This window comes from Streptomyces sp. NPDC059452, assembly GCF_042750035.1.
Classification (GTDB): domain Bacteria; phylum Actinomycetota; class Actinomycetes; order Streptomycetales; family Streptomycetaceae; genus Streptomyces.
Genome location: NZ_JBHYVE010000023.1, coordinates 1 through 56,571 on the forward strand (window position 1 = coordinate 1; position 56,571 = coordinate 56,571).

44 protein-coding genes and 1 pseudogene are annotated in these 56,571 nt (G+C 70.8%); 25 read left to right on the forward strand and 20 right to left on the reverse strand.

The genetic code is table 11. The features are described 5' to 3' along the window. Window positions 1–880: class I SAM-dependent methyltransferase (locus ACFW9Z_RS26770; protein ID WP_384645224.1), on the reverse strand; the 880-nt coding region annotated here is incomplete at its 3' end. Window positions 881–1,125: 245 nt separating this feature from the next. After that, window positions 1,126–3,483, reverse strand: coding sequence for an MMPL family transporter (locus tag ACFW9Z_RS26775; protein ID WP_384645114.1), 2,358 nt, complete (start codon window positions 3,481–3,483; stop codon window positions 1,126–1,128). Window positions 3,484–3,640: 157 nt separating this feature from the next. On the opposite strand from ACFW9Z_RS26775, the gene ACFW9Z_RS26780 reads away from it, so the two are divergent. The 3 genes from ACFW9Z_RS26780 (at window position 3,641) to ACFW9Z_RS26790 (ending at window position 7,515) form a co-directional block, all read left to right on the forward strand. Next, window positions 3,641–4,399 (forward strand): TetR family transcriptional regulator, encoded by a 759-nt coding sequence (locus tag ACFW9Z_RS26780; RefSeq protein ID WP_384645115.1) that lies wholly within the window; start codon window positions 3,641–3,643, stop codon window positions 4,397–4,399. A 312-nt stretch (window positions 4,400–4,711) separates the two neighbouring features. Continuing rightward, complete coding sequence (locus ACFW9Z_RS26785) at window positions 4,712–5,032, forward strand: heavy-metal-associated domain-containing protein (protein ID WP_384645116.1); 321 nt, start codon at window positions 4,712–4,714, stop codon at window positions 5,030–5,032. Between the two features lie 101 nt (window positions 5,033–5,133). Further along, window positions 5,134–7,515: a heavy metal translocating P-type ATPase gene (locus ACFW9Z_RS26790; protein ID WP_384645117.1), complete on the forward strand. Its 2,382-nt coding sequence runs from the start codon at window positions 5,134–5,136 to the stop codon at window positions 7,513–7,515. Between the two features lie 581 nt (window positions 7,516–8,096). Here ACFW9Z_RS26790 and ACFW9Z_RS26795 read toward each other — a convergent pair. The 3 genes from ACFW9Z_RS26795 to ACFW9Z_RS26805 all read right to left on the reverse strand — a co-directional run bounded on the left by ACFW9Z_RS26795 (window position 8,097) and on the right by ACFW9Z_RS26805 (window position 12,431). After that, on the reverse strand, window positions 8,097–9,395 hold the full coding sequence (locus ACFW9Z_RS26795; RefSeq protein WP_084746346.1) for a citrate synthase: 1,299 nt from the start codon (window positions 9,393–9,395) through the stop codon (window positions 8,097–8,099). Between the two features lie 214 nt (window positions 9,396–9,609). After that, complete coding sequence (locus ACFW9Z_RS26800) at window positions 9,610–11,835, reverse strand: ATP-dependent RecD-like DNA helicase (RefSeq protein ID WP_384645118.1); 2,226 nt, start codon at window positions 11,833–11,835, stop codon at window positions 9,610–9,612. Between the two features lie 59 nt (window positions 11,836–11,894). Further along, the gene (locus tag ACFW9Z_RS26805; RefSeq protein ID WP_384645119.1) at window positions 11,895–12,431 is read right to left on the reverse strand and encodes a MarR family winged helix-turn-helix transcriptional regulator; all 537 of its coding nucleotides are present in this window, start codon (window positions 12,429–12,431) and stop codon (window positions 11,895–11,897) included. Between the two features lie 142 nt (window positions 12,432–12,573). Here ACFW9Z_RS26805 and ACFW9Z_RS26810 point away from each other — a divergent pair, with 142 nt between their 5' ends. Together ACFW9Z_RS26810 and ACFW9Z_RS26815 are read left to right on the forward strand one after the other, a co-directional pair. Beyond that, on the forward strand, window positions 12,574–14,316 hold the full coding sequence (locus ACFW9Z_RS26810; protein WP_384645120.1) for an MFS transporter: 1,743 nt from the start codon (window positions 12,574–12,576) through the stop codon (window positions 14,314–14,316). A 122-nt stretch (window positions 14,317–14,438) separates the two neighbouring features. After that, on the forward strand, window positions 14,439–14,954 hold the full coding sequence (locus ACFW9Z_RS26815; protein ID WP_384645121.1) for a DUF6584 family protein: 516 nt from the start codon (window positions 14,439–14,441) through the stop codon (window positions 14,952–14,954). Here the strand turns inward: ACFW9Z_RS26815 and ACFW9Z_RS26820 are convergent. After that, window positions 14,927–15,280 (reverse strand): hypothetical protein, encoded by a 354-nt coding sequence (locus ACFW9Z_RS26820; RefSeq protein ID WP_384645122.1) that lies wholly within the window; start codon window positions 15,278–15,280, stop codon window positions 14,927–14,929. The genes ACFW9Z_RS26815 and ACFW9Z_RS26820 overlap by 28 nt on opposite strands. A 475-nt stretch (window positions 15,281–15,755) precedes the next feature. Between ACFW9Z_RS26820 and ACFW9Z_RS26825 the strand changes: the two genes are divergently transcribed. The 6 genes from ACFW9Z_RS26825 (at window position 15,756) to ACFW9Z_RS26850 (ending at window position 22,278) form a co-directional block, all read left to right on the forward strand. Beyond that, window positions 15,756–16,595: a Scr1 family TA system antitoxin-like transcriptional regulator gene (locus tag ACFW9Z_RS26825; RefSeq protein ID WP_384645123.1), complete on the forward strand. Its 840-nt coding sequence runs from the start codon at window positions 15,756–15,758 to the stop codon at window positions 16,593–16,595. Then, window positions 16,567–16,791, forward strand: a complete 225-nt coding sequence (locus tag ACFW9Z_RS26830) for a DUF397 domain-containing protein (RefSeq protein WP_384645124.1) — start codon at window positions 16,567–16,569, stop codon at window positions 16,789–16,791. The genes ACFW9Z_RS26825 and ACFW9Z_RS26830 overlap by 29 nt, the downstream gene beginning before the upstream one ends. A 103-nt stretch (window positions 16,792–16,894) precedes the next feature. Continuing rightward, entirely contained in the window at window positions 16,895–17,617 is a 723-nt protein-coding gene (locus ACFW9Z_RS26835; protein WP_384645125.1) for a VOC family protein, read from the forward strand. An 864-nt stretch (window positions 17,618–18,481) separates the two neighbouring features. After that, a complete protein-coding gene (locus ACFW9Z_RS26840; RefSeq protein ID WP_384645126.1) occupies window positions 18,482–19,588 on the forward strand; it encodes a MarR family transcriptional regulator in 1,107 nt (368 codons plus the stop codon). Between the two features lie 780 nt (window positions 19,589–20,368). Further along, window positions 20,369–20,710 (forward strand): hypothetical protein, encoded by a 342-nt coding sequence (locus ACFW9Z_RS26845; protein ID WP_384645127.1) that lies wholly within the window; start codon window positions 20,369–20,371, stop codon window positions 20,708–20,710. 32 nt (window positions 20,711–20,742) lie between these two features. Then, window positions 20,743–22,278 (forward strand): ABC transporter ATP-binding protein, encoded by a 1,536-nt coding sequence (locus ACFW9Z_RS26850; protein ID WP_384645128.1) that lies wholly within the window; start codon window positions 20,743–20,745, stop codon window positions 22,276–22,278. Between the two features lie 116 nt (window positions 22,279–22,394). Here ACFW9Z_RS26850 and ACFW9Z_RS26855 read toward each other — a convergent pair whose 3' ends face one another. Then, a complete protein-coding gene (locus ACFW9Z_RS26855) occupies window positions 22,395–22,817 on the reverse strand; it encodes a MarR family winged helix-turn-helix transcriptional regulator (protein WP_384645129.1) in 423 nt (140 codons plus the stop codon). Between the two features lie 163 nt (window positions 22,818–22,980). Here ACFW9Z_RS26855 and eno point away from each other — a divergent pair, with 163 nt between their 5' ends. Further along, on the forward strand, window positions 22,981–24,288 hold the full coding sequence (eno, locus tag ACFW9Z_RS26860; RefSeq protein WP_384645130.1) for a phosphopyruvate hydratase: 1,308 nt from the start codon (window positions 22,981–22,983) through the stop codon (window positions 24,286–24,288). A 1,586-nt stretch (window positions 24,289–25,874) separates the two neighbouring features. Next, window positions 25,875–26,450: a DUF4352 domain-containing protein gene (locus ACFW9Z_RS26865; protein WP_384645131.1), complete on the forward strand. Its 576-nt coding sequence runs from the start codon at window positions 25,875–25,877 to the stop codon at window positions 26,448–26,450. Window positions 26,451–27,000: 550 nt separating this feature from the next. Here ACFW9Z_RS26865 and ACFW9Z_RS26870 read toward each other — a convergent pair. Both ACFW9Z_RS26870 and ACFW9Z_RS26875 read right to left on the reverse strand, forming a co-directional pair. Beyond that, on the reverse strand, window positions 27,001–27,603 hold the full coding sequence (locus tag ACFW9Z_RS26870; RefSeq protein WP_384645132.1) for a hypothetical protein: 603 nt from the start codon (window positions 27,601–27,603) through the stop codon (window positions 27,001–27,003). Between the two features lie 158 nt (window positions 27,604–27,761). Further along, a pseudogene (locus ACFW9Z_RS26875) lies at window positions 27,762–27,857 on the reverse strand (SAM-dependent methyltransferase); the annotation flags it as partial. A gap of 307 nt (window positions 27,858–28,164) precedes the next feature. Between ACFW9Z_RS26875 and ACFW9Z_RS26880 the strand changes: the two are divergent. Together ACFW9Z_RS26880 and ACFW9Z_RS26885 are read left to right on the forward strand one after the other, a co-directional pair. Further along, window positions 28,165–28,806, forward strand: a complete 642-nt coding sequence (locus tag ACFW9Z_RS26880; RefSeq protein WP_384645133.1) for an RNA polymerase sigma factor — start codon at window positions 28,165–28,167, stop codon at window positions 28,804–28,806. After that, window positions 28,803–29,804 (forward strand): CU044_5270 family protein, encoded by a 1,002-nt coding sequence (locus ACFW9Z_RS26885; protein WP_384645134.1) that lies wholly within the window; start codon window positions 28,803–28,805, stop codon window positions 29,802–29,804. The genes ACFW9Z_RS26880 and ACFW9Z_RS26885 overlap by 4 nt, the downstream gene beginning before the upstream one ends. Window positions 29,805–30,165: 361 nt before the next feature. Here ACFW9Z_RS26885 and ACFW9Z_RS26890 read toward each other — a convergent pair whose 3' ends face one another. After that, a complete protein-coding gene (locus ACFW9Z_RS26890; RefSeq protein WP_384645135.1) occupies window positions 30,166–31,113 on the reverse strand; it encodes a hypothetical protein in 948 nt (315 codons plus the stop codon). 658 nt (window positions 31,114–31,771) lie between these two features. Here ACFW9Z_RS26890 and ACFW9Z_RS26895 point away from each other — a divergent pair. Beyond that, window positions 31,772–32,116: an RNHCP domain-containing protein gene (locus tag ACFW9Z_RS26895; RefSeq protein ID WP_384645225.1), complete on the forward strand. Its 345-nt coding sequence runs from the start codon at window positions 31,772–31,774 to the stop codon at window positions 32,114–32,116. Next, the gene (locus ACFW9Z_RS26900; RefSeq protein WP_384645136.1) at window positions 32,113–32,532 is read left to right on the forward strand and encodes an RNHCP domain-containing protein; all 420 of its coding nucleotides are present in this window, start codon (window positions 32,113–32,115) and stop codon (window positions 32,530–32,532) included. Before ACFW9Z_RS26895 ends, ACFW9Z_RS26900 begins: the two co-directional genes overlap by 4 nt. A gap of 254 nt (window positions 32,533–32,786) precedes the next feature. Here the strand turns inward: ACFW9Z_RS26900 and ACFW9Z_RS26905 are convergent, their stop codons facing one another. From ACFW9Z_RS26905 to ACFW9Z_RS26915, 3 genes are read right to left on the reverse strand one after another with little or no spacing between them, the layout of a single operon-like run. Continuing rightward, window positions 32,787–33,632, reverse strand: coding sequence for a sugar phosphate isomerase/epimerase family protein (locus tag ACFW9Z_RS26905; protein WP_384645137.1), 846 nt, complete (start codon window positions 33,630–33,632; stop codon window positions 32,787–32,789). Then, window positions 33,629–34,783 (reverse strand): dihydrodipicolinate synthase family protein, encoded by a 1,155-nt coding sequence (locus ACFW9Z_RS26910; RefSeq protein ID WP_384645138.1) that lies wholly within the window; start codon window positions 34,781–34,783, stop codon window positions 33,629–33,631. Before ACFW9Z_RS26910 ends, ACFW9Z_RS26905 begins: the two co-directional genes overlap by 4 nt. After that, window positions 34,780–35,931, reverse strand: coding sequence for a Gfo/Idh/MocA family protein (locus tag ACFW9Z_RS26915; protein WP_384645139.1), 1,152 nt, complete (start codon window positions 35,929–35,931; stop codon window positions 34,780–34,782). Before ACFW9Z_RS26915 ends, ACFW9Z_RS26910 begins: the two co-directional genes overlap by 4 nt. Window positions 35,932–36,050: 119 nt before the next feature. Here ACFW9Z_RS26915 and ACFW9Z_RS26920 point away from each other — a divergent pair, with 119 nt between their 5' ends. Then, complete coding sequence (locus ACFW9Z_RS26920) at window positions 36,051–37,127, forward strand: LacI family DNA-binding transcriptional regulator (RefSeq protein ID WP_384645140.1); 1,077 nt, start codon at window positions 36,051–36,053, stop codon at window positions 37,125–37,127. A 136-nt stretch (window positions 37,128–37,263) separates the two neighbouring features. On the opposite strand, the gene ACFW9Z_RS26925 is transcribed toward ACFW9Z_RS26920, so the two are convergent. Both ACFW9Z_RS26925 and ACFW9Z_RS26930 read right to left on the reverse strand, forming a co-directional pair. Beyond that, entirely contained in the window at window positions 37,264–37,608 is a 345-nt protein-coding gene (locus tag ACFW9Z_RS26925; RefSeq protein ID WP_384645141.1) for a hypothetical protein, read from the reverse strand. After that, complete coding sequence (locus tag ACFW9Z_RS26930) at window positions 37,605–38,111, reverse strand: DUF6232 family protein (RefSeq protein ID WP_384645142.1); 507 nt, start codon at window positions 38,109–38,111, stop codon at window positions 37,605–37,607. Before ACFW9Z_RS26930 ends, ACFW9Z_RS26925 begins: the two co-directional genes overlap by 4 nt. 497 nt (window positions 38,112–38,608) lie before the next feature. Between ACFW9Z_RS26930 and ACFW9Z_RS26935 the strand changes: the two genes are divergently transcribed. The 4 genes from ACFW9Z_RS26935 (at window position 38,609) to ACFW9Z_RS26950 (ending at window position 47,212) form a co-directional block, all read left to right on the forward strand. Beyond that, window positions 38,609–41,809: a type 2 lanthipeptide synthetase LanM family protein gene (locus ACFW9Z_RS26935; protein WP_384645143.1), complete on the forward strand. Its 3,201-nt coding sequence runs from the start codon at window positions 38,609–38,611 to the stop codon at window positions 41,807–41,809. Window positions 41,810–41,924: 115 nt separating this feature from the next. Next, a complete protein-coding gene (locus tag ACFW9Z_RS26940) occupies window positions 41,925–42,119 on the forward strand; it encodes a hypothetical protein (RefSeq protein ID WP_384645144.1) in 195 nt (64 codons plus the stop codon). 71 nt (window positions 42,120–42,190) lie between these two features. Then, a complete protein-coding gene (locus tag ACFW9Z_RS26945) occupies window positions 42,191–45,106 on the forward strand; it encodes an AAA family ATPase (protein ID WP_384645145.1) in 2,916 nt (971 codons plus the stop codon). A gap of 183 nt (window positions 45,107–45,289) precedes the next feature. Continuing rightward, on the forward strand, window positions 45,290–47,212 hold the full coding sequence (locus ACFW9Z_RS26950) for a BTAD domain-containing putative transcriptional regulator (protein ID WP_384645146.1): 1,923 nt from the start codon (window positions 45,290–45,292) through the stop codon (window positions 47,210–47,212). Between the two features lie 24 nt (window positions 47,213–47,236). Here ACFW9Z_RS26950 and ACFW9Z_RS26955 read toward each other — a convergent pair whose 3' ends face one another. Beyond that, window positions 47,237–48,493: a nucleotide sugar dehydrogenase gene (locus ACFW9Z_RS26955; protein WP_384645147.1), complete on the reverse strand. Its 1,257-nt coding sequence runs from the start codon at window positions 48,491–48,493 to the stop codon at window positions 47,237–47,239. Window positions 48,494–48,558: 65 nt separating this feature from the next. Here ACFW9Z_RS26955 and ACFW9Z_RS26960 point away from each other — a divergent pair, with 65 nt between their 5' ends. Further along, window positions 48,559–49,332, forward strand: a complete 774-nt coding sequence (locus ACFW9Z_RS26960) for a glycosyltransferase family 2 protein (RefSeq protein ID WP_384645148.1) — start codon at window positions 48,559–48,561, stop codon at window positions 49,330–49,332. On the opposite strand, the gene ACFW9Z_RS26965 is transcribed toward ACFW9Z_RS26960, so the two are convergent. Together ACFW9Z_RS26965 and ACFW9Z_RS26970 are read right to left on the reverse strand one after the other, a co-directional pair. Beyond that, complete coding sequence (locus ACFW9Z_RS26965) at window positions 49,329–50,309, reverse strand: TauD/TfdA family dioxygenase (protein WP_384645149.1); 981 nt, start codon at window positions 50,307–50,309, stop codon at window positions 49,329–49,331. The genes ACFW9Z_RS26960 and ACFW9Z_RS26965 overlap by 4 nt on opposite strands. Before the next feature lie 22 nt (window positions 50,310–50,331). Then, a complete protein-coding gene (locus tag ACFW9Z_RS26970; protein WP_384645150.1) occupies window positions 50,332–50,697 on the reverse strand; it encodes a hypothetical protein in 366 nt (121 codons plus the stop codon). Window positions 50,698–51,014: 317 nt separating this feature from the next. Here ACFW9Z_RS26970 and ACFW9Z_RS26975 point away from each other — a divergent pair, with 317 nt between their 5' ends. Further along, window positions 51,015–51,884, forward strand: coding sequence for a helix-turn-helix domain-containing protein (locus tag ACFW9Z_RS26975; protein WP_384645151.1), 870 nt, complete (start codon window positions 51,015–51,017; stop codon window positions 51,882–51,884). Next, window positions 51,881–52,102, forward strand: coding sequence for a DUF397 domain-containing protein (locus ACFW9Z_RS26980; protein ID WP_384645152.1), 222 nt, complete (start codon window positions 51,881–51,883; stop codon window positions 52,100–52,102). Before ACFW9Z_RS26975 ends, ACFW9Z_RS26980 begins: the two co-directional genes overlap by 4 nt. Window positions 52,103–52,263: 161 nt before the next feature. Here ACFW9Z_RS26980 and lanKC read toward each other — a convergent pair whose 3' ends face one another. After that, a complete protein-coding gene (gene lanKC / locus ACFW9Z_RS26985) occupies window positions 52,264–54,987 on the reverse strand; it encodes a class III lanthionine synthetase LanKC (protein ID WP_384645153.1) in 2,724 nt (907 codons plus the stop codon). 122 nt (window positions 54,988–55,109) lie between these two features. Further along, window positions 55,110–56,393 carry an MFS transporter gene (locus tag ACFW9Z_RS26990; RefSeq protein WP_384645154.1) on the reverse strand — a complete coding sequence of 428 codons (1,284 nt, stop codon included), beginning with the start codon at window positions 56,391–56,393 and terminating at the stop codon, window positions 55,110–55,112. Window positions 56,394–56,571: the final 178 nt, after the last annotated feature.

Here is a 56,571-nt window from a genome sequence, read left to right on the forward strand (position 1 = left end):
CCTTGCCAACGGCGCCCCGATGACAGCCATACCCAGAACCCCTGGGCCCTCCGATCTTACGAATGACCAGAGCGACCACCCTTGAAAGGTAGGACTCACCGAAGACCGGGGAGTCGGGCGCCTCGTCGCGCATACGGCGCAGCTCGACCTCCGTCAGGTCGAAGGAGTCAGAGGGGTCGGAGGGGTCGGAGGGGGCGGAGAAGATGCGGCGCAACTCCTCGGCGGTGTAGGCGAGTCCACCCTCAAGGCTCCCCCGGCGGTAGAGCTCCGCGTCCGGCAGCTCGGAGCCCATGCCGCCCTCCCCCGCCGCGAAGCAGGTGAGCGCGAAATGGCCGCCGGGGGCGAGGCAGCGATCGAGGAGAGCGAGGTAGCTGATACGGCGGTGGGGCGGCAGGTGGTGGAAGCACCCGGAGTCATAGATCAGGTCGTACGGGCCCGCCAGCTCCGCCCCCTCCGCCGTCAGGACGAAGGCGTCACCGCAGTGGAACCGGGCCCCGGCTCCCGGTACTTCGGCTACTTCAGCCACTTCGGCCACTTCGGCTACTTCGGCCACTTCGGCGCGCTCCTCGGCCCAGGCGATCGCCGCCGGGGAGAGGTCGATCGCGGTGACGTCGAAGCCGTACGAGGCCAGCACGTGCGCGTTGCGCCCGGGACCGCAGCCGAGTTCAAGCGCGCGTCCCGGCGTGACCAGCCCCCGGTCGACGTACGAGACAAGGTTCTCGTCCGGCTTGTCCACGAAGAACGGCACCGGCTTCGAGCGGTCCACATAGAAGTCGTCCCACCAGGAAGCGGCTTTGCCCGTCCAGCGGTGCGCTTCGGGCCCGAACAGGCCGTCCAGGAGCGTCAGTACGTCGTCCGTCGTGCGGATGTTCCGGTCCATCCGGCCCTCTTTCCCCATACGCCAATTTTAGGAATCGACTGAAAGAAAGACCAGGTCACAGCCCTTTCGGCGATCGCGCTGGGGGCGCCTGAAGGCACTGCGGCCGGCCCGGTGACCACCACCCCCTCCGCTCCTGCCGCCAAGCCCTCCGCATGCCCGCCGCGGCCCGTCGGAAGGCCTTGCGGGGCCGCCCCGGGAGCCGTTTCTGAACGGATTCCCGGGGCGGCCCCGCAAGGGGGCTCCTCCTACGCCCCCGCGGTGACCTTCTCCCCGTCCCGGGTCCCCGTTTCGGGTATCTCCCCGTCGGCCGTGGGCTCACCCGGGCCGCTGCCGGGCCCACCCCGCGTACCGGAAGGCGCCGGGGCCGACTCCCCTTCGCTGAGGCCGAACTTCTGGTGGAAGGCGCGCAGTGGCTTCGGGGCCCACCAGGTGGCGCGGCCCGTCAGCTTCATCACCGCGGGGACCAGCAGGCTGCGGACCACCATGGCGTCCATCAGGACGGCGAGGGCGATCCCGAGCCCCAGCATCTTGGTGTTGGTGACCCGTGAGGTGCCGATGGCGACCATCACGACCGCGAGGATCACGGCGGCCGCGGTGATCAGACCGCCGGTGCGGGACAGCCCGAAGGTGATCGAGCGTTCGTGGTCGCCGGTCCGGTCGTACTCCTCCTTGATCCGGGAGAGCAGGAAGACCCCGTAGTCCATGGAGAGTCCGAAGGCGACGCAGAACATCAGGACGGGCAGTGTCGTCTCGATGTCTCCGGTACTGGTGAAGGCGAGGATTCCGGAGAGGTTCCCGTCCTGGAAGACCCAGACCACCGCCCCGAACATCGCCGTCAGGCTGAGGGCGTTGAGCGCGACCGCCTGGATCGGGATGAGCACGCTGCCGGTGAGCAGGAAGACCAGGAGCAGCGTCACCACCACGATGATGGCGATCGCCCAGGGCAGCCGGTCGGCTATGGCGTCCTTGGAGTCGACCAGGACGGCCGCCGTGCCCGTCACCGAGGTGTCGAAGGAGTCGGCGGGCATCGCGCGCAGATCCCGTACGAGCTGCTGGGTGTCCTGCCCCACCGCTTCGCCCTCCGGCAGCACGCTGAAGTACGCGACCGACCCCGCCGTGACCGGGCCGTCGACCCGCAGCACGCCCGGGACCTGCTCGATCCGGCCCTTGAGGGCCTCGTACGCGGCGGGCGTCCCCTCCCCCTCGACCAGCATCTCCAGACCGCCGCCGGGGCTGCCGGGGAAGCCCTCACGGATGTGCTCCTGGACGACCCGGGACTCGGCGCCGACGGGGAGCTGGCGGTCGTCCGCCGTACCGAACTTGACCCCCAGGAAGGGCAGTCCGAGGAGGACGAGTCCGACTGCCGTGACGATGGCGAACACGGGTGCCCTGCGCATCACCAGCCCGCCGAAGCGCGCCCATCCCCTGCCGGGCTCCTTGAGGGTGGCTTCCGCGGCTGCCGCCCCCTTCTTCCTGCGGCGCAGCAGGCGGCGCAGGTCGAGCGCGTTGACCCGGGGGCCCAGCAGCAGGAGTGCGGCGGGGAGCAGGATCAGTGCGGCGGCCGCGGCGAGCAGGACCACGGCGATCCCGGCGTAGGCGAAGGACCGGAGGAAGTACTGCGGGAAGACGAGCATCGCGGACAGGGACACGGCCACCGTCAGCGCGGAGAAGAGCACCGTGCGTCCGGCCGTGCGCAGCGTCGTGCCGACCGCCGTCCGGGGGTCGGCCCCGGCGTCCAGCTCCTCGCGGAAGCGGCGGACGATGAACAGGGCGTAGTCGATGGCCAGGCCGAGGCCGAGGGCCGTGGTGAGGTTCATGGCGAAGACCGAGACATCGGTGAACTCGGTCAGGCCGCGCAGCACGGCGTTGGTGCCGAGGATGGCGACGATGCCGACCAGGAGCGGCAGCATGGCGGCGATCGCGCTGCCGAAGACCATGACCAGCAGGATGAGCGTCACCGGCAGGGCGATGAGCTCGGCCCGCAGCAGGTCCTCCTGGATGATCTCCTGCATCTCGTGCTGGACGGCGACCGGACCACCCACGGAGACCGTCACCGGCCCGCTCTCCCCGGCGAAGGCGGGAGCGATCCGTTCAAGGGTCTCCCCGGCCTCGGTCTCATCGCCCCCTATCCGGGCCGCGATGATCGCCTCCCGGCCATCTTCGGCGCGCAGGCCGGGCGCCTTGGTCTGCCAGTACGACGTGACGCCGGATATGCCCGGTTCACCGGTGAGCCGCTCGGTGATCCGCGCCGCCTCGGCGGCCACCGCCGGATCGTCGACGGAGGCCGTACCGCCGTCCACCAGCAGGAGCAGGTTGGGCTGAGAGGCCGGGAACTCCCGCTCCAGCGCCTCGGTGGCGTACGACGACTCGGCGTCGGGGGCCTGCCAGCCGCCGCTGCCCATCCGGTCGGCCACCCCGCTCCCGGCGAACACGGCGAGGGCGGTGATCACCAGGGCGGCCAGCAGGGCGAGCCGGGGCCGGGCGGTGACGAACCGGGTCCAGCCCCCGACGGGCGGCGGGCCGGACGGACCGGACGGACCGGACGACCCTGCCGTACCGGATGGCCCCCCAGCCGTACCGGACGGACCGTTGACTTCGGACATGGTGCGGTGTCCCCTTCACCGAGACCCGGCAGCTCAGGGCAGCATGGGTCAGTCATTGCCACTTACACTGGCAAACACGAGTGATCGCTCGCGTTTCACAAGAATGCGAGCGAGTACTCGCGTTTGTCAAACGCATCACGAAAGCTGGGGATTTGCCGTGCCGGAGGCCAGAGCCAAGAAGGGCGCCGCAGGGGACGGCGCAGCCAGGAAACCCGCAGGCGACGGGGGCAACGGAGGCAACGGAGGCGACGGAGGCACTGCGGGGACCGCCCGCCCACGCCGCCGTCAGGCCCGTGGCGAAGCCCGTATCGCCCAACTGCTCCAGGCCGCCGCCAACGTCTTCTGCACCAGCGGTTACACCGCGTCCAGCACCAACGCCATCGCCCGCGAGGCCGGCGTGTCACCGGGCACGCTGTACCAGTTCTTCCCGAACAAGGAGGCCATCGCCGTCGAGCTCGGCGACCAGCTGCTCGACCGCTGGCGCGACACCTACGGAGCGGCCTTCACCCCGAGCCACATCGAGCTGCCGCTCAACCGGATGCTGGACGCCGTTCTCGACCCGCTGATCGCGTTCAACTGCGAGAACCCGGCGTTCTCCGTCCTGATGCACGGCTCGGAGATCCCCGGCCAGATCACCGAGGAACACGACACCCTCCACGCCACCATGCTGAGCCGGGTCGAGGAGATCCTCGTCAACTACGTCGTGAACGTCCCCGCCACCCAGGTCCACCGGGTCGCCGAGATGACGTTCATGGCATTCAAGGCCGGGCTCGACCTGATCATGGCCCACGAGGACGAGGAGCGCGACGCCTACATCCGCGAGCTGAAGACGCTCATGTTCCGCTACCTGGACCCCCTGATCGGCGACGATTCGCCACACCTGGCCCCGCACGCCCGGGGAGGCGGCACCGCTTAGCACCCAGGGGCCGCTTCAGCACCGAGGCAGTCGGTCGACACACCCGGCACGCCCTGCACACCCGGCACGCCCTGCACACCTGGCATGCCTGGCACACCCGGCACGCCTGGCGCGCCTGGCGCGCCCTCATCGGCCCCGGCGTGCCCACACCCGATCAATACCCCCTAGGGGTATAGTATGGAGTGAGTGAGGCGCCCCGGGCACCCCTGTGGCCCCGAACGCCACACGCGTATGCCACCAGAACGCGTCGACCGAAGACGTGTTGACCGAAGCCGCGCCGACGAACTTGTGTCTGCCGAAGAGGAGAACGCCATGACCGCCGAGACCGAGCCCACCACCCAGTCCACCGGCTCCTGCTGCTCGCCCACCGGTTCCTGCCACGGCGGCGCCGCCGACGTGCAGATCGAGCCGACGGACTCGGTCACCACGGTGTACGAGGTGAAGGGCATGACCTGCGGCCACTGCGAAGGCGCCGTGTCGGAGGAGATCTCCGCGCTCGGGGGCGTGACGTCCGTCGAGGCCGTCGCCGCCACCGGCCGGGTCACCGTCTCCTCCAAGGCCCCGCTGGCCGAGGACGCCGTACGCGCCGCCGTCGACGAGGCCGGTTACGAGCTCGTCGGCCGGGCCGCCTGAACGCCGGCACCCCACCGCGCCATCCCTTTTACCGTCGGGCCGGGCCCACCAGCAGATACTGGTGGGGTACGGCCCGATCTGCGTTACCCAGGAGTTCGGACATGGCCAGCACAGCAGCAGCCGGGGCCCCGGCCGCGAACGCCTCCGAGGCCGAGCTCATGATCGGCGGGATGACGTGCGCCTCGTGCGCCGCCCGCGTCGAGAAGAAGCTCAACCGGATGGACGGCGTCACCGCCACGGTGAACTACGCGACCGAGAAGGCCCGCGTCACCTTCGCCGAGGGGCTGGAACTGACGGACCTCGTCGCGACGGTCGAGAAGACCGGCTACACGGCCCGCCCCACCGCACCTCCAAAGCGAGAGAAGCAGGAGAAGCGGGAGGAGCGGGAGGAGCGGGAGGAGCCGGAAGCGGAACCGAAGGAGGAGAAGCAGGCCCAGGCGTACGCCAAGGCCCAGGAGCCCGAACCAGCCCCCGCACAAGGAGAATCCGCCGAAGCGGAACAGGCCGCCTCCCTCGCCGCCCTCCGGCAGCGGGTCGTCGTCTCCGCCGTCCTCAGCGTCCCCGTCGTCCTGCTCGCGATGGTCCCGGCCCTCCAGTTCGACAACTGGCAGTGGCTCTCCCTGACCCTCGCCGCCCCCGTCGTCATCTGGGGCGGGCTGCCCTTCCACCGCGCCACCTGGACCAACCTCCGGCACGGCACGGCCACCATGGACACCCTGGTCTCGATGGGCACCCTCGCCGCCTTCGGCTGGTCGCTGTGGGCCCTGTTCCTCGGCGACGCCGGGATGCCGGGCATGCGGCACGGGTTCGACCTGACCGTCTCGCGCGCCGACGCGAGCTCCACGATCTACCTGGAGGTCGCGGCCGGGGTCATCACGTTCATCCTGCTGGGCCGCTACCTGGAGGCGCGGGCGAAGCGGAAGGCAGGTTCCGCGCTGCGGGCGCTGATGCACCTGGGCGCCAAGGACGTCGCCGTACTCAGGGACGGTACGGAGGTACGCGTCCCCGCCGACCGGCTCGCCGTCGGTGACCGCTTCGTCGTACGCCCCGGGGAGAAGATCGCGACCGACGGCAGGGTCGTCGAGGGCAGCTCCGCCGTGGACGCCTCGATGCTGACCGGCGAGTCCGTACCCGTGGAGGTCGGTACGGGCGACTCCGTCACCGGCGCCACGATCAACGCCGGAGGCCGCCTCGTCGTCGAAGCCACCCGCATCGGCTCCGACACCCAGCTCGCCCGCATGGCCCGCCTCGTCGAGGACGCCCAGAACGGCAAAGCCGCCGCCCAACGCCTCGCCGACCGCATCTCCGCCGTCTTCGTCCCGATCGTGATCGCCCTGTCCCTGGGGACGCTGGGCTTCTGGCTCGGCAGCGGCGCCGGACTCACGGCAGCCTTCACCGCCGCCGTCGCCGTCCTGATCATCGCCTGCCCCTGCGCGCTGGGACTGGCCACCCCGACCGCCCTCATGGTCGGCACCGGACGCGGCGCCCAACTCGGCATCCTCATCAAGGGCCCCGAAGTCCTCGAAACCACCCGCCGCGCCGACACCATCGTCCTCGACAAGACCGGCACGGTGACGACGGGGAAGATGACCCTCCTCGCCGTCCACACCGCCGAAGGCACGGACGAGAACGACGTCCTACGCCTGGCCGGAGCCCTGGAACACGCCTCCGAACACCCCATCGCCCAGGCCGTCGCCACAGGCGCCACCGAACGCCTCACCGGCCCCTACCCCCTCCCCACCCCCGACGACTTCACCAACATCCCCGGACTCGGCGTCCAGGGTGTCGTCGAGGGCCATGCCGTCCTCGTCGGCCGCCCCCGCCTCCTGACCGACGCGGGCATCACCCTCCCTCCGGAGCTGGCCGCCGCCCTCGCGGAGGCCGAGGCTCAGGGACGTACAGCGGTGGTCGTCGCCTGGGACGGGGAGGCGCGGGGCGTGCTCGGGGTGGCCGACGCCGTCAAGGAGGGCAGTGCGGCCGCCGTGGCGGAGCTCCGCGCCCTGGGGCTGCGGCCCGTCCTCCTGACCGGCGACAACCGGGCGGTGGCCGACGCCGTGGCCCGCGAGGTGGGCATCGACGAGGTGTACGCGGAGGTCATGCCCGAGGACAAGGTGGACATCGTCAAGCGCCTCCAGGCGGACGGCCGGAGCGTCGCGATGGTCGGCGACGGGGTCAACGACGCGGCGGCCCTGGCGACGGCAGACCTGGGGCTGGCGATGGGTACGGGGACGGATGCGGCGATCGAGGCGAGCGATCTCACCCTGGTTCGTGGAGATCTCAAGGTGACCGCTGACGCAATCCGCCTTTCCAGGCGTACTCTGGCCACTATCAGGGGCAACCTCTTCTGGGCCTTCGGGTACAACGTCGCGGCACTGCCCCTGGCTGCAAGTGGCCTGCTCAACCCTATGATCGCGGGAGCCGCCATGGCGTTTTCGTCCGTGTTCGTCGTCACGAACAGCCTCCGGTTGCGTGCCTTCACGTAACTTCCACAAAGAGATTTAGATCACACCGTTCTTGGGGTAACCATCCGGTGGGTTCGCGAGTCTTAGAGTGCGATGCCAAGGATGTCTTGGGGGACGTCCGATGGAGTGTCTTGGGGGACGCTCCTGTGGCAAGCGTTTGAGCCGGGGCACGTGCACCGGGGAGCTTTGAGCGGCCCTCCCGTGCGTACGTTCCCCGGCAGACCGCAGCACAACAACGGGAGCTTCGGCTCCCTGCAAAGACGCCCGGCCGGATCCCGTGGGGGGAATCCGCTCCGGGATATGGGAAGCGCCCTGACCGTCGACCCGTGGGGGGATCGGCGGCGGGGCGTTTCTCGCAATGTACGGGCCCCGTTCAGAGCGCTCGGGCCCCGTTCAGGCACTACGGCCTCGCTCAAGGCGCCCTACAGCCCCCTGAACGCCGAATCGCCCCGGACACCGCGCTCTGTCGATGCAAAGCGCGGTACGCGGGGCGAAGGCAGTCGGCCGAAGAGGCCGGGCACTACAGGGCAATACGAGGCCGGGTCAGCGACCCTCGACCGGCGGTGGTCCGGGTCAGCGACCCCCGGCCGGCGGTGGTCGGGTCAGCGACCCTCGACCGGGACGAAGTCGCGCAGGACCTCGCCGGTGTAGATCTGGCGCGGGCGGCCGATGCGCGAACCCGGCTCCTTGATCATCTCGTGCCACTGGGCGATCCAGCCCGGAAGGCGGCCGAGCGCGAAGAGCACGGTGAACATCTCGGTCGGGAAGCCCATGGCCCGGTAGATCAGACCGGTGTAGAAGTCCACGTTGGGGTAGAGGTTGCGCGAGACGAAGTACTCGTCGGAGAGCGCGTGCTCCTCCAGCTTGAGCGCGATGTCGAGCAGCTCGTCGGACTTGCCGAGCGCGGACAGCACGTCGTGCGCGGCAGCCTTGATGATCTTGGCGCGCGGGTCGAAGGACTTGTACACCCGGTGGCCGAAGCCCATCAGGCGGACGCCGTCCTCCTTGTTCTTCACCTTGCGGATGAAGGAGTCGACATCGCCGCCGTTGGCCTGGATGCCTTCCAGCATCTCCAGCACCGACTGGTTGGCGCCACCGTGCAGGGGGCCCCACAGCGCCGAGATCCCGGCGGAGATCGAGGCGAACATGTTCGCCTGCGAGGAGCCGACCAGACGCACGGTGGAGGTCGAACAGTTCTGCTCGTGGTCCGCGTGCAGGATGAGCAGCTTGTCCAGCGCCGAGACGACGACCGGGTCCAGCTCGTACTCCTGGGCGGGGACCGAGAAGGTCATGCGCAGGAAGTTCTCGACGTACCCGAGGTCGTTGCGCGGGTAGACGAAGGGGTGCCCGATCGACTTCTTGTACGCGTACGCGGCGATCGTCGGCAGCTTGGCCAGCAGGCGGATCGTCGAGAGGTGGCGCTGCTCCTCGTCGAACGGGTTGTGGCTGTCCTGGTAGAACGTGGACAGCGCGCTGACGACCGAGGACAGCATGGCCATCGGGTGGGCGTCACGCGGGAAGCCGTCGAAGAACCGCTTGACGTCCTCGTGGAGCAGCGTGTGCTGGGTGATCTCGTTCTTGAAGTCCGCCAGCTCGTCGACCTTGGGGAGGTCGCCGTTGATCAGCGTGTACGCGACCTCAAGGAACGACGAGCGCTCGGCGAGCTGCTCGATCGGGTATCCGCGGTAGCGCAGAATGCCCTGCTCACCGTCGAGGTACGTGATGGCGGATTTATAGGCGGCGGTGTTGCCGTATCCGCTGTCCAGCGTCACCAGGCCGGTATTGGCCCGGAGCTTCCCGATGTCGAAGCCCTTGTCGCCGACGGTGCTGTCGATCACCGGGTAGGTGTACTCGTCATCGCCGTACCGCAGTACTACAGCGTTGTTGGTGTGCTCGCTCACGTCATCCCTCACCGACGTAGTGCCTCTTCTTCGAGGTGCCCTGACTGTCTCCACCCTCCCCCATTCGGCTCAGGAGAGTGCACTCGGGGTCGTCCATTGGACCTACTGGCGGCACTGAGTGCCGCCAACTTACTCATCCTGCCCCCTTGACTGCGGTTCCGGAAGACCTCCGTGATGTTTCCCACCGATTTGATCGATCATTTTTGTGCAGGGGTCACGAGAAGTCTTCTCCTGAGCCGCCTCGGAGCCGGAAATCCAGTGCCGTACAGCGCCTGCCTGCGGAAACCGTGCGGACGGCCTGGCCGATCGCCTTACGCGACCCGACCAGCACGACGAGCTTCTTGGCCCTGGTCACGGCGGTGTAGAGCAGGTTGCGCTGGAGCATCATCCAGGCGCTGGTGGTGACGGGGATGACGACGGCCGGATACTCGCTGCCCTGGGAGCGGTGGATGGTCATGGCGTACGCGTGGGCCAGCTCGTCCAGCTCGTCGAAGTCGTAGCCGATCTCCTCGTCCTCGTCGGTGCGGACGGTGAGCTTCTGTTCGTCGATGTCGAGGCCCGTGACGACGCCGACCGTGCCGTTGAAGACGCCGTTCTCGCCCTTGTCGTAGTTGTTGCGGATCTGGGTGACCTTGTCGCCGACCCGGAAGACCCGGCCGCCGAACCGCTTCTCGGGGAGGTCGGGGCGGCCCGGGGTGATGGCCTGCTGGAGCAGCCCGTTCAGCTCCCCCGCGCCCGCCGGGCCCCGGTGCATCGGCGCGAGGACCTGCACGTCACGGCGGGGGTTGAGCCCGAACTTGGCCGGAATGCGGCGGGCCGCCACATCCACGGCGAGCTTGCCCGCGTCCGCCGTCTCGTCCTCCACGAAGAGGAAGAAGTCGCTCAGCCCCTCGGTGAGCGGCGGCTGCCCGGCGTTGATCCGGTGGGCGTTGGTGACCACCCCCGACTGCTGGGCCTGCCGGAAGATCTGTGTCAGCCGGACGGCGGGCACCGGACCCCCCTCCGCGAGCAGATCGCGCAGCACCTCCCCCGCGCCGACCGAGGGAAGCTGGTCGACATCGCCCACAAGGAGGAGATGGGCACCGGGTGCCACCGCCTTCACGAGCTTGTTGGCGAGCAGCAGATCGAGCATCGACGCCTCGTCGACGACGACCAGATCGGCATCCAGCGGCCGGTCCCGGTCGTACGCCGCGTCCCCGCCCGGCTTCAGTTCGAGCAGCCGGTGCACGGTGGACGCCTCGGCCCCCGTCAGCTCGGCCAGCCGCTTGGCGGCCCGCCCCGTGGGCGCGGCGAGCACCACCTTGGCCTTCTTCGCCCGGGCCAGCTCGACGATCGACCGTACGGTGAACGACTTCCCGCAGCCGGGCCCGCCCGTCAGGACCGCCACCTTCCGGCTGAGCGCCAGCCGTACGGCCTCCTCCTGCTCGGGGGCCAGAACAGCCCCCGTACGCGTGGCGAGCCAGGCCAGCGCCTTGCCCCAGTCCACGTCCTGGAAGGCCGGCATCCGGTCCTCCCCGGTCCGCAGCAGTCGCCGCACCTGCCCGGCGAGGGAGAGCTCGGCCCGGTGGAACGGCACCAGATAGACGGCGGTGATCGGCTCACCGCCCTCGGGGGACGGCACCTTCTCCCGTACGACACCCTCCGGATCGGCGGCGAGCTCAGCCAGGCACTCGATCACGAGCCCGGTGTCGACCTGGAGGAGCTTGACCCCGTCCGCGATGAGCCGTTCCTCGGGGAGGTAGCAGTGCCCCTGGTCGGACGACTGGGAGAGCGCGTACTGAAGGCCCGCCTTGACCCGCTCGGGGCTGTCGTGCGGAATGCCGACCGCCTGCGCGATCTTGTCGGCGGTGAGGAACCCGATGCCCCAGACGTCGGCGGCCAGCCGGTAGGGCTGGTTCCGCACGACGGAGATCGAGGCGTCCTCGTACTTCTTGTAGATGCGGACGGCGATGGAGGTGGAGACGCCGACCCCCTGGAGGAAGACCATGACCTCCTTGATCGCCTTCTGTTCCTCCCAGGCCGCCGCGATCATCTTCGTGCGCTTGGGGCCGAGGCCGGGCACCTCGACGAGCCGCTTGGGTTCGTTCTCGATGATGTCGAGGGTGTCGACGCCGAAGTGGGTGGTGATCCGGTCGGCCATCACCGGCCCGATGCCCTTGATCAGCCCGGAGCCGAGATAGCGGCGGATGCCCTGGATGGTGGCGGGCAGGACGGTGGTGTAGTTCTCGACGACGAACTGCTTGCCGTACTGGGAGTGGGAGCCCCAACGGCCCTCCATCCGCAGCGACTCACCGACCTGCGCGCCGAGCAGCGCACCGACCACCGTGAGGAGGTCGCCGGCTCCGCGCCCGGTGTCGACGCGGGCGACCGTGTACCCGTTCTCCTCGTTGGCGTACGTGATCCGCTCCAGGACCCCTTCGAGGACGGCCATGTTGGACATGATCCGACGCTACCGGGTGCCACTGACAACGCGGTTCGGAGCCCCGGTACGGAGCCCTGTCAGGAGCCGTCGGGAGCGGAAGCCGGTCCGCCGTCCCGGTACTCGTCGACGAGCAGGGCGTCCATGGTCGAGCTCAGATGGCCGATGAAGTCCTCGAACCGCCGGATCTCCTGCGGTGAGTACGCGGCCATCGCCTCGGCCATCCGTACCGCGTACGGCCCGAAGAACTCCTCGGCGCGCGGCCGGATGCCGGGGCTGCTGCGCAGGGTCACGACCCGGCGGTCGGTGCTTTCGCGGGTACGGACGATGTGCCCGGCCTGTTCGAGCCGCTTGAGGAGGATGGCGGTGGCTCCGGAGGAGAGCGAGACGCGCTCGCTGAGGCGGGCGGGCGAGAGGGGCGCGCCCTTGTCCTCGGCGTACAGGATCTCCACCAGGGCGACGGCGTCGGTGGAGTGCAGCCCGAGCCAGGTCGCGAAGCGGCGGGTGAACTCGGTGTAGTTGGCGCCGAAGGCCCGGAGGCCGTCCATGAGGTGGTCGACGCGGGTCCCGTCGTCACCCCCACCACTCGTGCCGGGTCCCGCCTCAGCGTCGGCCATCACTCTGTCCCACCTTCCATCCCCCGTTCCATCCCCCGCTGCTCCCGCTGCTCCCGCGCTTTGACAACCTACCGCGCCCACTTTACCTTTGCCACAAAGCTAACTACCTTTACGACAAAGCAATCAAGGGAGTCGAAGCGCCATGCCCGAACCCTCCGAACCTTCCGGACCAGCCACCTCCGGACCGGCCACCTCCGGACCGGCCACCCCGGAACCGGCCACCCCAGAACCGGCCGCGCCCGAGAAGACCCAAGCCCCTCCCTCCGTACGTCAATGGCTCGGCCTGCTCGCCATCGCCCTGGGCGTCGCGCTGATCGTCGTGGACATCACGATCGTCAACGTGATCCTCGCGCCGATCATCGAGGACCTCTCCATCGGCTCGTCCGAGGCGCAGTGGATCCAGGAGTCGTACGCGATCACCTTCGCGGCCCTCCTCCTGGTCACCGGCCGCCTCAGCGACCTCTACGGCGCACGCAGGATCTTCCTGCTGGGCCTCGTCGTGTTCGGCGCGACGAGCCTGCTGGCCGCCCTCGCGCCCAGCGGCGGGCTGCTGATCCTCGCCCGGTTCGTCCAGGGCGTCGGCGGGGCGATGATCCTGCCCACCTCCCTGGCCCTGCTGAACGCCACGTTCTCCGGCCGGGCACGCGGCCAGGCGTTCGCCGTCTGGGGCTCAACCATCGGAGCGGCGGCGGCCGTGGGCCCGCTGCTCGGCGGCTGGCTCGCGGACTTCTCCTGGCGCTGGGCCTTCGGCATCAACATCCCGCTCGTCGCGCTGATCGTGGCGGGGGGCCTGCTGTACCTGGACGTGTCGCCGCGCACCCGGGGCCGTATCGACGGCGTCGGAGCCGTACTCTCGGCGGCCGGCCTCGGCCTGCTCGCGTACGCCCTGATCGAGGGCCGCACGCACGGCTGGCTGATGACGACGAAGCCGCTGGAGGCGGGCGGCTTCTCCTGGAGCGGCGGCCCTTCCCCCGTCCTGGTCGCCTTCCTCGCGTCGGCCCTGGCCCTGGGGGCGTTCTGGCGGCGGCAGGCGGTGCTCGACCGGTCGGGCGGCGAGCCGCTGATGGACGTCGGCCTCTTCTCCATCCGCTCGTTCCGCAACGGCAACTTCGTGACGCTGATGGTCGGGCTGGGCGAGTTCGGCATCATCGCGGTGCTGCCGCTCTGGCTCCAGTTCGCCCTGGGCTACAGCGCGTTCCAGGCGGGCCTGGCCCTGGTCGCCCTCGCCGCGGGCAGCTTCGCGGCCTCCGGAGCGAGCTTCCCGATGTCGGCGACGGTGTCCGCCCTCACGCAAGTGCGCATCGGCCTGGTGCTGGAAGCGGCCGGACTAACGATGCTGGCCCTGATCGCCTCGACGGACAGCGCCTGGTGGCTCATCGCGATCGCGCTGTTCGTGTACGGGATCGGCGTCGGCTTCGCCACGGCGCAGGTCACCAACATCGTGCTGGTGGACGTACCGCCCCGAAGCGCAGGTCAGGGCTCGGGCATTCAGAGCGCGGCGCGCGAACTCGGCTCGGCGCTGGGCATCGCGCTCCTCACGACCCTCTTCTTCAGCACGCTGGCATCCGGGATGACCGACCGCCTCACGCGGGGCGGGGCGGCCCCGGGGGAGGCCGAGCGACTGGGCGAGGCCGTCACGGAGAGCGCCGGTTCGGTGATCGGGGCGCTCGCCGAGAACCCGCGTACGGCCACGGCGGCGGAGGCGGCCCGCGAGGCGATGGCGGTGGGCGTGCAGGTCTCCGGGTACGTCTGCGCGGGGCTGCTGCTCCTGGCACTGGCGGCGACGCTGTTCATGTCGCCGAAGGCGCGTACGGGCGCGCGGGCGGAGGAGGAACGAAACAGGGAACGGGGCGGACGGCAGGAGCCACACACCTCGGCCCGCTGATCAACTGACTCACGCCCCGGCACGGCACGGCACACAGCCCAGCACGGCACGGCCTTCACCGACCCGACCCGGCCCGGTGAAACTGACTCGTCCGGCCCCTCCCCTGCCCCCATCATGAGCACATGGCCCTGAACGACACCCTGGCCCGCGTGGAAGCGGACCTCGCCTCCGGACGCATCCCGGTGGCGAGGCAGCGCCTGCGCGGGCTGACCTCCTCCTATCCCCACAAGCCCGCACCCCGCCGCCGCCTGGCCGAGGTCTACCGCCTGTACGGGGACGCGGCGGAGGCCGGCCGCTGGATGTACCTGGAGGAGGACCGCTCCCCGGAGGAGACGGCGGCCTTCGAGGAGCGGTACGCCACCCCCGTACGCCGGATGCGGGCGATCGCGTGGCGCGGCACGGAGTCGGACGCGCCCACCCCGTTCGCCGCGGAACGCCTGACCGAACTCCGCACGGCCGCCTCCGACTCCCTCGGCCGACCGGTCACGTGGGACGGCCTCGCGGAGGTACGGGATCTGCCGGACGGCGAGCGGGAAGGCGGCCGGCTGGCCAGTGCCTTGGCGGGCATCGGGTGCCTGCTCCTGGCCGTCGTCTTCTTCGGGATCTGGATCTACGGGCTGATCTCGCTGTCCGACTGAGGGGGCACGGCCTCGTCCGGCTGAGGCAGTACGGCTTCCAGTCGGCGCCCCCTGCTCTCCGCGATCCGGTGCACCTGCCCCAGGCACTCGCTCAACCGGCTGGCGAGGAAGTGGAGTTCCGGCGCGGTGACGCCGGGCTCGGTCAGCAGACCGTCGGTGTGCCCGAGCAGTTCGTAGGCCATGTCGAGCTGGACTTCCTCCGCCTGATCGGCCATCCGCGACACATAGCCGGTACCGCCCCCGACGAGATAGCAGGGCTTGCCCCCCGTACCGGTCCACGGCAGCAACCGTGCGGCGGAGGCGCCGCGCCCACTGATCGCCCTCATGCGACGACCTCGCTTCCCGACCGGACGCAGGGCGTGAGCTCGACGCCACGCACAGCGACCCACAACCTCCCGCTGCGGATACGCTGCCGCCGCCGCGCATCCGCCAACGCCTCGGCGACCTGACGTTCGTACGCGACGAAGTACGGGCGCACCAGGGGGCTGTCCTCCCCACGCGGGGACCGCTCACCGGTCCGATGGGCGGTGACCCCACCAACGTACGCGTTCGGATTCGGGTTCAGGTCCGGGTTCGTTTCCAGCGGGGGCTGTTGCTGCGGCGCGGGGTGCACCAACCGCAGTACCGGCTTCAGGAGCCGATCAAGGACGTACTTCATATGAGCCTGCTTTCTCGTTCTTCTGACGCGCGGGAGCCGCTTCTTTCCGTAGCGAACCCATCACAGAGTGGGGTCACGAGTGGCTACGCTTCTAGGGGGTCGGGCATGACAGCACGCTGGTCAGATCGAGGAGTTGGGCGCGCATGAAGGCAGACGGACGGCCACGTACGGCACGGGAGAAGTACGGCGAGGAGCTGAAGCTGCGACGCATGGCCGCCGGGTTGACGCAGGAGGCGCTGGCCGAGCAGGTGGTCTGCTCCCCGACGCTCATCAGCCACTACGAGGCGGGACGACGACTGCCGAGCCCGGACGATGCACGGCGGATCGACCGGGCACTGGGGACGGACGGGTTCTTCGAACGGTGGCTGGAGGACCTGGACCCGGCGTTCGCTCACTACTTCGGCGTGGTGGCGGAGCTGGAGCAGGAGGCCACGGAAATCCGTCAGTACGGAGGTTCACTCATCCCCGGGCTGCTCCAGACGAAGGAGTACTCACGGGCCGTGTTCCAGGCCTACCGCCCGAACTTCTGCGCGGAGGAGGTTGACGAGCTCGTTGTCAGCCGCGCCAAACGAGGCCTGTTGCTCGAAAAGCCGTCAGCACCGGAGGCTTGGACACTGCTGGACGAGGGTGCACTCAGGCGCCCCATCGGCGGACCGCAGGTAATGGCGGAGCAACTGCACAAGGTGGCAGACATGGCCGATTCGGGCCGCCTCCGCCTGCATGTGCTCCCTCTCGCCTCCGGAGCGCACTCACTCCTGGAGGGCATGGTCTACCTGCTGTCCTTCGCAGACGCGGCCCCGCTGGCGTACATCGAGGGGCTTTACAACGGGCGCCTGCTGGACGATCCGGCGCTGGTTGACGCTTGCCGCACCTCCTACACTCTCGCCCTGAGTGACGCGGCCTCGCGGCAAAAGTCGGTGGCGCTCGTCAGAAGCATCGCGGAGGAGCACGAACATGCACAGCACCGAGGCCACCACCACTGACGTCGCGACCCTGACCGGATGGCGCAAGTCCAGCTACAGCGGCGGCGCCAACGGCGAATGCCTTGAGGTCGCAGACGGCCACACCACCGTCCCCGTACGCGACAGCAAGGCCCCCGCCGGCCCTGTGCTGACCTTCTCACCCCAGGGCTGGTCCGGGTTCGTCACCGCCGTCAAGCACGGCGAGCTCCCCGCCTGACACACGTCAACCTCCCAGCGGCCCCGTCACGGTCATCGACCTGACGGGGCCGTTGTCATGGAAGCGTTGCCCAGCTATTCAAACTTGACTAGGGTCTGGAGGTATGACTGAGAAGACCATCCCGCTGCTGCCTTGCCGGACCGAACTACTCCAGTCGGTAGTCGACTTCTACACAGCCCTGGGTTTCGAAGCGACGCACATCCAGAAGAGCCCGTACGCGTACGCGGTGGTCGAGCGGGGTGCCGTCGAACTCCAGCTGTACGGCATCAAGGACTACGACCCCAGTACGTCACACGCGAGCTGCTACGTACTCACCGAGGACGTCGACGGCCTGTACACGGCGTTCCGCTCGGGCATCAAGGCGACGTACGGCCGCATTCCGACGCGTGGGCTGCCGCGCGTCGGCCCACTCAAGGACATGTCGTACGGGGTACGGCAGTTCCTGATCTCCGACCCGACCGGCAACACGATCCGGGTGGGGCAGACGATGAACGACGCCGACGACGAGGACCCCGCCTCCTCCGCCACCGCGCCGAAGGACACCTTCGCCCGCGCCTTGCACACGGCGGACCTGTTCGCGGACTCCAAGCAGGACTTCCCGGCCGCCGCCAAGATCATCGACCGGGCACTGAACCTGGAGGACGAGCAGCCGACTCCGGTACAGAGGTTGCGGCTCCTCGTCCTGCGTGGGGATCTCGCACAGAGGATGGGTGATACGGAGGGGGCTCGGGCCTGGCTGGAGGAGGCGGGGTCAGTGCAACTCGACGCCGAGGAGCGGGAAGAGGCGCGCGATGTCCTTGCCCGGCTGGGGGACTTGCGGGGGTGAGTGGGGGGACGGGGCCGGTCGACTTGGACCTCCTGGGCTTGCCCCCCAGGGGGGCGGCGCGACCTTCGGCACTCAGGGGGTACGAATGCGGCGGCTTGCGCGGCCCGTCGCATTGACGGGCACCGACAGCGCCTCCTCTGTCACCATGTAGCCGTGAGCGCCGCACACGATGGTCAAGGACTGGCAAAGCCCCTATAAACCCGCAGGTCAGAAAGAGTGGTCCCCGCGCAGGCGGGGGTGTTCCGGCGTATGCGGCGCCCGTCGGCACGACCTTCCCGTGGTCCCCGCGCAGGCGGGGGTTCCGTACGACGACCAGCCTGCCGCTTCGATCGTGAAGCGGTCCCGCACAGGCGGGGTGTTCCGGTCACCAAGGTCGGGGGAAAGGCCGTCCAGCGGCGGTCCCCGCGCGAGCGGGGATGTTCCGGCGGGCATCCTCGGGCAGACGGCCGGTACGACGCGCTCCCCGCACAGTCGGGGTTCGACCCTCCAAGTGAGCTGCCGTAAAGCGCGATCGGGGTCGAGTCTCGAAGCTCGGGTTCCGGGATTCGGGGCTCGGGGTAACCGGTTCACCCTTTCGGGGAGCGTAGATGTACGCCCGGCCCGAAGCTCGGGTCCCGGGACTCGGGCGTCGGGATGCGGGATCCGGGATTCGAGCCTCTTCTTTAACCGGTAGGTAGAAGAAGGGGGTTGGGAAAACCTCCCTACCTCCCTACCCCGTCACGGCCAGGAAGTATGACTAATCGTGACAGCTTGCGGCGGAGCGTCACGACTGCTTACGGTTCGAGAACCAAGCGACCCCGACACGGTGTAGCAAGCACCAGGCCGGGGTCTGACCGCAAGATCGCAAAGCAGAAGGACGATCCCGTGGCTAACCAGCACATTAGCTCTGCCCTGCTCGCTCCCGCACCCTCCGCCGCGTACCCGATGGCCAAGCCCGGGTACGGCAAACGCTCCGTACCCGGCCAACGCCCCCGTACGCGCGACGACTTCGACCTCCTGCCTACGCGCGAGCGGTACGTCGCCGGGTTCGTCGACCACCTCCCCGAAGGCGCGGCCATGAGCGTCAAGCAGCTGGCCAAGCAGCTCCCGCTCTACGGACAGCAGGCCATCTCCACCGCCCTCAACGCCCTCTCCGTCGCCGGACACCTCCGACGCGTACGATGCGCCGTCGGCACGGGCGAAGAGACACGCTGGGTCTTCCGCACCTTCTGGTCCCGCACCGCACACGACAACGAGTGGTGGAACACCTACCTCGCCACCGAGAACACCCCCGAGCCCGTGGGCCCCGCACCCCACGTCCCCCACGTCCCGGCCCCCGATACCACTCCCCCGCCGCCGCCCTGGGCCCCGACCGAGGAACCGCCACCCGCACCGCCGGAGAGCCCCGGTACAGAACAAGCGCCTGCCACCGCTCCGCAGAGCCCGGCCCCCAGCGCCGTACCGCATCAACGCGCCCCGCTCCCGGCCCCGTTCACCGCACCCCCAAAACTCGCCACCTCGCTCTCCCCCGCCTACCTCGCTCTGGCCCACCTCGGCCGCAAGGACGACCGCCTCGCCCTCTCCGAAGACGACTGCACCGCCCTGGAAGCCCAGGCCGCCGAATGGCTCACCCGGGGCGTGAGCGTCGACTACCTGACCAGCGCGCTGACCGCAGGACTCCCCGCCAAGGTCGACTGCCCCGTGGGCTTCGTCCGCCGCCGCCTCACCGACAAAATGCCGCCCCGGCTCCCCACCCAGAACACCTCACCCGCCACCCCCGCCCCAGCCTCAGCCCGCCGCATCCTCATCGAATGCACCGACTGCGGCCGACCCGGCCAACCAGAAGCCCTCCCCGACGGCCTCTGCCGCCCCTGCCACACCACCCACCGAGCCGAAGCCGACAACGACCCGATCCAGCCCGCCGAAGCCGCCAAAGCCGCCGACATCAAGGCACGCATGGCCAACCTCCGCGACCTCCTCAAACCCGTGTGAGACCCACAGCCGATGGGCCAGCCGACGGTGCCCGGCTGGGGGAACTGGTGCGCGTACACGGACCAGCAACCTCCACCACACTCCGGGCCAGACGGCGACGCCCTTGCCATCTCGGAGAAGTGAGACGTCCTTCACGGCCGGCAAGGGCAGAATCACTTCCGACATGCACAGCACCGAGCGCAGCCCGTTCGCGCCACTGGAGCGATATGCCCGTTTCTCAAGAAGTGAGTAAAAACAGCCCTCCGCTCACATAAACCCACAGGTCACGAACAGTGGTCCCCGCGCACGCGGGGGTGGTCCCTCGCGACGCTGGCTCCGACTGACCTTGGCCGGGTGGTCCCCGCGCACGCGGGGGCGGTCACGCCGCCACCGGCCTCGCCGGAGTCGCGTGGTCCTCGCACCCGCGTGGATGGTCCCGTCGGCTGGGGGTGGGTCAACTACTACAAGGGATGGTCCCGGCTTCCTGGCCGATCTCTGGATCGAGATGGAACGGTCCCCGCACACGCGGGGGTGATCCTCGGTGGGGCGGCAACGGCAACCCGAGCTGGGAGTGGTCCCCGCGCGCGGGGGTGTCCCGGACCCGGAATTCGTCGCGGTCGACTATTGCGGGTGCCCCGCGCACGCGGGGGTGTAAAGCCTCCGGCCCAACCAAGACCCACCTCACCGTGCAGTGAATCCAATATCGCGAAGTTGACGAGTATCGGGTGTGAACAGGGCTGACCCGCCCCGGACAACGCAATGCAGTTGAACGGGTATGGGTCACGCCCCGCCAATAGGGGCGTGACCCCCACCACCACAGCAGCCCCCGCCACCACCCCGGCGCCCGCGCCCAACCAGGCGCCCGGTGCCCCGCCCGTAATGCGCCTCCAGGAGGACGGCCGCGCCGCCGTCGGCTCCCGTATCAGCACCCGCTCCATCGCCCGGCAGCTCCCCGCGACCCTGCGCCGGGCCTGGACGCTGAGCTGGAAAGCGGACCGGAAAGCCACCCTCGCCCTGGCTCTCTCCGCCGTGGCCTGCGCGCTGCTCACCGCGCTCGCCCTGCGTGCCACGTCGAGCCTGCTGGCCGTCCTGCTCGCCGAGGGCACTCCGCCCAGCGGCTGGACCAGGCGCTGCCCTTCCTGATCCTCGTCTCCGCCACCGCGGCGGGCAGCTACGTGGCCGACGCCGCTGCCCGGTTCCTTGCCGCCCGGCTGGCGCCGAAGGTCAACCGCGAAGCCGACCTTGCCGCCATCGCCGCGTCCACCGGAGCCGAGCTCAGCGCCTACGAGGACCCCGCGTTCGAGGACCGTCGCTTCGCCGCCACCCAGGGCGCCGAGAAGATGCCCGACCTGATCAGCGGAGCGCAGACCCTCGTCTCCGCCGCCGCGCAGCTCCTCGCCGCGCTGATCGTCGTGGCCACCCTCAACGCCCTGCTGCTCCCGCTCGCGCTCCTCGCGGTCTTCCCCCGGGCGTGGGGAGCCGTTCGCGCCGCCCGGCTCGACCACGAGGCGGCCCACCGCAATCTCGCCGACACCCGCCTGCGCCGCGTCTTGGCCCAGTACACGACCGACCGCGGCACGGCCGCCGAGCTCCGTTCGGCCACCATGGGCGGATTCCTGCTGGAGCAGTACCGGATCATCTCCGGCCGTCTGGAGACCGAGCAGATCACCGCCTCCCGCCGCGCCGCGCTCACCCAGGGGGCAGGGGACCTCCTCGCCGCGCTCGCCGTGGTCGCCGTATGGGCGGGCGTTCTGTACCTCGCGCTCACCGATCGGGTGGACATCGCGACCGCGGCCACCACCGTCCTCGTAGTCCGGACCGCGAACGCGGCGTTAACCGGCAGCGTCCTGTCCTCCGCCCGTCTGTTCGCCACCAGCTTCTACATCACCGACTGGTCCCGCTTCCTCGCCCAGGCCGGAACGTGGGCCATGCGGCGCGGCACCGCTCCGGCCCCGGCCGCCGGACCGCGCGTCATCCAGGCCCGCGACTTGTCCTTCACCTACCCCGGCAGGACGGGCCCCGCCGTACGCAACGTCGACCTCGACCTGGAGCGCGGGCAGGTCATCGCCCTCGTCGGCGAGAACGGCTCCGGCAAGACGACCCTGGCGAAACTGCTGACCGGCCTGTACCTCCCCACGGCCGGGACGCTCACCTGGGACGGCGAGCACCTGGCCGACCTCGCCCCCGACACCCTCTGGGCGTCCACCGGGATGGTGCCGCAGGACTACACCCGCTGGCCGCTCGCCGCCCGGGAGAACAGCACCCTCGGGCAACCCCGGGCAGACGGCGACGCGGCCGTGCACAGGGCCGCCGAACTCGCCGGCGCGGACTCCGTACTGAGGGCCCTGCCCGACGGACTCGACACATCCCTCGCCCGGTCCTGGTGGGGCGGATACGACCTGTCCGGCGGGCAGTGGCAGCGCATCGCCGTCGCCCGCGCCTTCCACCGCGACGCCCCGGTCCTCGTACTGGACGAGCCGACGGCCGCGCTCGATGCCCGCGCCGAGCACCAGGTCCTCAGCCGGTTGCGCGCCCTCTCGGAAGGCCGGGCAGCCCTCTTCATCACGCACCGCCTCGCCAACGCCCGCGTCGCGGACAAGGTCGTCGTCATGAGCGGCGGAACGGTCGTGGAGTCCGGTACGTACGCACAACTCCTGCACCAGGGTGGGCCGTTCGCCGAGCTGCATCAGCTCCAGGAGGGAGGGGAATGAGCCCGTCTCCGCCATCACGTACGAGGCTGGAAGGGAAGCCGTGGCGGTGTCGACAGACGACGTTCGCGCGTGCCGGGCGTCGCGGCGAAGCGAACGTTGCCCGTCCTGTTGGGGCGCTAACGCGTGGCGAGGCGTTCCAGCAGGGCGGCACTCCGGGCCAGCAGTGCCCGCTCCTCGTCCGTGAGTTCGGCCTCGATGGCCTGGGCGAGCCAGCCGACCCTGCGGCCGCGCTCCGCTTCGAGCGCGGCGCGGCCCGCGTCCGACAGTTCGACCAGGGACTTGCGGCCGTCCGTGGGGTGAGCGCGGCGCGTGATGAGGTTCTGTTCCATGAGGAGCCCCACCGCCCGGGCCATCGACTGGGGGCGTACGCGCTGATCGGCGGCGAGGTCGCTGGTGGTCATGGCGCCGTCGCGGTCGAGTACGCCGAGCACGGCGACCTGGCCCAGCGGGATGCGGTCCTCGTGGGTGACGCGTCGGGTGAGCTTGCCCATCGCGGTGCGCAGTTCGGCGGCGATGGCGGCGGCTTCCGGGGTGGGCATAGGGCACTTTACCGCGCTGGTCAGCCTTGTTTGCGCCCCTGATCTACACAGCAAAGCTGCGCAGCAAAACTAAGCAGTCTTGCTGTATGGTTTTGGTTGCCGGGGCCAGCGCCAGCGCTGTCGCAGCCGGGGCCACGGCACATGACAACGGGAAGGAACTCCCATGTCCACCAAGGCAGTCGGAACCATCGACGCCACCATCGAGACCGTCACCGCCCGCCGGATCATCGACAGCCGGGGCAATCCCACGGTCGAGGTCGACGTCGTCCTGACGGACGGCCCCCTGGGGCGCGCGGCCGTTCCCTCCGGCGCCTCGACCGGCGCCCGGGAGGCCGTGGAACTGCGCGACGGAGACTCCGCGCACTGGCACGGCAAGGGCGTCGACCGCGCGGTTGCGCACGTCAACGGGGAGATCGCAGCGTCCGTACGCGGCCGGGACGCGGCGGATCAGGCGGGGCTCGATGCCGCACTGGTCGCCCTCGACGGCACCGCCACGAAGTCCCGGCTCGGCGCCAACGCGATCCTCGGCGTCTCCCTCGCCGCCGCCAAGGCCGCGGCGGCGGCCCACCGCCAGCCCCTCTACCGCTACCTCGGCGGCGCCGACGCCCGCCTCCTGCCGCTGCCGATGATGAACATCGTCAACGGTGGCGCCCACGCCGACAATCCGCTGGACTTCCAGGAGTTCATGATCGCACCCGTGGGTGCGGACACCTTCGCCGAAGCCGTACGTATGGGCAGCGAGGTCTTCCACACCCTGCGCCGCGATCTGCTGGCCGCCGGGCACTCCACGGGCGTCGGCGACGAGGGCGGCTTCGCGCCCGCACTGCGTACCGCCGAGGAGGCGCTCGACTTCGTGATGGCCGCCATCGAGCGGACCGGCTATCGCCCCGGCACGGACATCGGCCTGATCATGGACCCGGCGTCGTCGGAGTTCTTCCGCGACGGGGTGTACGACTACGCGGGCGAGGGAGTACGCCGTACCCCCTCCGAGAACGCCGACTACCTGGCCAAGCTCATCGACGCGTACCCGGTCCTCTCCATCGAGGACCCGATGGCGGAAGACGACCTGGACGGCTGGCGCGAGCTGACCGCCCGCGTCGGCGACCGCTGCCAGCTCACCGGCGACGACGTGTTCTGCACCAACGAGACGCTGCTGCGCGAGGGCATCCGTACGGGCGTGGGCAACTCGGTCCTGGTCAAGGTCAACCAGATCGGGACCCTGACCGAGGCGCTGGCCACGGTGGCCACGGCCCACCAGGCGGGCTGGACGGCCGTCATGTCGCACCGATCGGGCGAGACGGAGGACACCACCATCGCGGACCTGGCAGTGGCGACCGGCTGCGGCCAGATCAAGACCGGCTCGCTCTCCCGGTCCGACCGCACGGCAAAGTACAACCAAATGATCCGGATCGAGGAGGAGTTGGGCGACACCGCACGCTACGCGGGCCGCTCTGCGTTGCGTCAGGCGTGAACGGCAGGCAGAGGTAGGGGCATCGCGGGTCCCCGGATCAGCCGGGGGCCCGCTCGCGTGCCGGTCAGCCACCTCTCGCGGGCTGCTCACCCCCGTACGACCTGCGCTTGTACGTTGCCTGCCCGGCCGGAACGGCTGCTCGGACCTCGATCCGGACTAGGCGACCAGGAGGCCCGCACCGAGCGTTTCCCAGCGGGACTCGGCCTTGATCGAGGTGCGGATCCGACGGTAGCCGAACAAGCACCTTCGTTCAGCGGCCAGTTGACCGGCCCCCGGCCACCGACCGCCGGTTCTACACCAGCATCCGGTCACGAGCCGGTCCTGCAAGGCTCCTCTCGGGGCGCGGCGGCGAGATCGGGCGCTTCGGCGGGGGCGGGGTCTTCGGCGGACGGTCCGGGATGTGATCCGACACAGAGGCTCCCAGGGTCGGTACGGAGACCCATCGTATGACCGGCCGATGTGGCGCGCGGCCGCGATCGGCTGATCCTTCACCCGTACAGATTCCCCAAATTGACGCTGCACAGCGCCACGCTTCAGGGTCGGGCGAGCGGACGGGGCGGGGGGCCGCTGACTGAAAAATGCGGCCCCCTCGGCGGCGCACACCTTCCCCGTGGCGCCTTGCGGAAGCCGATGGACGCGGCCCACTCGGCATCGCGAGCCCGCGGCAGCCCTGACTGTTTCCGCTCTCTGCCACCATGTAGGGGTGAACGACGCCCCCATGAGTCAAGAACTGGCAAAGCCCCTATAAAGCCACAGGTCAGGAAGAGTGGTCCCCGCGCGAGCGGGGGTGTTCCGTACCTCGAACAGCCGATGGCCGAGGAGGCCGAGTGGTCCCCGCGCGAGCGGGGGTGTTCCGCCCGGCTCCACCGGCGTTCCCTTGGCCCGGGTGTGGTCCCCGCGCGAGCGGGGGTGTTCCGCTCGTAGTCCGAAATCCGTGCTCTGCCCTGGGGTGGTCCCCGCGCGAGCGGGGGTGTTCCGGTGCTCGTGAAACTGATCAACGAGCACGGCAGGTGGTCCCCGCGCAGGCGGGGGTGTTCCGACCTGGGTGTAGCTGGCGATGCGGGCCGCGTCGTGGTCCCCGCGCAGGCGGGGGTGTTCCGTCCCACTCGCCGCCGAGCACGTCGATCTGGGTGCGGTCCCCGCGCAGGCGGGGGTGTTCCGGACCAGAAGAACACCCAGCAGAACTACTCGTTGTGGTCCCCGCGCGAGCGGGGGTGTTCCGTACGTGGGATGGGCGCCGCCTTATTTCCCGAGTGGTCCCCGCGCAGGTGGGGATGTTCCGCAGCCGCCGTTCGCGGGCCCGGTCCTCGCGGCGTGGTCCTCGCGCGAGCAGGGGTGTTCCGCGTGGCCCCAGGAACACCCACAGACGCCCACCGATCGTGAGCCGGCTCCCCGCTCCCGCGGAAGCCGAGCTTCGCACCACGTGCCCTGCCGTACGCCGACTGCCTCGACTCCCCAGCGAGCGCGCACCTACCGATCTCACCACCGATCAGCAACAGCAGAAACACAATCCCCACAAACCCCACACGTAGCACACACCTATACGACATGATGATCCCTTAAGAACCGCACCAAGGGGGGCCACCATGCGCCGTACGATCATCGCCGCCATTGCCGCAGCCGGGCTGCTGCTCACCGCCACGGGATGCACCGACGACGAGATCACCACCGAACCCACCAAAACCGGCGCCGCTGAGAAGCCCAAGAACGCCGAACCCACCGAGGAAGAGGCACAGGAGTCGTCCAAGGCCGCGAAGGTCGGCGACACCATCGCCCTGAAGGGCAACGAGGGCGAGAAGGTCGACGCCGTTCTGAAGAAGTGGGTCGACAACGCCAAGTCCGCCGATGAGTTCTTCAGCCCGGCAGACGGGAAGCGCTGGGTGGCCGCCCAGTTCGAGCTGACCAACACCGGGAAGAAGCCGTACGTCGACAGCCCCTCGAACGGGGCGCAGGTTGCCGACGCGGACGGCCAGCGGTTCCCGGCGACGTTCGCGGACGTCGCCGACGGCCCCTCGATGACGTCGGACGCCAACGTCCCGCCGGGCGAGAAGGTCCTCGGGTGGATCGTCTTCGAGGTGCCGAAGGCATCAAAGGTCGTCTCGGTGCAATTCGCGCTGAGCAGCGGATTCGCCAATCAGACCGGGCAGTGGAACGTCTCCTGACGATCCCCACCGCGGGTCCCGGCCACCGCTACGGCCGGGGCCCGCACCACGGCCGAACCGGAGCCCGCCCGCCGCGTCGCACCGCTGCCACCACCGTACGTATGTGCTCGCCCAAGCCCCTGACCGATGTCGGCAGGGGCTTCCGTGCGTCCGGAGGAGGCGACGAAGGCCACATGGACACCGACCATCTCACCGCCGAGCACCCGCTCCCGATCCCGCTCCAGCCCCTCAGGGAGCAGGCGTTGGTGAGTGGGAGAGCGGGAGGGGCCCGTCGGCCGAGAGGCTGGGGACGGCGGGGTCAGAGGACTCCGTGATGCCCCAGCGGCGGTGGCGGGCGGCCAGCGGCCCGGGGCCCACCAGTTGGCTCGGTCGGTCAGACGCATCACGCCCGGCTCCTCGCCCCGGACCCCTCGCCGATGGAGCTGCCCACCCTGCGGGAGAGCACCCCGGGGCGGCCGTTGCCGGATATCACCCCGGGGCACTGACTCCGATTCTCCTGACGTCAAACTCCTTCAGGATGTGGCGTGCTCGTCGTTCCGCCCCGGTGAGGTCAGCCCGCCACCGGCCACTCCAGCGGTTCGCTGTGGAAGCCCTGCTCCAGCTCGACCGCCGCTGGCTTCTCGCCCCGGGTGATCAGGAAGGTCGTACAGATCGTCTCCGACCCGCCCTTGCGCACCCGCTTCTCCGAGTCCGGCTCCGGGCAGTCCGGCCATGTCACGTCGCCCCACATGACAAGCAGCGCCTTGGTGCGGTCGTCGCGGTCCGTCCTGATGACCAGGTCGCCGTCCATGTCACCGACCCGCATCGGCTTGCCGCTCTTGTGGGTCAGCGTGGACCAGACGTGGACGGGGACCCTGGGGCCCGGAAGTTTGCTCTTGTCGAGGCCCGAGTTGTCGACATCGGCCGACGTGCCGGTCACGACCTTGGTGGGCGTGACCGTGTACGTGGCGCCGTCCGAGTCCGTCTTCATGCTGTCCTGCGGAGGGCTGGGATCGCCCAGGCGGAAGGTCTTCCGGTCGTCGTCGGGCGAGCCGGAGGCTGCGGTCCCGTCGCCCTTTCCCGCGATGGAGAAGGCGTCGCTGCAGGCTGTCAGTGTCATCGTCAGTGCTATGGCGGCCAGTACCGCCGGGACCGCGCGCGTCGGCGTACGCATGTCTTGTTGTTCTCCCCGTTGGACGTGCTTGCTTCCCGCGCGATCCTGATTTCCAGGTGACGATCTCGTGTTGGTCCCCGCGCAGGCGGGGGTGTTCCAGCTCGATACCGCTACTGACTCGCGGGTCAACGTAGTCCCCGCGCAGGCGGGGGTGTTCCGTCGTCCAGCCTAGCCGCCAGGTGTCCGGGCCCGCACCCGACGTCGGCTGTTCTCAGGTCCCCCGTCCCACGCACTAGCTCGGCGAAGGTGCTGACCTTGTTCCGCGCGCAGACGCTCCGTGAGCAGCTAAGCCACGGTACCGCCAACTGCGTTGAACGGTCGGCGAGCGGCCATCACCCAATGCGCCGACGTATCCGACAACAACCTCGTGCGTTCAGAGCAACGGGTGCACAGGCCGGGGCCTCTACGACGCGTAGCGTGGGTCAGCTCCTTCAGCAGCGGGCCCCAGTTCCGGGTCAGGCCGCGACGGTTCATCGCCTTGATCATCGCCCTGGGTGGTGGTCGATCGCGATTCGACGGCCAAGAAGTGGAACCGATGCACCTGTGCGGACACTTGTCGTTGTGGACTTCTCCTTGCATGAACGAGTCCGATCCGGCGATCGGGCGGCGTTCGCCGAGATCTTTGACGAGCATGCGCGCGTCGTCTATGCCCATGCGATCCGGACGACGGGTGACTGGGCCCTGTCCGAAGACATCATGTCGCTCACCTTTCTGGAGGCTTGGCGGCTTCGGGGCAAGCTGCGCGATGAGGTCAGGAGCGTACGTGCGTGGCTGTTGGGAATCGCGACCAACGTGATGCGCAACACCGCCCGGGCCGCACGTCGGCATCGGGAGGCGATGTCCCGTCTGCCGCCGCCTGAAGCGATGCCTGACTTTTCGGACGAGGTGGTCGGGCAGATGGCCGACGCTCAGCGGCTGGCCGCTGCGGCGAGAGCGATCCAACGCCTGAGGCGGAGTGAGCGCGAGGTCTTCTCCCTGGTCGTCTGGTCCGACCTGGGATATGCGGCGGCCGCTGAGGCGTTGAGGCTTCCCGTGGGCACCGTACGCTCCCGGCTCTCACGAGCGAGACAGAAGCTGCGCACGCTCGTCCAGGAGGAGCTTGGAGCAGATCCCCATACTGCGGAACCGCGGACCGGCAGCGGACACATATCGCAGAGCGGGATGGGCACGGCCCGCACACTCCTCAGGAGAAATACACGATGAATCCGGAACAGCGGGAACAATCCGAACGTGAGCAGGCGAGCAGGACTCTGCCTCCCCCTCCCTGCCCGGAGCCAGCACCTGGACAAGTGGAAGCTCGCCGTGCTCACTTCCTGAGCGAGGTCGATCGGCAGACGCGGTCCCGTTCTTTCCACCCAGCCCTTCGGGCGAGAAGGCGTTGGGGTTTGGCGCTGGGCACCGCAGTGGCTGCTGGAGCGTCCCTTGTCGTTTTCAGCCTCGGCTCCGGATCACCGGATACTCCCCGCACCGTGCAACCGGCCTCCGCAGCGTCGGTCCAGTTGCTGGAGAAAGCGGCCCTGGCCGCAGCCGCGACGCCGCAGACGAAGATCCGTTCCGGCCAGTACACGTACGTCAAGGTGGTCGGCCATACGTCGGTGCTGTCCGAGACCGAGGCAGACGAGATGGAACTCCTGCGCGAGGACGAGGACATGGAGCAGTGGACCTCGGTCGACGGCAGTGAACGGACGCTGCAACGCAAGAACGGCCGCAATGTCCTGCTGCCGGGAACTCCGGGCCGAGGCAGCCTGAACTCTCCGACCTACACGTTCCTGGACGCGCTGCCGACCGACCCCGAGGCTCTGCTGAAGGGGATCAGCGACGACGCCGAGGACCATCACGGTGCCGGTTCCGACTCCACGACGGGACCGCACCAGGAAGCCTTCGTCACGATCGGAGACCTTCTGCGCAGCGGGGCGGCTCCCCCCGACACCACTGCGGCTCTCTACCGGGCCGCCGCTCTCATTCCCGGTGTCGATGTCGTCCCTGACGCCGTGGACGCGGCAGGCCGGCACGGGATCGCTGTCGCCCGGACACACGACGGCGAACGCACCGAGTGGATCTTCGACAAGAGCACGGTCCGACTTCTGGGCGAGCGCACGGTCCTCGTGGAGGACAACGCCTGGGGTAAGGCCGGCACCGTCGTCACCTCCGTCGCCCTCATCGACTCCGGCATCGTCGACGAGGCCGGACAGACCAACTAGAGGGCGAGCCCTTTCGCGAAACAGCGTCTGAGGAAGCGGATCAGGCACTCGCTGCAATGGCCCCGGCAATCACGAGAAGCCCCAAGAGCGGCATGACATCGGCCAAGGCCGGTGGCGGGGGATGCGACCGGCCGGGAGTGGCATCGCCACGCACTGACGAGCCTCCTCCAAGATCGCTGGAACAGGGATGTGTTCTGACTGCGCACAGTCTCCGTGCAGGCGAGGGTCTTGCGTGCAGCACCGGCGGTACGCGAGCCACTTCATCGTGGACCCTGCGTGTTGGCGGCCAGTTGAAATCCTCCGTGGACGGCCAGTCGACAGGGGATCCGCTGGCCGCGGACGGTTACTCCGTGTTGACTGATCATCCGGCGTTGGGACGGGTCCGAAGCCAGTACGAGCGGGCCGCGATGGTCAGGGCGATGCCATAGACGGCGAAGGCCACAATCCCGATCCAGGCGACCAGCAGCGCATCGCCCGAGGAGTGGAAGTCGCCGCGCCGCATCGTCACCGGGCCGACCGTGGCCAGGGCCAAGTATCCGACCCCGACAACGCCGTACAGGGCGAGTGTGGCGGCGCCGAGCAGAGCCGGGGCGAGCGGGAGCCAGCGCGGCACACGTCGGCCGCGAAGGAACAGGGTCCAGCGCGGGAAGACCTGCCCCCACGGGCGAACCAGGCCCCAGAGCAGGAAGACACCGAGTGTGGCCAGCAGTACGGTGGGGTCCAGGCCCCAGGACTCCAGGGCAAGGAAAATCCCCGAGGCGCCGTTCCGCTCCGAGACCGCGAGCATCTCCTCGCCGGCCATACCCGCGAACGTGCCGCCGGACGCCCAGATCAGCTTCATTGCCGCGTACGGGACAAAGGCCAGCGTCCCTGCCCAGGCAGCGAGTTGGACGAGCTTCGGTGCGGAGGACGGTGTTCGTAGGGCGGTACCAGCGGGCAGACGGTCGGACCGGGCCGTGGCCGCGAGCAGGACCGCCCCGACCGCCGCCAGGACCTTGTTCGCAGCGGAAGCCCGGCCGTCCACTCCCTGGCCGAACATCAGCGTGACCACGTCCATCAGCAGACTGAACGCGGTGATCCCGGCCAGCCCGCAGGTCACCCAGAGCAGCACCCGTAGCTCTGGCCGCAGCCCGTACCGCACCACCGCCCCGCTGACCAGCGTCGCCATCACACCCACCGCCACGACCGCCCACTCCAACCCGGAAGCCCCTGAGTCACCGCCGTCGTGGAGCAATGGGGTCCCGCTCAGCGCGCACACCAAGCCGAAGGCGGCGTACGCCACCGCCCACAGCATCGTTGCCCAGCCCACCCATCGCGGCCATCGCGGCCACCAAGCGCTCCAGAACACCAGGAGCCGATGACCGACGTCACCCAGTGGTCCCCGCCCAGGTGGGGGTGTTCCGGAGGTCGGTCCGCTCACCAGCCATCCCGAGCTGCGGTCCCCGCGCAGGCGGGGTGGGGTCGCGTCCGCGAAACCCGGTCTGGCGGATGAGGACCGTTTCCTTTAGGAGTGCGTACGGTTCCTCAACGCATCGGACAAGGAAGGGCCGGCCCGGCTGTTCGATGCCCACCCTCAGGGCGACGAAGACGCCCGGGGCGGGGACGGCTCGAACGTGCTGGCCGGGCCGAGGGTAATTCGGTGGTCCGGCTTCCCCGCCTGTTGTTACGGTGCTCGCACCTCCGCCGCGGTGCCGACCGCAGGTGACCTCTGGGCCGTGTGCCCTGGAAAGCAGTTGATGTATGCCCCGGCCAGTGATTCCGAGCCTCCCTCGTCGCGCCCACGGCGCCGGGGCGAGCGGGCCTGACCGCAGGTGCAGCCGTACGCGCAGCCGTACGTTCGCCGTCTGCTGACTCGCCACCCACGCCCCCGACGCGAGGGGTGCTCGGTACTTCCCTGCTGCTTTCGTTCCTCACCTTCGGCAAGGAGTATCCGGGTGTCATACGACAACCCCAAGCACCGCTCAGCCATGCCCTCTTCCCTCTCCATCTTCACCTGCGTCCGCTGCGGGCTGACCGTCGCGGCGTACGCGCCCGACGGCAGTCGGCGCAACCACTGCCCGAGCTGCCTGCACTCCCAGCACCTCGTCGACCACGTCGAGGGCGGGCCCTCCGACTGCGAGGGCCGGATGGCGCCGATCTCCATCGCGGTGCTGCGTACCGGGGCGTGGATGGTCGTCCATCGCTGCACCCGTTGCGACGAGCTGACCTCGAACCCCGTCTGCGGCGACGACAACCAGCTGATCCTGATGCGCATGGCCGTGCGCCCCCTGGCTCAGCCGCCCTTCCCGCTCGAAGCCTTCGGTGACCTGTGACGCGGCGTGGGCCCCGGCGGACCGGGCAGCGGCGCCCCCAGCGGGCCAAAGACGTCCTTCACGGGCCGGGCGGGTCGCACGGGGGCGCGTTCCGGTGCGTCGGCTGCCGGCTCGACGTGTCGGTGGTGGCGCCGGGGACCGCCCACCGCAACCACTGCCCGTCCTGCCTGGTCAGCCTGCACGTGGACCGGCGGGTACCGGGTGACCGGGCGGCGGGGTGCGGTGGGCGCATGGCGGCGCTGAGTCTGTCGGTGCGGCGGGACGGGGAGTGGGTGCTCATCCATCACTGCCTGATGTGCGGCGAACTCAGCGCCAACCGCATCGCGGGCGACGACAACCCGCTGCCGCTGATCCGGCTGGCGCTGCGGCCGCTCGCGGACGCCGGTGTCCCGGCGCGGGTCATGCTCGCGCTGTGATGTGATCCGAGGGGGGTGGCCGGGGCTGGGCGGCATGCCTCGGTCGGCCCCGGCCGGCCCGTTCCCCCTCAGCTCCCCGGAAAGCGGAATGGGGCCCGGCCTCGCGGCCGGACCCCCCTCGCTGTCCCCCCGTCGGGTCTTCCCGTTCCCCCCGGACCCCTCCCCGGAAGTCCCGACGCCATGTGTGACCCGGGAGGGTACGCAAAGGTTGCAGCCCTTTGCGATCTCTTTACCATCAGGCTCGATCAGGGGCCTCAGCAGGCGTGTTGCACATAGCGCTCCACCACCTCGGCCAGCACCTCCGCCCCGTCCCGGGCCCACAGCGCCTCGTTGAAGATCTCCACCTCGATCGGGCCCGTGAAGCCCGCCGCCTCCACCTCCGTACGGAACGCGCGGAAATCCACGCTTCCGTCGCCCAGTTGGCCCCGGCCCAGCAGCACGCCCGCCGGGAGCGGGGTGATCCAGTCCGCCAACTGGAAGGCGTGGATGCGGCCGCCCGCCCCCGCGCGGGCGATCTCGGCGGGGGCCCGGTCGTCCCACCAGACGTGGTATGTGTCGACGACCACCCCCACCTGCTCGGCCGGGAAGCGTTCCGCGAGGTCCAGGGCCTGGGCGAGGGTCGAGACCACGCAGCGGTCCGCGGCGAACATCGGGTGCAGCGGTTCGATGGCCAGGCGTACGCCGTGTTCGCCTGCGTACGGGGCGAGTTCGGCCAGTGCGTCCGCCACCCGTTCCCGAGCCCCGGACAAGTCGCGGCTGCCGGGCGGGAGTCCGCCGGAGACCAGCACCAGGGTGTCCGTGGCGAGGGCCGCCGCCTCGTCGATCGCCCGGCGGTTGTCGTCCAGGGCGCGGGCCCGTTCGGCGGGGTCCAGGGCCGTGAAGAAGCCGCCCCGGCAGAGGCTGGTGACGGTGAGGCCCGCGTCCGAGAGGAGCCTTGCCGTGCGCTCCACGCCGTACGCCTGCACCGGCGCCCGCCACAGGCCGACCATATTGATGCCCGCCTTGGCGCAGCCCTCCGCCAACTCCGGGAGCGACCACTGCTTGATGGTCTCCTGGTTGAGCGAGAGGCGGGCAAGCGATCGCTTGAGGGATTCGTTCATCGTGTTCCTCCGTGGACCGCCAGGAGCGCTCGCATACGGTGTGCCGCCCGGTCCGGGTCCGGGAACAGGCCCAATCCGTCCGCCAGTTCGTACGCCTTCGACAGGTGCGGCAGCGAGCGCGCCGACTGGAGGCCGCCCGCCATCGTGAAGTGATCCTGATGGCCCGCCAGCCAGGCCAGGAACACCACGCCCGTCTTGTAGAAACGGGTGGGAGGCTGGAAGAGATGGCGGGAGAGTTCGACCGTGGGGTCGAGGAGGGCCCGGAAGCCGTCCACATCACCCGTGTCGAGTACGCGTACCGCGTGTGCCGCCAGGGGGCCGAGTGGGTCGAAAATGCCCAACAGCGCGTGGCTGAAGCTCCGTTCGTCGCCCGCGATCAGCTCCGGGTAGTGGAAGTCGTCGCCCGTGTAGCAGCGCACCCCGGCCGGGAGGCGGCGGCGTACGTCGATCTCGCGGTCCGCGTCCAGGAGGGAGATCTTGACGCCGTCCACCTTGTCCGGGTGTTCGGCGATGACCTTCAGGAACGTGTCCGTCGCCTCGTCGAGGTCGGGGCTGCCCCAGTTGCCCTCCAGCGCCGGGTCGAACATCGGGCCCAGCCAGTGCAGGATCACCGGCCCGGAAGCCTGACGCAGGAGGTGGGCGTAGGTGGCGAGGTAGTCCTCCGGGCCCCGCGCCGCCCTCACCAGTGCGCGCGATGCCATCAGGATCGGTTGTACGCCGTTGGCCTCGGCCAGAGCCAGTTGCTCCTCGTACGCCGACCTGACCTCCAGCAACGTCGGTTCGCCGGTCTGCGGCAGCTGGTCCGTGCCCACCCCGCACGCGATCCGTCCGCCCACCGCCTTCGCCTCCGCCGCCGACCGGCGGATCAGTTCGGCCGCGCCCGCCCAGTCCAGGCCCATCCCCCGCTGTGCCGTGTCCATCGCCTCGGCCACACCCAGGCCGTGCGCCCAGAGGTGGCGGCGGAAGGCGAGCGTGGACTCCCAGTCGACGGCCGCCGGACCGTCCGGGCTGATGTCCGCGTACGGGTCCGCCACCACATGGGCCGCCGAGAAGACCGTACGGGAGGTGAGGGCCGCCCCTCCCGGAGGCAGGTCCAGCGGGGTGGCGCGCGGGGTGTACGGGCCGCCGGGCAGGGACAGGGGAGCCGTCACAGCGTCAGCTCCGGGACCTCGAAGCGGCGGCCCTCGGCGGACGACTTCAGGCCCAGTTCCGCGAGTTGGACGCCCCGCGCACCGGCCAGCAGGTCCCAGGTGTACGGCTCGTCCAGCGTCACATGGCGCAGGAACAGCTCCCACTGCGCCTTGAAGCCGTTGTCGAACTCCTGGTTGTCCGGGATCTCCTGCCACTGGTCGCGGAACGGCTCCGTGACCGGGAGGTCCGGGTTCCAGACCGGCTTGGGGGTCGAAGAACGGTGCTGTACGCGGCAGTTGCGCAGGCCCGCCACGGCGGAGCCGTGCGTACCGTCCACCTGGAACTCCACCAGCTCGTCGCGGTTCACCCGTACCGTCCAGGAGGAGTTGATCTGCGCGACCGCCCCGCCCGCCAGTTGGAAGATCCCGTACGCGGCGTCGTCGGCGGTCGCCGCGTACGGCTTGCCGTGCTCGTCCCAGCGCCGCGGAACGTGCGTCTGCACATGGGCCGTTACGGAGGTGACCCGGCCGAACAGCTCATGGAGCACGTACTCCCAGTGCGGGAACATGTCCACGACGATGCCGCCGCCGTCCTCCGCGCGGTAGTTCCACGAGGGGCGTTGGGCCTCCTGCCAGTCGCCCTCGAAGACCCAGTAGCCGAACTCGCCCCGGACGGAGAGGACTTCGCCGAAGAAGCCGCCGTCCAGCAGGCGCTTCAGCTTCAGCAGGCCCGGCAGGAAGATCTTGTCCTGGACCACGCCGTGCTTGATGCCCGCATCCCGGGCGAGGCGGGCCAGATCGAGAGCGCCCGCGGTGTCGGTCGCCGTGGGCTTCTCCGTATAGATGTGCTTGCCCGCCGCTATCGCCTTCTTGATCGCCTCCACCCGGGCCGAGGTGACCTGCGCGTCGAAGTAGATGTCGACCGTGTCGTCCGCGAGCACCGCGTCCAGGTCCGTCGACCACTCGGTGAGGCCGTGGCGGGCCGCCAGCTCCTCCAGGGCGTGGGCGCGGCGGCCGACGAGGACGGGTTCGGGCCAGAGCACCTCGCCGCCACCGAGGTCCAGGCCGCCCTGCTCGCGGATCGCGAGGATCGAACGCACCAGGTGTTGCCGGTATCCCATGCGCCCCGTGACGCCGTTCATGGCGATGCGCACTGTCCTGCGTGTCACGAAGATCCCTCCAGTACGGGCATACAGCCGTAGTAAGCGCTTTCTATGGGAGAGGACGCTAGCCTGCCGACAGCGGCCCGGACAAGAGGGGGCGCAACGTGACCTCACGGAGGACAGCGATGACAGTCACCCTCGCGGACGTGGCGGCCCGCGCCCGGGTGTCCCCGGCCACCGTCTCCCGCGTGCTGAACGGCAACTACCCGGTCGCCGCGTCGACCCGGGAGCGGGTCCTGCGTGCGGTGGACGACCTGGACTACGTGCTCAACGGGCCTGCCAGCTCCCTCGCGGCCGCCACCTCGGACCTCGTCGGCATCCTGGTCAACGACATCGCGGACCCCTTCTTCGGGATCATGGCCGGGGCCGCGCAGACCCAGATCGGCGGGCCCGGGGACGGGTCCGGGCGGGCGGGCGGCGAGAAGCTGGCCGTCATCTGCAACACCGGCGGCTCCCCCGAGCGCGAGCTCACCTACCTCACCCTCCTCCAGCGCCAGCGCGCCGCCGCCGTCGTGCTCACCGGGGGCGCGGTCGAGAACGAGGCGCACCAGGCCGCGGTGGCCGCGAAGCTGGCCAAGCTCGCCGATGCCGGGACCCGGATCGTCTTCTGCGGGCGGCCCCCGCTCCCCGACGGGGACGCACTCGTCGCCGCGCTCGCCTTCGACAACCGGGGTGGCGGGCGCCGGTTGACCGAGCACCTGGTCGCGCTCGGCCACCGCAGGATCGGTTACGTCGCCGGGCCCCCCGAACGCACCACCACCCGGCACCGGCTGGAGGGCCACCGCGAGGCCCTGCGGGGCGCGGGGCTCGGCCCGGAGCCGGAGGACGAGGAGCGGCTCACCGTGCACGGGCCCTACGACCGGCGCTCCGGGTACGAGGCCACCCTCGAAATACTGCGCCGGGACCCGGGCGTGACCGCGATCGTCGCCGCCAACGACACCGTCGCGCTGGGCGCCTGCGCCGCCGTACGGGACCGGGGGCTGCGCATCCCGCAGGACATCTCGGTGGCGGGCTTCGACGACCTGCCGTTCTCGGTGGACGCCGTACCCGCTCTGACGACCGTACGGCTGCCGCTCTTCGAGGCGGGCGCGCGGGCCGGGCGGCTCGCCATGGGCAAGGAGAACCCGCCACCGGGCGGTATCGCCACCATCGCCGCCGAGTTGATGATCCGGGGGTCCACGGCTCCGCCTCGGGTGGGGTGAGGTGAGGTGAGGGTGAGGCGGGTCGGTCCGGGGCGGGTCGGTCCGGGGCGGGTCGGTCCGGGGCGGCTCGGAGGGGGTGTCCGACTCCTAGGGGGCCGACCCTAGGGGGCCGACCCTAGGGGTGTCTGACGCCCCCCTACCCCAGCAGTCCGAGCAGTCGGCCCAGCGCGGCCCCTGCCTGTTCGGCCGCCGGGCCGACCGCGTTCGCGATCTGGGCGAGACGCGCGAGGGTGACACCGCGCTCGGTCATGGCGGCGCGGTCCATGGAGAGCACGGGCAAGGCCTCTTCGACGGTGCGGGCCTGGTCCGGGGTGAGGCGGTCTTCGATGAGGCGGAGCTGTCGGGTCAGCTCCAGCACCGCGGCGCGGAGTTCCGGGTCCTGCTCGGCGCCTACGGAGCCGTAGTTGATGCCGATGTTCACCCCGCCGTTCTGGTTGAAGACGGGCTGGTTGTAGGTCGTGCCGTGCGGCGGCTCGGTCACAGTTTGATCCCCGTGTTCATCCCGCCGTTCTGGTTGAAGACGGGGCCGTTGTAGTGGTTCAACTGATTGACGTACGCGGTGAACTCGGCCTCCGGGTGGTCGATCGCGTGGATGATCCGCCCGGCGATCACCCTCAGCTCGTCCTCGTTGGGCAGCGTCACGATCGCCAGGGTGCCTCCTGCCGTCTCCACCGCCAGGATCGGCTTCGCACGGTCGAACATGTCCTTGAAAATGAAGATGGCGAAAACGAACAGCAGGACGATGAACAGCGGAACCGCGCCTTCGCCGATGCGCACGTCACCGCTGTCCATCGCGCCGAGTGCCGCATAGACGGCGATGGCGATCGCCATCCACTTCAGGAGGCGGAGCAGGGCCGTGCCCCAGGCGGGCTTGATCCTGACCGCCTCGACCCGGGCGAGAGTGTGCAGCGGGAAGGCTGCCGAGCCTATCCAGAGCAGGCGGCATTTGACCGAGACCTCGATGATGTCTCGCGGGCGCGGCAACGGCGGGAACAGCGGCGTCTCGGTCTGCGGCCCCGGCGACCGCGGGACCGGCGCCGCAGGTGGTGATCCGGGCGGTGGCCCCGGGGGCGGCCCGGGCGGCGGGCCGAGTTGCGGACCCGGTTGCGGGCCAGAGGGCGGACCCGGTTGCGGGCCGGGCGGCTGTCCCGGTTGCGGGGCCGGTTGCGGGCCGGGTGGCTGACCCGGCGGTGGCGTCCGTCCTGAGAGTGGGTCGAAACTCCCTGTTGCGGTCATGTGCTCCCCCGTGCACTCGTCGCTCACCCGCTCCGCGCGCGGGAGCCCTATTAAGCATCAGCCCGGCTCCGCGCGGCAGACGAGAAACAGCCAATCCTGAATCCGCCGCCGCCTTGACCGGTCTCCGCGGACTCGGGGGGCGAAAGATGGGGGCGACTCCCCCATGCGCCCGCCCCCGCTCCCCCGCCACGATGAACGCGGGCGGCCCGACCGGGCCCGGCCCGGGACCGGGGAGGTGCGGAGCGGTGGCGGAGAAGGATCTGATCGCCAGAGGCTTGAACGGTGGCCTCGGCACACACAGCGCCCCCGCGCCGCTCACCGGCTGCCGCCCGGTCGCCCCGGCCGCCACTGGCCCGGCCGCCACCGCCCCGTCCGCCACCACGCTGTTCCGGCGCGGGGACCGGGAGCCCTGGTGGCTGCCCGGTGTCGTCGGTGGCAGGCCCGTGAGCGAGCCCGACTGGGCGGTGTTCGTCCGGGGCGTCCTCGCCGCCGCACCGGCCGAGGCCGTCGTCCCCGAGCGGGAGTACCCCGGGCTCAGCGGATTCGCGCTCGTCGTGGCGCCGTTCGCCGAGCGGGCCGCCGGACGGGTGCTGGTCTCGCCGTCGAACAACGCCGTACGGGGCGGGGTCGCCGTCGGGCTCGCCCCCGTACTGGAGGACTTCCGGTCCCAGTTGACCCGGCGCCTGGCCCGGCTCGCGGCGCGGACGCTCGTGCTGGAGCTGCACAAGGCGCGGCGGGCGGGGCGGCTGGCCGGGGACGGGCCCGAGGAGCGGTTCCAGGACTTCCTGCGGCTGACGGCGGGGCGGGACGGGCTCACGGCCCTCCTCACCACCTATCCCGTACTCGCCCGCATCCTCGCTCGGGCCAGCCTCGCCACGGCCGACGCGTTCACGGAGATGCTCGGCAGGCTCGCCGACGACCGGGCGCTGCTGGCGACCTCCGGTGTGCTGGGCGACCGCGACCGGGGGCCGGGGGCGGGCGGAGCCGGGCGGGGGCGGCGGCGGGGGTCGCGGGCGCTCGCAGGCGGGAAGGGGCCAGGGGCACTCGGAGCCGGGCGTGGGTCTGGGGTGCTCGCAGGCGGGCGGGGCCCAGGCGCGTTGTCCGGGGTCGAGATCGGGGCCGGGGACAGTCATCGTGGTGGGCGGTCGGTGATGCTGTTGCGGTTCGCCGACGGCAGTCGGCTCGTCTACAAGCCGCGGCCGCTCGCCGCGCACCGGCACTTCAACTCCCTGGTGGACTGGTTCGGTTCGCTTCCCGGGACGCCCGCGCTCCGGGCCCTGCGGGTGCTGGACCGGGGCGAATACGGGTGGGTGGAGTTCGTCGAGGAGCGGCCGTGCTCATCGGCGGCGGAGACCGGGCTCTTCTACCGGCGCCAAGGGGCGCTGCTGGCCCTGCTGCATCTGCTGGACGGCACCGACCTGCACCAGGAGAACCTGATCGCCTGCGGGCCGCACCCCGTGCTGGTGGACGTGGAGACCCTCTTCCATCCGCCGCTCCCCCAGGCGCACTCCTCCGACCCGGCCGCCCGTGCCCTGCACGCCTCGGTCCAACGCGTGGGGCTGCTGCCGCAGTTGCTCGTCGGGGACTCGGCCGCGCTCGATGTCTCCGCCGTCGGTGGGGGCCGGGCCGCCGCCTCCCCGATCGAGACGGCCGACTGGGCGGGTGCGGGGACGGACTCCATGCGGCTGGTACGGCGCTCCGGGCGGTTCACCGAATCGGCCAACCGGCCCCGGCTGGAGGGGAATCCGGTCGATCCGTCCGCTTACACCGACGCCCTGTGCGAGGGGTTCCGGGCCGGGTACACCGCCATCAGCGACCACCGTGACGAACTGCTGGGACAGAGAGGGCTGTTGAGCGAGTTCGCGCAGGACGAGGTACGGGTCGTGGCCCGGCCGACCTGGACCTACACCACCCTCCTCGACGAGTCGACCCACCCCGACCTGATGCGGGACGCCGCCGAACGCCACCGGGTCCTCTCCCTGCTCCGCACCCCCACCCTGGGCGTGCCCGCGCTGCCCGGCCTGGAGGACGCGGAGATCGAGCAGCTGTGGGCCGGTGACGTGCCGGTCTTCCTCACCCGGCCGGGCACCGCGGAGCTGTGGAGCGGCACCGGGCGCGGGGTGCCGGTGGCGCCGGGGCCCACCGGCCCGGCCCGGGTCGAGGCGAAGGTGCGGGCCATGGACACGGTGGACCGTCAGGACCAGGAACGGATCATCCGGGCCGCGATGGTGTCCACCTCGCCCGAGCCACCCCACCGGTCGGCGGGCGGGGCGCGGGCCCGGACTGCGGCGACGGCCCCGGAGCCGGAGCAACTCCTGTCCGCCGCACGGTCGGTGGGCGATCAGCTCGTCTCGCTCGCCTACCGGCACGAGGGCCGCACCAACTGGATCGGCCTGGAACTGCTCGGCGAACGCTACTGGCGCCTCACGCCGATGGCGGCCGACCTGGCGAGCGGCTACACCGGCCCCGCGCTCTTCCTCGCCCAACTGGCCGCCCTCACCGGCGCCGAGCGGTACGCCGAGGCGGCCCGCGAGGCGCTGGCCCCGGTGCCCGGGCTGCTGGACGCGCTGCACGGCCGGGCGGACGACCTCGCGGTGCTGGGCTCGGGCGCCTTCGCGGGGCTCGGCGGCATCGCGTACGCCCTGGCCGAGGTGGGTTCGCTGCTCGACGACCGTACGGTACGGGAGTGGGCCGGCCCGGCCACCCGGCTGGCCTGCGCCGCGAGTGCGGCCGAGGCCGGGCAGGGGGTGCGCGGCGGGGCGGCGGGCGGGCTGGCCTCCCTGCTCGCGGTGTACCGCACCACCGGCCGGGCCGAGGCCTGGCGGGGTGCCGAGCGGTGCGCCGAGCGGCTCGCGGTAGCCCCGCTCCCGGCGGCCGGGGGGTTCGCGGAGGGGGCCGCGGGCATCGGCTGGGCGCTGCTGCGCTTCGCCGGGACGGGGGGCGGTGAGCAGTACCGTACGGCGGGTCTGCGGGCCCTGCGCCGGGCGGCCGTCGAGGTGACGGGGGGCCGGGCCTGGTGCGAGGGGGCCGCGGGGGTGGCCCTCGCGATCGCGGACAGCCCGGACGCGCTCGCCGATCCCGACCTGGCCGACTGGCTGGCCGAGCAGGCCGGTGAGCCGGGGGACTCCGCCCCGCTCGCCGACGACAGCCTCTGCCACGGTGAGCTGGGCCTGCTGGAGCTGCTCGGCCACCCGGCCCTGACCGGCGACCGCGCCCCGTGGGTGCGCCGGGCCGGGATGCTGCTGGCCGCCGCCGACCGGGCGGGCCCGCGCTGCGGGACCCCCGGCCACGTACCTCACCCGGGGCTGCTCACCGGCCTCTCGGGGATCGGACACGGGCTGCTGCGGGCGGGGTTCCCCGACCGGATCGGCTCCGCGCTGCTCCTCCGTCCGTCCGCTCTTTCGCCCGCTTCACCGACCCCACCGGCCCTTTCCGTTCCCGCGTAGCCGACCGGCCCTTTCCCCTTCGGCTTTCGCTTCCGCGTGATCAGCGGTTGTCGACCAATGAACCGTCAGAAACCTTCCATTCAGCAGTCGTTCACTAGCAGAGAATGAGGCAGAGATGACGCACATCAGCGAATCGGCGGCACAGGGTTCCGGTGACCTCGGTCAGGAGGGCGCCTGCGATCACCCGGCCGGGCAGATATCGCTCGGTATCGGCGGCGGGCTGGGGATGCGCAACAGGCTCCTCAGCGCCTCGGAGGCCCACCTCGGCAACACGATCGACCTGCCGTGGACCACCATGATTCCCGTTTAGCCACATCTCGGCCCTCAATGTGGCGCATTGGGACACTGCCGGATGAGTTACGACTCCAGTAGCCTGCGGCCATGCGTGCCACTTCGCCGGTCATCGTCGGGCGGGACGAGGAGATCGGACTGCTGAGCAGCGCCCTGGACGCCGTGCGACGGCGTTCGGGGCGCGCCCTGTTCTTTCTCGGCGAAGCGGGGATAGGGAAATCCCGGCTGGTGGGCGAATGCGCCTACCGGGCCTACGGATCGGGCATGCCCGTGCTGCGCGGCCGGGCCACCTCGACCGGCCTCGTCGTTCCGTTCCGCCCGCTCGTGGAAGCGCTCTCCTCCCGCTTCCGGGCCGCCGGTACGCCGACCGATCCCGAACTGGCTCCGTACCACCCCGCGTTGGCCAGGCTCGTCCCCGAGTGGCGCCGGGAGGCGGCCCCCGGCTATCCGGAGACCGTGGTCGAGCTGGCGGAGGCGCTGCTGCGGCTGCTGTCGGTGCTGGGCCGGGAGTCCGGGTGCGCGATCCTGCTGGAGGATCTGCACGACAGCGACACGGAGACCGTCGCGGTGGTCGAGTACGTCATCGACAACCTCGCCGATCTACCGATCCTGCTCCTGGGCACCTGTCGCCCGGAGGCCGGTGCCGCACTCGACCTCGTACGCTCCGCCGAGCGGCGTCAGGCCGCCGCCGTACGGGAGTTGAAGCCGCTCGGCGGTGACCAGGTGCGGGCACTGACGGGTGCGTGTCTGGAGGCGGCGCCCGAGGAGATACCCCCGGTGGTGCACCGTCGGCTGACCGAACGCGCGGGCGGCAACCCGTACTTGGTGGAGGTCCTGCTGGCCGATCTGCTCGACACCGGGCAGTTACGCCGGGCGGAGAGCGGCTGGGAGGCGGCCGAGCACCCGGGTGGTCCGGTGCCCTCGGGCATCGTCCGCAGCTGGGCCCGAAGACTCGACCGGCTGGACGAACCGGTCCGGGACCTCCTCCTCGCGGCGGCCACTCTGGGCGGCCAGTTCTCCGTGCCGGTGCTCCAGACCGTCACCGGTTTCGAGGACCGGGCCCTCTTCACCCATCTGCGGTCCGCCGTCGAGGCGGGCGTGATCGCCCCCGACGGCGCCGCCCCCGACCGCTACGCCTTCCGCCACTCGCTGACCGCCGAGGCCCTGATCTCCTCGCTCGCCCCGGCCGAACGCGCCTCCCTCGCCCGCCGCGCCGCCGCGGCCGTCGAGCACTCCGGCCGCCCGCTCGACGAGGACGGGCAGCAGCTCGTCGCCTCCCTCCACCTCGCCGCGGGCAACCGCTCGGGCGCCGCGCTCCGGTTCGCGGAGGCCGGGAGGCGGATGCTCGCCTCGGGGGCGCACGGCTCGGCGGTGGTGCTGCTGGAGCGGGCCTGCCCCCTGGCCGCCGACGCCGACCGGGCGGACATCGCCGAGTCCCTGGCCGTGGCACGGGCCGAGGGCGGCGACCTGGACAGCGCCCTGGCACTGGCAGAAACGCTTCCTCCGGTTCCGGCGCGCACGGCGGCCGCCGACCGGCGCGGCGAGGTCCACATCAAGATCGCCTGGGTGGCGGTGATGGCCGAGCGGGCGGCGGACGCGGCCCGGCAGATCGACGCCGCCCGTGCCCTGCTCGGCCACGCGCCCGCGCCCGGCCGCCGGGCCGCGCTCGCCGTCGCCGACAGCCATCTCGCCCTGCTCCCCGGGCAGGACCACCGGGACCCGGCGGAGACCGAACGCGCCGCCCGCGAGGCCGCGGAGATCGCCGAGGCGGAAGGACTGCCCGTAGTCGCCTGCCAGGCCTGGCAGTTACTGGCCCTACTGCTGCGGGAGAAGGGGTTCGACGCGGCGGACGCCTGTCTGGAGCGGATGCTCGTCCTGTCCACCGAGCACGCCCTGCCCGTCTGGCGGGTGGAGGCGCTGGTGCGGCTGGGGGCCAACGCCTTCATGCGGACCGGGGACGCCTCCCGGCTCCGCTCGGCCCGTGCGGCGGCCACCGAGCTGGGGGCGCTGCTGCTGACCCAGACGGTGGACGGGCTGCTCGCCATGAACGCGGTGCTGTGCGGCCGTTGGGAGGAGGCGCAGGAGATCATCGACCGTTCGCTGGAGGCCAGCGCCCGGGTCGGCAACCACTCGGCCGTCCGCTATCTGCTGCTCTCCGCCGCCACGATGGCCGCGCACCGGGGGCGGCGGCGGGAGATGGACCGCTCCCTGGCGGCCTTCCGGCGGGCGGGCGGTGAGCAATCCCTGCTCGTACCGCACCAGTTGGGGCTGTGCAAGGCGATCGGGGCGCTGCTGGAGGAGGACCGGGAGCGGGCCCTGGCGGGGCTGGACGCGGTGCTCGCCTGGGAGCGGGACCACCCCAGCTACTTCTACCTGAGCGGGAGTTACGGGCTGCGCCCCTTCCTGCGGGTGCTGGCGGGCGCGGCGGACCGGGCGGAGTACGAGGCCGTACGCGCCCTGCCCGGGGCCTCTCTGGCGTGGAACCGGCAGTTCCTGGAGCTGGCGGACGCGGTGCTGCTGGGCCGTTCCGGCGACCGGGCCGGGGCCGCCCGCCTGGTCGCCTCCTTCGACGCCCGGTCCGCGCCCTTCCCGGTCGCCCGCCACCTCGGCCTGCGCCTGGTCGCGGACGCGGCCCGCACCGACGGCTGGGGCGACCCGGTGGCCTGGCTGCGGCGGGCCGAGGAGTTCTTCTACGGGGTCGGGGTCCAGCCCGTCGCCTCCGCGTGCCGGGCGGCGCTGCGGCAGGCGGGGGCGAGCGTCACCCAGCACCGGGGCGGCTGGGACCGCATCCCGCTGCCGCTGCGGACCAGCGGGGTGACCCCGCGCGAGTACGAGGTGTTCGTGCTGCTCCCGGAGCGGCCGGGGAACCAGCAGATCGCCCGGCGGCTCTCCATCTCGCCGCGCACGGTGGAGAAGCACATGGCCAGCCTGCTCAGCAAGACGGGCCGGGCGGACCGGTCTGCGCTGTGCGAGTTCGCGGCGGAGTGCGCGGTCGAACCGGCCTGAGAGCGAGTTAAGGGCGCCGCTGGGGAGGGTGTGCCCCACAACCTGGGGGTGGCGGGCGGTTTCGGTCGGGTGCGGGGGCGGAACATGCGGGTCCGGCCCCGATGCGCCGGTGACCGTACGGCGACAGCATCGACAGGTACGTACGGCAGTCTGCCGCCCGTCCCCGCTTCCGGAGGCCCGCTGATGATCCGACCTCCCGCCCGTCCGGCCCCCGCCGGCACGGTGTACTTCTCCCTGCTCGGCCCGCTCACCGCCCAGCGGGACGGCCACCCGCTCCCGCTCGGCCCGCGGAAACAGCGCCTCGTCCTCGCCACCCTGCTCGCCCGCCCCAACACCCCCGTACCCGTGGACGTGTTGACCGATGCGGTGTGGCCCGACGACCCTCCCCGTACCGCGCGCAAGAACCTCCAGGTCTACGTCAGCGCCGCCCGCACCCTCCTGGGCAGCCCCGGGGGCGAGGACCGCGACCGGGTCGTCCACGGCTGCGGCGGCTACCGGCTCCGCATCGACGAGGGCGAGCTGGACACCCTGCGCTTCCGGGCCCTGGCCCGCGCCGGACGGGCCGCCGGGGAGCGCGGCGACCTGCGGACGGCGGCCCGGCTGCTGCGCGAGGCCCTGGACCTGTGGGAGGGGCCGCCCCTGAACGACCTGCGGGACTCCACCGGGGTCGCGGAGGAGGCCGAGCGGCTGGAGGCCCGATGTCTGACCGTGTACGAGGACTGGGCCGAGACCGAGATCGAGCTCGGCCGGGCCGCCGTCGCGGTGGACGGCTTGCGCGATCTGGTGGAACGCCACCCGCTGCGGGAGCGACTGCGGGCGGCCTGGATGAACTCGCTGCACCAGTCCGGGCGGCAGGCCGAGGCGCTGGCGGTCTACGACGACTACCGGCAGCTACTGGCCCGGGAGTTGGGCCTTGAGCCGAGCCCGGCGATGGCCGCCCTGTACCGGGCGATGCTCGGCCGGGGCCGCGCTCCCCGCCCCGCCGTGACCGCCCGGGACACCGTGCGCCGCCGTACGGCGCTGCCCGCCGCGCCCCGGGACTTCACCGGCCGCCGTGAGGAACTGCGGGACCTGTTGGCCGTGTTGGGATCCACGGACGAGTGCGTGGTGATCCTCTCGGGCCCTGCGGGCTCCGGAAAGTCGGCGCTGGCCCTGCGGGCGGCCCACCTGCTCGGCGACGGCTTCCCCGACGGGCGCTTCCACGTCCAGGTCCGGCGCGAGGACGGTACGACCCGCACCCCGGACGAAGTCCTGCGCGAGCTGGGGCGGTTGTGCGGGGCGCGCGTCCCGGAGTCACCCGAGGGGGCGGTGCGGGCCGAGGCTGTGGACGGACCCGCGCCGGTCCCGCCGGAAGCGGAGGACGCCTGGCAGGAGTGGCTGTCGCAGCACCGGGCGCTGATCGTCCTCGACGACGTACCGGACGAGGCTTCCGTACGGGGGCTGCTGCCCCGCTCCGGGCCGTCCTCGGTGGTGCTCACCGCGCGCGGGCAGTTGGCCGGGCTGGCCCCCGTGCACCGGATCGCCCTGGCCGCGCTGGCGGACGGCGAGGCGCTGGAGCTGCTGGGCAGGCTGATCGGGCCCGGGCGGCTGCGGACCGATCCCGGGGCGGCCCTGCGGATCGTCCGGGCCTGCGGTGCCCTGCCGTTGGCCGTGGGCGTGGGCGGGATGCGGCTGGCGGTGCTGCGCCATCTGCCGCTGGCGGAGTACGCGGACCGGCTCGGCGACGCGTCGGCGGCCCTGGACGAACTGGTCGCCGGGGACGTCTCCGTACGGCTGCGGATGGCGTCCTGCTGGCAGGACCTGGCGGCGGACGACCGGCGGGCGCTGGGGCGGCTGGCCGGAACCGCGCAGGACGGCGGCTTCACCCTGGACGGGGCGATGGAGGCGCTGGGGTGCGGGGAGCGGGCCGCGATCCGTACGGTCGAATCGCTGATCGACACGGGGGCGGTGACCTCACCGGCCGGCGAGGTCACCGCGCACGCCGCGCTGTACGAAGTGCCACGGCTGCTCTGCCTGTACGCCCGGGAGCGGGCGGAGTGCGAGGGGGCGGCCCGCTTGCCCGGGGCCGGAGCTTCGGAGCAGGGGGCCGGTGGTTGTCGCGTGTGAACAAGTGACCTTCAGCATCGCGACTTACAGAACGTCGATGTTCGCGCCGGAAAGCCGGTTCCGGCAGTCGAGCACATACGGTGCGTGCCGACGGATTGCCTCGTAGTCGAATGCGGCGTGGTCCATCAGTAACACCACCGCGTCGGATGCCGCGATCTCCTCTTGGGTCGCCACCACTCGGATCAGGTGCGGGTTGGCGTGGATGTCCTCCACGACGTGTGGGTCTGCTCCGCGTACGTCGGCACCGAGATCGAGCAGTAGCTCAGCGACACGTGCAGAGGGGGACTCGCGGGCGTCGGAGGTGTTGGCCTTGTACGCGAGGCCGAGCAGCAGGACACGAGATCCGCAGACGGCCATACGGCGCGTGTTGAACGCCTCCGTGAGGCGCCGGACCACGTAGTCCGGCATGTGGGAGTTCACGTCGTTGGCGAGGTCCACGAACCGGAACGGAACGCCGGCCGCGCGTTCCACCTTCCACGACAGGAATGACGGGTCGATCGGGAGGCAGTGTCCGCCGACGCCGGGGCCAGGGGTGAACCGCATGTAGCCGAAGGGCTTGGACGCGGCGGCGTCGATCGCCTCCCATGCGTTCACGCCGAGCGGCCGTGCAAGCATCACCATCTCGTTGACCAGCGCGATGTTGACGTGCCGGAAAGTGTTCTCGATCAGCTTGGTGAGCTCCGCCACCCTTGTTCCGGAGACCGGGACCGTCGTCTCCACCACGGTGTCGTAGAAGCCCTTGACGATGTCGAGTGACGCGGCATCGATACCGGACACCACCTTGGGTGTCCTCTCGAACGGCCACGCCGTGTTTCCCGGGTCGATGCGCTCCGGGCTGAAGCCGACATGGAAGTCCACACCGGCGATCAGGCCGGACGCCTTCTCAAGGATCGGCAGCACCAGCTCCTCGGTGGTGCCGGGGTAGGTCGTGGACTCCAGGACCACGGTCGCACCGGGTCCCAGGTGCTCGCCGAGGGTATGGGCACAGGCCTCTACGTGGGTCAGGTCGGGCACTCCGTCCCGGAGCGGAGTCGGCACGGTGATCACCGCGAGGTCGTACGGGGGCAGCGCGACGGCATCAGTGGTCACGGAGTAGGCCCCGGAGTCCAGCACGGTTCGGAGCCGCGCGGACGTTACGTCTTCCACATAGGACTCGCCCGAAGCGAGCCGCTGGACGCGGTGCGGGTCCACGTCGTAGCCGACGACGTGGTGGCCCACCTCTGCGGCGCGTACCGCCAGCGGCAGGCCCACGTAGCCCTGACCAGCGACAACAACATGCATGGCAGCTCCTACTCGATGGCAGTGCTTGAATGGACCGTCGTTCTGGCTGAGCAAGGAGAATCGCTGTGCCCCTGGTGTCTGTCGTGATGCCGGTGTTCAACTCGGCGGTCACGCTCGGCGCAGCCGTCCGGTCGGTGCTCACGCAGACCCATAGCGACCTGGAGCTGCTGGTCACCGACGACAAGTCGTCCGACGGCTCCATGGACCTGCTCATGGAGTTCGCCCGGCAGGACGAACGCGTACTGCCGGAATCAGCCCCCGAACGGGGTGGTGCGGGACGGGCACGCAACCTGGCCATGGTCAGGGCCCGGGGGGACTACGTCGCCTTCCTCGACAGCGACGACATGTGGCTGCCGGAGAAGGCCGAGCGGCAGGTCGAATTCGCGGCGGCCGGTAGTGCGCCCCTGACGTTCACCTCGTACTTCAAGATGGACGCCGACTACGACGGTGAGAGCACCGACTTCATGCCGAACGGACGCGTCGTCCGCGCGCGGGAACATGTGGACTACCGCGCGATGCTGGTCCAGGACCACATCGGTGCCCTCACCGCCATGTACGACCGCAACGCCCTGGGCACGAGGCTGATGCCGGAGATGCGGAAGAGGCAGGACTACGCCCTGTGGTTGTCGATCATGCGGGACGGCGCTGACGCCCGGGGCCTCCCCGAGCCGCTTGCCGTGTACAGGGCCCACCAGGCGGGATCGCTGTCCTCCAACAAGCTGTCGCTCGTCCCGTACAACTGGGAGCTGTACCGGGAGCACGAGGGGCTGTCGGTGCCCCGGGCGACGCGGGCGCTGGCCGGCGCTGTGTGGCAGTCGCTCCGTAATTCGCGGATCTAGTCCCTCAGCGAGACCCGGCCGGGCCTCTGAACGTACGGACTGCGAAGCGGCCCGGTCGATGCCCCTGCCCTGCGCAGGAACAGCTGGAGCAGCAGGCGGCGGTTCTCGGGGGCGACGTGGTGCTGGCCGTCGCCGAGCGGCAGGCGCCCATGCACCCAGCGGTGCTGGTTCAGGATCAGGACGTCACCACGCTGGAGCGTGTAGGAGACCTGACCGGCCACCATCTGGTCCGCGAGTTCCCTGGCCGCGTAGGCGTGCTCCTCGGTGAGACCGGCTTCGGCGAGCATCTTGGCGGTGAACCGTACGAATCCGCGGTCTTCGGGTTGGCCGTCCAGGACAGGGAAGGGCGTGTACTCCTCGCCGACGTCGGACAGCTCGAAGAAGCCGCCGTAGGTGTAGGCCGCGTCGCTGAGGAGGTCACGGCTGGACGGCGCCAGGCGGGATACGGCCTCGCGAGCATGGGAGAGGATGTTCGCGCCTTCCCCGAGCGGATCGGGTCGGACGCACAGGAGCGTGGTGTAGTCGGGTGGCTCGGTCGCGTTGACCAAGTCCATGTGGAAGGCGTTGTACCCCACACCGGTGGACAGACCCGGCTTGGCGTCGAGGTCGGTTCCGATGTTCTTCCACAGCGGCCATCGCTGGAAGGGCTGAAAGGGGATCGCCACTTCGGCGAGAATCGCCGTTGCCAAGCGGAGGAACTGATCGCCGATCCCGAGCGCCTGGGCGATGCTTCCCAGACGTACTACGGCGTACCCTCCGGCCGCGTTGTTCAGTGTGGGGAGCAGGGTCTCCCGGACCTCGTCGAACAAGGGAGCCGAAGCCAGGGCGGCCCGGTACTGCTCGATCGTGGGACTCGACAGGAAGGTACCGTCCACGCTCCAAGCGGGAAGCGTGCTTGCGATCTCGATCAGATCTTCTTCCAGCTCTCTCGGCAGGTCGATGAAGCCGTCCCGTTCAGCGCTCGCGATCTCGGTCATCGTGCTGTTCCTTTCTGCGGGTTCACTCCGCCCGGCCGGGCGGAGCCTTGAACGGCGGCCACAAGAAGGGGCGCGCGGCCGGCGGTTCGCGGACCGGAAGCGCCGGTTCGCGGGGTGCCCTCTGCTCGCGGTACTCGGCGATCAGCCTCCGCAGGAGGCGAGCCAGTTCGCGGAGGTGGGACCACGCCCCGAAGACGTGGATCGCCTCGGCCGGTCCGTCTGCGAGGAGCTGTCGCGCCTCCAGCCATGAGCCCCGTGCCTCGACGCCCCCACCAGCCCTTACCGCCTCGGAGAAGACCTCGACGTGGACCTTGATCAGGGGAGTCCACTCGTCGATTTCTTCGCGCGTCGTCGTACCGAGATGGAAGCCGAGCACTGCGTCAACCACACGATCCGCTGCTTCGACGTCGGGGTGGGCCTGGACGCTGTCGAGGGGAACCGCCCCTCGCGGCGGGATGGGTGAGGGATGCGTCATTTCGATCTCCTGTGCCTTGTGTGCAGCAGGTCGGCGACCTACCCGTGATGCCCCATCAAGGGGCATGGCTCTGGGAGGGGTTGGGCACTGAGCAAGCCCTACCGATAGCAACGATGGCGTATGAGAAACGTTGCTCGCAACATCATCAAGTAAGAAACGTTGCTCGACCTGAAAGTGGCATATGACAGGCCTGGTGTGCCCGGTACTCTGCGAGGCCAAGGAGGTGTGTCATGGCCGAAGCGCGGCCGAACGTGCACCGCAGACGGTTCGGGTCAGTGGTGAGGTCGCTCCGACGCAGCGCCGGCCTCTCCATGGAAGACGCGGCGGATCGCCTGGGGCTCAGTGGCAAACCCGCACTCTCGAAGATCGAGAACGGCAAGCAGAGAGTGTCCAACCTCGGTCTGACGGCCTTCTTCAGCGTGTACGGCGTGGACTCGGAAGAGACCCGGACCAAGGTGCGCGCCATGGCGGCGTTGGCTGCTTCCGGCAAGCGCACGAATCTGCTGGACGAGTACCAGGAAGCCATCCAGACCGATGGGTTCGAAGACTTCCTCCACCTCGAAGGGATGGCGATACGGGCCGAAGGCTTCCTCCAGGTGGTGCCTGGGCTGCTTCAGACCGAGGCGTACGCGACATCCATCGTCGAACGCAGTCAGGTGTGGTCTTCGCAACGGGAGGTCAGCAGGTTCGTCGAACTCCGGCTCGCTCGCCAGGCCGCCCTGGAACGAGAACACCCTCTGGGCCTGAACTGCATCCTGGACGAGGCAGCCCTGCGCCGCGTCGTCGGCGGCCCTGCCGTCATGAGGCAGCAACTGGAACACCTGCTGACCGTCACGAAGGACCGTGGCAACGTGTCCCTGCAGGTGCTTCCCTTCGAGGTCGGCGCCCATGCGGCGATCGACGCGCCCTTCCAGCTCCTAGAATTCGAGGTGGGCTCGCCGATCGTGGTCGTTGAGACCAAGACAACCTCTGCCTACTTCGAGGAAGATGAGGACGTGGACCGGTACAAGTCCGCTCTCGAAAGCCTCCGGACTCAGGCCCTCGACGTGCAAGGGTCTCGTCGCCACATCCAAGAACTGATCAAGGACTGCTACACATGAAGAGCAACGTCGATCTGTCCAATGCTGTCTGGGCCAAGAGTGAGATGTCCAACGGCGGTAACAACTGCCTCGAAGTCGCCTTCGTCGGTGACGTGGTGGCGCTGCGGGACTCGGTCGACGTGGGCGATCCGGACGCGGCGGTTCTCGTCGTCAGCCGACGGGACTACGAACTCTTCACCCAGAGCGTCCAGGCGGGTCAGCGGAACCTGCTGCCCTGATGGCACAGGGCCGCGATGAGATCTCCGAAGCGTGCGGAGGTCGCGGCCGAGGGACCGTCGCCTCGTGCTGGAAGCCGTGTTGGGCGACGGTCTCCTTGAGGTGGACAGCCGTGGAGAATACCTGTTCAGAGGGGTGAGCCTCGGAGCGCCGACCATGCCCTTCATCCCAAGGTCAGCAGATCCAGCAGGCCGGTTCCGATGGATCCGGTGGTTCCGCCGTGCCCTCTCGTCCCGTCTGTCCTGCCCGTTCCCCCCGTCCCGCCTGTTCCTCCCGACAGGAAGTCCAGGGCCAGCAGCAGCCCCGCCGCCCCCGTGGCCAGGTCGGCGGAGCAGCGCCGCAGGGTGGCGCCCGGGACCAGCAGCCGGTCTCCGTCGGCGATGAGGTGCCAGGTGAGGTTGCGTACGGAGGCCAGGACCTCGGGGCCCGTACGGCCGTCCGGCGACAGTTGTGCCGCCGTGGCGGCGAGCCCCGCACGGCCGGTGAACAGGCCCGGTTCGCGGACGAACTCCATGGCGCAGCCCTTGCGCACCCCGGGGAGCAGGGCGCTCAGGGCGGGGTCCTCGTGGTGGGCCGTGTACGCCTGTGCCACGAGTGCGACGCCCGAACTGCCCTGGTTGAGGTAGAGCAGATGGCGGCGGCCGTCCTTGACCTGGAGCGTGCCGTCGTCCAGGGCGACGAGGTGGCCGGCCTCGCGCTCCAGGGCGGTGCGGGCCGCCTCGCGGAGCCAGGTCTCGCCGGTCAGCGCGTGCAGTTCCAGGTGAAGCAGGGCGGCCCCGCTCAGTCCGCGCAGCAGCCCTGCCGACTCCGGCAGGCGCACCCCGGCCACCGGCTCGCCCCGTACCAGCCGGTCCAGGTCATGGGCGGTGCGCAGGGCGGTGTCGATCAGGAGGGGGTCGGGGGCCGTGGGGCCGGGCGTCGTGGAGCCGGGCGCTGCGGGATCGGGTGTTGCGGGATCGGGTGTTACGGAATCAGGCGTTGCGGAATCGGGCGTTACGGAATCGGCCCGGGCCATCCGCAGTGCCGCGAGGGCGATGCCCGCGTGGCCGGTGAGCAGGTCCGCCGAGGGGGGCGGCGGCGCGGCGGACCGTGCCCGGTCCCACAGCTCCCGTCCCTGTTCGGCGCGGCCCAGGAGTGTGAGCACCAGGGCCGTGCCCGGCAGGCCGTCGAAGAGGCCGCCCGGCGCGGCGGGGTCCCTGCGGTACGCGGCGGACGCGAGCCAGTCGGTCCACTCCTCGGGGACGGGGGCGCCCGTCCGGTGCAGGGCGTACAGGACCCCCGCCGCACCGTTCGCGAGGTCGGTCCCGCCCGTGGCGAAGAGGCCCGGGCCGCCCGGGAAGAGGCGGTCCGCGCGTTCGGGGGTGGCCCCGGCGCGTATCCCGGCCAGCAGGCGGGTGCGGATCCCCGCCCAGTCCACCTCCGGCCCCTCGAACAGCGCCGCCACCTCCGCCTCGCGCCGCCGTGAGGCGTCCAGGCCGTGGAGGAGGGCGGGCCTGCGCGGGCCCGCCCCGGCCCCCAGCCCGTACCGCCGCCGGGCCCACCGCTCCAGCGTCAGGGCCTTCGCCCGCTCCAGCCCCGCCATCTCCGTGAGCGGCATCAGCATGGTGAGCCAGGTCGCCCAGAGCGCGTACGCGTCGGCCTCCGTCCCGGGGGTGCCGGGCGGCGCCTGGAGCCCCTGGGCCCCGGCGAGCGGGGTGTCCTGGTCGTCGAGGGCGGTGGCGTACTCGAAGTCGACGAGGGCGATGCGCCCGTCGGGCCGGACGATGATGTTGGAGGGGTGCAGATCGCCGAAGCGCAGGCCGCGCGCGTGGATCGCGTCCAGCGCCCGGGTCAGTTCGCCGACCATCGCCTCGGTCCAGGCGACGTAGGGCGCGAGTTCTTCGGCCGTGCCCGCCCCGCGTACGAGGGCGAAGCGGGCGACGATCTCGTCCAGGAGGGTGGCGCCCTCGATGTGCTCCTCGATCAGGAAGTGGTGCTCCCAGACAGTCCGTACGCCGTACACCTCCGGTACGCAGTCCAGTCCGGCGAGCGCCGTCAGCGCCCGGTGCTCGCGGTGCAGGCGGGTGACGGCGTCGTCGCCCGCCCCGTCGAGGCCGCAGTGCGGACGGGCCTCCCGCAGCACCACGCGGCCGCCCGTCTCCCGGTCCGCGGCCAGGTAGATCCCCCCGGCGTTGGAGAACTGGAGGGCCTCGGTGACCGTGTACGGGAAGGTGTCGTCGCGGGCGGCGGCGCGCGCCGCGAGGTGCGGGCGCAGGAACGGGGGCACCTCGACCCAGGCGGGCGTACGGAAGACCACACCGCGTTCGTCCGGGACCAGCTTCCCGGAGGGGTCCCGCAGGGCGAGCACCCGTCGGCCTTCGGCGTCACCGCACCAGCGGGGCACGTAGGCGCCGTACCGCGTGTAGACGGGGGCGTCGCCGATCCGCAGGTCGCTGAGGATGTAGGGGCCGCTGCGGCCGGTCAGGGCCTGGGACAGTTCGTCGGCCAGGGAATGGAAAACGGTGTCGTCGGGCGGGTAGACGGCGATGAACTTGCCCGCGCCGCTGCGGTTCATGTGCTTGTCCGCCATCAGCGCCAACGCCCGTGCGCTGCGCAGGAACTTGAACGGTACGCCGTACCGTAGGCAGACGCGGGCGGTGTCCCGCAGGGTGGCCTCGGCCTCGCCGGGGACGGTGGACACATGGATCTTCCAGCCCTGCTCGGCGAGTTGGGCGTGCTCGGGCACCAACGAGCTCCACAGGCCCACGGATTCGCGGCGCCAGCCCGGCGGGGGCGGGTCGGTGGCGAGCCGGTAGCGGGAGTCCGCGTCGGGCAGCCGGTCCGGGGTGTCGTAGTACGTACGGTCGGCGAGGCAGTAGAGCTGGGTTTCCTGGACGGCGGCTGGCACGCTCGGCTCTCTCTTCTCGAAGCTCGTCGGGAGGGGAGGTAAGGGCGGGAGGTTCCCAGGGATGGGGATGGGGATGGGGGTGGGGGTGGGGGTGGGGATAGGGATGCGGGTGCGGGTGCGGGTCAGGTTCCCGGGGTGGCGTGCTTCTCGTCTGCCGGTGCGTCAACCGGTTCCGCCGCGTCCACCGGTTCCGCCGCGTCCTGCGCGGGCTCCTCCGTCCGCATCGAGGGGGCGAAGGTGACCACCAGGGCGGAGGCGGCCAGCACGCAGCCGGTCAGGGCGAAGGCCCAGCGCGGGCCGAAGGCCATCAGCAGCGCGCCGCCCGCCAACGGCCCGAACGGCTGGACCATGGAGGACAGGAATCCGGCCGCACTCTGTACCCGGCCCACCCGCTCCTCCGGTGTCACGACCAGCAGCTTGGACAGGAACCCGATGCTGGCGACCGTCGACAGGAACATGCAGAGCGCGCACATCACCCCGGCCACCAGCGGCCGGCCGATCCACGCCATCGCCCCGGCGGCCGTCACACAGGTCCAGCAGGTGGCGATGATCAGCGCCCGGGAGTGCCGGTCCGGACTGATCCTCGGCGCGAACAGCGCCCCGGCCAGGGCCCCGGCGGAGACACAGCTGATGACGAACCCGCCGCCGATCCCGGACCGGCCCCCGTCGGAGAACGCGGTCAGGGCGATGAAGGTCAGGGCCCCGAACGCAAAGTTCATGCCCAGGCCGAAGACGAGGAGGACCGTACGGAGATAGGGCATCTTCCACAGGAACGTGAGGCCCGCGGTGAGTTCGCGCCTGCTGAAGACGGAGCCCGCCGCCGTCCTGGCCCGGGAGCGGGTGCGTACGAGGGCCACGCACACGGTCGAGGCGAGCAGACCCACCGCCTCGACCGCGAACGGCAGGGCCGGGTGGATGCCGAACAGCGCGCCGCCGACGAGCGGCCCGACCAGCCGGGCCGTCTGGGTGCGCGCCTGGAGCCGGGCGGTGGCGGTGCCCATCTGGTCGGCCGGGACGACGGCGCGCATCAGGCCGAAGACGGCCGGGGCGTAGACGCTGCTGATGACCGCGCCCGCCGCCGCGACCAGCAGGACGAGCGGCATGGGGGCGTGCCCGTGGAGGACGGCGACGGTCAGGGCGGTGACGACGGTCAGGCTGCCGACATCGCACAGCCGCATCAGCCGACGGCGTTCGATCCGGTCCGCCATCACCCCGCCGGGCAGCATGGTGATCAGGACGGCCCCCACGGAGACCGTCCCGACCGCTCCGGCCTGCACCGCGGAACCCGTCTCCTTCAGTACCAGCAGAGGAAGGGCGAGGGCGCTCATCTGCCCGCCCAGAACCGCGAAGAGGCCGCTCAGCCAGAGCAGCCGGAAGTCCCGGTTTTCACGCAGCGGCTTGGTCATCGTGCTCTCCCGGTGATGGTCGGGGTCGTCATGTCGCCAAAAAGGGTGCGGGTGCGGCTCGTTCAGGTGGGACCGGTCCGGAAAGCGGCGGCGGGGGGGGGGGGGGGGCCTGGGACCCGGCCGCCAGCCCACACCCCCCCCGCCCGCCGCCCCCCCACCCGCGCGCCCCCCGCGGCGC

Bases quoted from the DNA above. Each gene is read 5' to 3' on its own strand.
- ACFW9Z_RS26775 (WP_384645114.1), bottom strand. From the start codon at position 3,483: ATGTCCGAAGTCAACGGTCCGTCCGGTACGGCTGGGGGGCCATCCGGT.
- ACFW9Z_RS26785 (WP_384645116.1), top strand. From the start codon at position 4,712: ATGACCGCCGAGACCGAGCCCACCACCCAGTCCACCGGCTCCTGCTGC.
- ACFW9Z_RS26790 (WP_384645117.1), top strand. From the start codon at position 5,134: ATGGCCAGCACAGCAGCAGCCGGGGCCCCGGCCGCGAACGCCTCCGAG.
- ACFW9Z_RS26800 (WP_384645118.1), bottom strand. From the start codon at position 11,835: ATGTCCAACATGGCCGTCCTCGAAGGGGTCCTGGAGCGGATCACGTAC.
- ACFW9Z_RS26805 (WP_384645119.1), bottom strand. From the start codon at position 12,431: ATGGCCGACGCTGAGGCGGGACCCGGCACGAGTGGTGGGGGTGACGAC.
- ACFW9Z_RS26810 (WP_384645120.1), top strand. From the start codon at position 12,574: ATGCCCGAACCCTCCGAACCTTCCGGACCAGCCACCTCCGGACCGGCC.
- ACFW9Z_RS26815 (WP_384645121.1), top strand. From the start codon at position 14,439: ATGGCCCTGAACGACACCCTGGCCCGCGTGGAAGCGGACCTCGCCTCC.
- ACFW9Z_RS26820 (WP_384645122.1), bottom strand. From the start codon at position 15,280: ATGAGGGCGATCAGTGGGCGCGGCGCCTCCGCCGCACGGTTGCTGCCG.
- ACFW9Z_RS26825 (WP_384645123.1), top strand. From the start codon at position 15,756: ATGAAGGCAGACGGACGGCCACGTACGGCACGGGAGAAGTACGGCGAG.
- ACFW9Z_RS26830 (WP_384645124.1), top strand. From the start codon at position 16,567: ATGCACAGCACCGAGGCCACCACCACTGACGTCGCGACCCTGACCGGA.
- ACFW9Z_RS26835 (WP_384645125.1), top strand. From the start codon at position 16,895: ATGACTGAGAAGACCATCCCGCTGCTGCCTTGCCGGACCGAACTACTC.
- ACFW9Z_RS26855 (WP_384645129.1), bottom strand. From the start codon at position 22,817: ATGCCCACCCCGGAAGCCGCCGCCATCGCCGCCGAACTGCGCACCGCG.
- eno (WP_384645130.1), top strand. From the start codon at position 22,981: ATGTCCACCAAGGCAGTCGGAACCATCGACGCCACCATCGAGACCGTC.
- ACFW9Z_RS26865 (WP_384645131.1), top strand. From the start codon at position 25,875: ATGCGCCGTACGATCATCGCCGCCATTGCCGCAGCCGGGCTGCTGCTC.
- ACFW9Z_RS26870 (WP_384645132.1), bottom strand. From the start codon at position 27,603: ATGCGTACGCCGACGCGCGCGGTCCCGGCGGTACTGGCCGCCATAGCA.
- ACFW9Z_RS26885 (WP_384645134.1), top strand. From the start codon at position 28,803: ATGAATCCGGAACAGCGGGAACAATCCGAACGTGAGCAGGCGAGCAGG.
- ACFW9Z_RS26895 (WP_384645225.1), top strand. From the start codon at position 31,772: ATGCCCTCTTCCCTCTCCATCTTCACCTGCGTCCGCTGCGGGCTGACC.
- ACFW9Z_RS26905 (WP_384645137.1), bottom strand. From the start codon at position 33,632: ATGAACGAATCCCTCAAGCGATCGCTTGCCCGCCTCTCGCTCAACCAG.
- ACFW9Z_RS26920 (WP_384645140.1), top strand. From the start codon at position 36,051: ATGACAGTCACCCTCGCGGACGTGGCGGCCCGCGCCCGGGTGTCCCCG.
- ACFW9Z_RS26940 (WP_384645144.1), top strand. From the start codon at position 41,925: ATGACGCACATCAGCGAATCGGCGGCACAGGGTTCCGGTGACCTCGGT.
- ACFW9Z_RS26945 (WP_384645145.1), top strand. From the start codon at position 42,191: ATGCGTGCCACTTCGCCGGTCATCGTCGGGCGGGACGAGGAGATCGGA.
- ACFW9Z_RS26950 (WP_384645146.1), top strand. From the start codon at position 45,290: ATGATCCGACCTCCCGCCCGTCCGGCCCCCGCCGGCACGGTGTACTTC.
- ACFW9Z_RS26955 (WP_384645147.1), bottom strand. From the start codon at position 48,493: ATGCATGTTGTTGTCGCTGGTCAGGGCTACGTGGGCCTGCCGCTGGCG.
- ACFW9Z_RS26965 (WP_384645149.1), bottom strand. From the start codon at position 50,309: ATGACCGAGATCGCGAGCGCTGAACGGGACGGCTTCATCGACCTGCCG.
- ACFW9Z_RS26975 (WP_384645151.1), top strand. From the start codon at position 51,015: ATGGCCGAAGCGCGGCCGAACGTGCACCGCAGACGGTTCGGGTCAGTG.
- ACFW9Z_RS26980 (WP_384645152.1), top strand. From the start codon at position 51,881: ATGAAGAGCAACGTCGATCTGTCCAATGCTGTCTGGGCCAAGAGTGAG.
- ACFW9Z_RS26990 (WP_384645154.1), bottom strand. From the start codon at position 56,393: ATGACCAAGCCGCTGCGTGAAAACCGGGACTTCCGGCTGCTCTGGCTG.